This window comes from Kitasatospora sp. NPDC057940 (assembly GCF_042887425.1).
Lineage (GTDB): Bacteria > Actinomycetota > Actinomycetes > Streptomycetales > Streptomycetaceae > Kitasatospora.
On the sequence record NZ_JBHVPH010000002.1, the window covers coordinates 317652 to 374016 of the forward strand.

The following is a 56365-nucleotide window of genomic DNA, read 5'->3' on the forward strand; positions in this document are numbered from 1 at the left end:
CTGTCATGACTTCGACCTCTCCTCGGAGAGCGCGACCGGACCTCAGGGGGTGGGAACCGCCCTCAGCCCTCCAGTTCGGCGAGCCAGCGCAGGGCCCGCAGACCCGGCAGGAAGCAGTACTCGCCGCCGCGGGTGACCACGAAGCTGGGCAGGTTCCTCAGGCGACGCCGGACCGGCTTCTCCGGGATGGTGATGCTGCCGGTTCCGCCGTGGTGCCCGGCCACCGGGTCCTTCTCGCCGGGGTAGCCGATGAAGTTGCCGTCGTTGACCCACTCGGCCTTGATGAACTCGAACTGCCGCTCCAGATGGGCCCCCATGAACACCCCGACCAGGCCGCGCTCGGCGCCGTCGTCCTCCAGCACGCCCTCGGGCAGCGGCGGGCCGTAGGTGGTGCCGCGACGGATGAGCCGGTGCATCCGTGCGTCGCCGATGATGGTGGAATCGCGGGGGTTGGTGCGCCGGATGTGCGCACCGGCCGGGCACCGGAAGCCGCGATCGTCGTTCTCCCGGTACAGGAAGTCGTTGACGCGGCGCGGATCGGCCGCCAGCTCCGGATCGTCGTGCTCCGGCGCCAGCGTCAGCGGCGCCCCGCTCGGCCAGCGCCCGACCATCTTCGCCGCCAGCAGCGCCTCCTCCTCTGCGCTGGAGCTGTTCGCCCGCAGGTACCGGCGCCAGGCCGCCACGTTGGTGTGGATCTTGCGAACGGCCACGTAGGTCCCGTTGCGCCCCAGGACGTCGGGGCTTGGCACGGGCGGCAGGCCGCCGGTCTCGTCGGGGTAGCCGAGGATGAACTCGCCGGCCTTGATCGGGGCTTCCTGCGGGTTGGAGCCGGGCAGCCCGACGCCCTCGATGTTCGGATGGCTGATGCCGTCACGGAAGCCGAAGGTGGTGCGCCCGGTCGGGAGCTGGTGGACCTCCTGCTGCCAGATCACCTGGACACCGGGCGTGTCCTCGTAGGCGACACGGGCCCGACCCAGCTCCCTCTCCAACTGCGCGGGGTCGGAGGAGAGGGCGCTCAACGCGATGTGGACCTCACCGGTGCCGAACGGGCCTCCCAGTGGGCCGGTGCACTCTCGCCCACGTCGCCGATCAGCCCGGCCCGAGCGGCCATGCCCTCACGGAACGCCCGCGGAAAGCTGTCCAGCGACTCCCGGGGCACCCCCAGGGCCCTCAGCCCCTGGTGGGTGAACGCCACGGTCACCCAGGCGTCCCGGCCCGGGTCCACGCCGGGCAGACCGCCCGAGGTCACCGGGAGCAGTCGGCGCAGCAGGGCGCGCCCGGCGTGGCGGTCGTCCACGCGCAGGAAGACGAACCTGCCCTCGTAGGGCACGGGCCGTGGCCGCAGGGCCCCGCTCTGGACGTCGTCGATCTCGACGCGCACGCCCGCCGCGCTGCCGCTGTCCGCTGTGTTCATGGTTGCTTGTGCCCTCTCCACATCTGTCTCTTGTCCCTGCATCCGTCTTCGCCCGGACAGCCCGGCGACGGCCGGTTCGCACCGGCCGCGTCGGTCCGCCGGTGCTGGGCGGGCTCCGGCGGTTGGCCGTGTCCGGGTGCTAGGCCGAGGCTTCCTCCAGCAGCTTCTGGAAGGCCGGCGTGGCCACCAGCTCGGCGTTGGCCGGGTTGTCCAGCGCGGCCCGGAACTGGGGGGTGTCCAGCACCTCCTGGAACGCGTCGTCCACGCGGTGGTCCTTGTAGATCTGCTGGACGGTGAGGTCGGGGTAGGCGCTGACGAAGACCCTCGCGGGCTCCTGGTGGGCGACGAACCAGTCCTTCACCCCTGGATCGGCGACGCCGGGAAACCCTTCGCTGTGCGAGAAGATCTTGTCGAAGCGGGACCCGACCACCGTCTGGGCGAAGTCGTCGATGTAGGTGTCCCAGGAGCCGTCGAAAACGCTGGCGAACATGAACCGGGTGTCGTCGTCGAAGATCACGTGCCGTGCGTCGTGCAGGGTGCCGATCTGGCGCACCGCCGCATGGGCGCTCTCGTCGTGCGCCGCGTCGGCGAGCGTCGCGAGGTCCCTGCGCAGCGCATCCGCATGGCCCGGCTTGATCCTGGTGAAGACGGTGAACTCGCTGCAGACCCCATCCGACCTGCCCGGGCGCTCGGGGTGGGCCGACTGGGTCGCGCCTGTCGTGGCGGTCATCGTGACGTCCTCCTGCCGTGGTCGGTGCGAGGGACGCCAACCGCCCGAACATGGGGCGCCATCGCCCTCACCTCTTCATCCTGACCCGAGCGAGGTGGGGGCACCACCGGGCAGGGCCGGAGTTCCGAGAGCCTCATGAGGACAGCTCCGTCAGAGCGGAGGATCGTGGAACACGGGCCTGCCGGGTTCGTCGTCACGCGCTCCGACTCCCGTCTGGAGGCAACCATGGGCAAAGTTCTCGGTGACGTCCTGGGCCTCGCCGCCGGCGTCGCGATCAGCCCGCTCCCGATCATCGCGATCATCCTCATCCTCGCCACGCCTCGGGGACGCCTCAACGGAGTCCTCTTCACCGTCGGCTGGATCCTGGGACTCTCGGCGCTGGGCGCGGTGATGCTGGCGATCGCTTCCCCCGCAGGCGCCTCTGCCCACCATCACCCGGCCACCTGGGTGGGAGTCCTCAAGCTCGTCCTGGGCCTGCTCCTCGTCCTGTTCGGCGCCCGGCAGTGGCACCGGCGCCCGAAGGATCCGTCGCAGGCCCAGCTGCCGAAGTGGATGAGCGCGATCGACCGCCTCACGCCGGTCAAGGTCCTCGCACTCGGACTGGCCCTGTCCGCGCTCAACGCCAAGAACGCCCCGCTGACCCTCGCCGCGGGCGCCGCGATCGGCTCGGCCGGACTGCCGGCAGGGCAGCAGATCGCCTCATTGGCGGTCTTCGTCGTGATCGCCACCCTCGGCCTGTTGGCCCCGCTGGGGGTCTTCGTGCTCGGGGGAGCGCGAGCCCAGACCACGCTCGGCAACTGGAAGGACTGGGCGGCTCAGCACAACGTCGCCGTGATGGCGGTCCTGTTCTTCGTCCTCGGGCTGAAACTGTTCGGCGACGGGATCTCCGTCCTCACCTCCTGACAGGGCCGCTCGGTGAATCCCTTTCCTGGCGCGGAAGTTCGTGACCATGGAGGCGTCAGGCGGCGCCGACCGGCAGGGCGCGGCACTGCCTAGTCTTCGTGCCGGGCCTCACGCCGGGTCTCGCGCTGGAGATCGGCCACGTGGTGGAGGGCGGTCTTGAAGGCGGCGTACTCCCGCGCGCCCAGCGCCTTCGCGTGGCGCTCCTCGATCGAGCGCATGATGGCGGCGGCGGCCTCCATCTGGAGCAGGCCGCGTTCGGTGGGGTGGATCAGCTTGGCGCGGCGGTCCGCGGGGTCGGGTCGGCGTTCGACGTAGCCCAGGCGTTCGAGGTCGTCGACGACGGTCCCGATGACCTGCTTGTGCTGTCCGGAGGCGCGGGCGAGTTCGCTGGCGCGGATGCCGTCGGTGCGCAGGTAGGCGAGCACGGCGCCGGCGCGGGGCTGGATGTCGTCGAAGCCCTGCTCGGCGAGCACGGTGAACAGCTCGCGCTGGACGGAGAAGAGCACCCGGGCGGCGAGCACGCCGAGGTCCGGTTCCGCCGCCTGGTGTCCGCTCAACGCCTCTCCCGCTTCCGCCGTCTCCGGGCCCGTCTGCCGCTCTGCCCTGTGACCAGCAACTTTAGTCGCCCGCCCGGTGGGCTCGGGCGGCACCCCAGGAGGTTCCGGCGCCTCGCCCTGACCAGTGCTTGCGCCCCGGGGGGCAGGGGTATAGCGTCGAAGTAGTCACTAATCTTGACTATCAAGATTAGTGACTACTAGCCGCCAACGGAGCCGTGGTCCAACCCGAAGGAGCGCACGATGAGCGAGCACAGCAAGTTCCTGGAGCCGATCACCCGGGAGAACGCCGCCGTGGTCCTGGTCGACCACCAGGTCGGCCTGCTGTCCGGAGTCCGGGACATCCCGCTCGGCGAGCTGAAGCACAACGTGGTCGCGCTGGCGCGCGCGGCGACCGTGCTCGGCATCCCCCTGGTCGTCACCACCACCGCGGCCGACAGCATGTGGGGGCCCACCACCCCGGAACTGGTCCAGGCCCTGCCGGCCGGACAGCGGATCATCGACCGCAGCACGGTCAACGCCTGGCACGACGGCCCGGTCCGCGAGGCCATCGAGGCCACCGGACGGCAGAAGCTGATCTTCGCCGGAGTGTCCCTGGAGGTGTGCGCGGCGCTGCCCGCGATCGCCGCGACGGCCGCCGGACACCACGCGTACGTCGCCGTGGACGCCTCCGGCACCTTCAGCCAGGCCAAGCGCGAGGCGGGACTGCTGCGCATGCAGCAGGCGGGCGTCACCGTCTCCGACTACGCCACCCTCATGGTCGAAGCCCTGGCCGACAACGCCGCCCCCGAGGCCGGCGACCTCTACGCCGCCCTCGACATGCCCTTCGCCGTCCTGGTCGGCCAGATCTCGGCGGCCGCCCGCCCCGCGTGACGGCCGGCGCACTCACCCGACCCGGCCGTCACCGACCCGCGCCACCGGGGGGGGGGATGCGCCTCGCCCCGTCGCCTGTCAGTGCCGGCTGGCATGCTGCCGGGCAGAAGAGGACGGCAACAAGTGGCAAGGGCTGTGTGCGATGGGTCTTGAAGGCGGGGTCTGGCGTCTGGTGCGCCGGGAAGAGCTGGTGGGCGAGATCGTGGTCGAGGAGGCGGACTTCCCGTGGCTCCACGGGCGCTTCGTGCCGGGAACGGCGTTCCCCGCCGTCCAGCCGCTCTTCGCCCGTTCGCTCGCGCTGTCCGAGGCGGAGGACTGGGAGGCCTTCGACGACGCGTACGAGGAGATCACGAGCACCGTGTCGATGCTCTCGCCCTCGGGCCCGGTCGCCGAGTTCCTGCTGCACATCCAGGACGACAGGGCCTGGTTCCGGTGGAGTGACGAGCCGTTCGAGGACGCGGACGGGCAGGGCGGAGGCGAGGCGGGCAGCGCCGGACCGTCCGCGGGAAGCGACGTCGACGTCGACCCCGGCCTCGGCCTCGACCTGCCGGTGATGACGTGGGAGCGGTTCTGGCAGTTGATCGAGATCGTCGGGGGTGGGGCCGGTATCGAGACGTGCGCGCAGCTCGAAACCGGCTGCGCCCGCCTGACCGAAGTTCTCGCCTGCGAACCGCTGGGCCAGATCATCGGCTTCGGCGAGCGTCTCGCCGAGGCGCTGCACCGCCTGGACCAGGAGCAGTTCGGGACGCTGCCGATCACCGGCGCGGTGCTGCCCGACGGCTCGCCGTTCCCTCAGTCGAGCGACCACTTCCTGTACACGCGAGCTGCGGTCGTGGCTGCGGGCCGCGACGTGTACGAGAGCATGTTCCACGATCCCGACCGGTTCGCTCCGTTCACCGCGCGGCAGTGCGAACCGCTGCTCTACGTGCACGAGGAGGCGTTCGAGCTCGTGACCGGGACGGAGTGGGACCGCCTCACCCGCTACGACTACGAGTCCTGCTCGAACGCGGACGGCTGGCCCGAGCTCCGCGGCTGAGCACCGACCGTCGCAGAGCACCGTTGACGGCAGAGCCGGCCCCGCTCGGCGGGCGACGAGCGGGGCCGGTCCCCTGGCGGCCGCCGGTCCGTCCGGCAGGCAGGCAGGCAGCTCAGGCTTCGATGTTCTCCAGGTCCGCGAGCAGGCCCGGGTGCGCCGGCTTCCAGCCGAGGGCAGTGCGGGTGTGAGCGCTGGAGGCAGGCTGGTCGGCCGCGAAGATCGGGCCGAGGGGACCGAAACTCTCCTGCGGCACCGGCCCGACCGGAAGGCCGAGCCGCCGTCCGATGACCGCGGCGATGTCGCGTACCGCGTCGCCTTCGTCGTCGACGGCGTGCCACGCGGATCCGGCCGGGGCCTTCTCCAGGGCGAGCCGGAACAGGACGGCGGCGTCGAGCGCGTGGACGGCGGGCCAGCGCTGCGCGCCGTCTCCGGGGTAGCCGGAGACGCCGGTGCCGCGGGCGATGTTGGTCAGCAGCCCGGCGAACCCGCCCTGGCCCCGGTTGTGGACCGTGCGCGGCAGCCGTACCGCCGAGCTGCGCACGCCTTGTGAGGCGAGTGCGAGTGTGCGGTTCACCGACAGGCTGCGTCCGCTGACGGGTCCGTCCAGCGGCAGCGGGTCCTCCTCGGTCGAGGCGCGTCCCACCACGAGGGGCGTGCCGGACGCGGTGACGAGCGGCCTGTTCGTGCCGACGAGGGTGTCGCCGAGGGCCGCGAGTGCGGCGCTCTCCTCGGCGATGCCCCGCGCGAGTGCGTCGGGCGAGCTGAAGTCGTTGCTGAAGGCGAGGTGGATGACGCCGTCCGCCTGTTCCGCGCCGGTCCGCAGCACGTCGAGGTCGGCGAGCCCGCCGCGGAGCACGTCGGCGCCGGCGGCTTTCGCGGTGGCTGCGGAGGCGTCGGATCGGGAGAGGGCGGTGACCAGGTGGCCTGTGGTGAGCAGTTCGGCGACGACGGCAGAGCCGATCAGGCCGGTGCCGCCGGTGATGAAGACGCGCATGGTGAGCTCCGAGGAGTGATGCGACTGTTGTCCCATCACTGTACGACGCGATGCGACACTTGTCCCGTCATCTAGACTGGCAATATGCCGCGATGGAAACCCGATGCCCGACAACGCCTGGTCGTGGCTGCGCTGAGCCTGTTCGCCGAGCAGGGCTACGACGAGACGACCGTCGCTCAGATCACCGAGCGGGCCGGGCTCACGCGAAGCACCTTCTTCCGCCACTTCACCGACAAGCGCGAGATCCTCACCATGGGGCAGTCGGTGCTCAGCCGCCTGCTGGCCGAGGGCATCGACGGCGCCCCTGCGGACGCGACGCCGATGACGGCCGTCGCGGCCGGACTCGAACGCGCATCGGGCGAGATGACGTCGTTCAACCGCGAGCTCAGCCCGCTGCTGCACGCGGCGATCGAGGCGAACGCGGAGTTGCAGGCGCGCAACGTGCTGAAGTGCATCGGCATGGCCACGGCGATGGCCGACGCGCTGAAGCGGCGGAACGTCGCAGAGCCCACGGCGCAGGTGGCCGCCGAACTCGGCGTCCTCGCGTTCAGGCTCGGCTACGCCCGGTGGACCGATCCCAGCCAGGACGAGGACCCCGGCGGGCTGGCGCCCCACACGCGAGCCGCGTTCGACGAACTCCGCGCGGCGGCCGCCGATCTCCGCTGAGCTCCGTATCAGCCGCTACGAGGAGTCCTGCCGCCGGTCGTTGCCGCGTAGAGTGGACACAGAGAGTGCTGGATCACGGCTTCCCTCTTCGGAGGGTTATCGGTGAGACGCACGGATGCCTCCGGTGAGGCGGTGCCGGTCCGGCCGTTCCTGGACTTGGTCGACGGCGGCGCGAGTCGCGCCCGGCCGATCTGATCTGTGCGTCGACGCCTCGTCTCGGGAGAGGCGATCCCGCTCGCGGCGGTGACGGCGCGCGGGAGGAGACCTTCGCCATGAAACCGACCGCCGAGCGGCTGCGGACCTCCGTCCGCAGTACCGCTCCGACCTCCACGCATCCGCCGCCGGTGTCCGCCGCCGACGTCGGCCTGCTGGTGCTCCGGCTGGCCGGCCTGCTGCTGGCCGGCCACGGTGCCCAGAAACTCTTCGGACTGTTCGGCGGCGCCGGGCTGAGTGCCACCGGCAAGGGCTTCGAGGCCCTGGGCTACCGGCCCGGCGTCCTCTTCGCCACGCTGGGAGGCGCCTCGGAGCTGGGCGGCGGCCTGGGCCTCGCCCTCGGGCTGTTCACCCCGCTGGCCGCCGCCGCCGTGATCGGGGTGATGATCAACGCGATGTCCGTCAGCTCGGGCAGCGGCCTGTGGGCCGACAACGGCGGCATGGAGTACCCGTTGTGCCTGGCGCTGATCGCGATCGCGGTCTCCGCCATCGGACCCGGACGCCTGGCGCTGGACCGTCCGTTCCGATGGGGCCAGGGCGGGTGGTGGAGCGCGGCCGTCGCCCTGGGGATGGGCGGCATCGGCGCGGGCATCGTGCTGTCCCTGCAAGGGGTGACCCTGTAGGTGTGTTCGGTGAGCGGTCGGGCCGCGGCCGTCCGTCGGCGTGGCGGTGATCGTGAGTACGCATCGCGGGAAAGTCCGGTGCGTCGATGAACTGTCAGCCCTAGCATGCGGGGGTGAACCTCTCGCATCTCGGTGTGCCGATCGGGCCGATGATCCGCGTCCACGGCGGGTTCGCCAACCGGATGTACCGGCTCGACACCGACCAAGGATCCTTTGCGGTCAAGGAGTTGAACCTCGTCGACCGCCGCTGGGCCTATCGCGCCGAGGACGTGTTCAGCTTCGAGCGGGCGGCCTTCGCCGCCGGCATCCCGATGCCGGAGCCGATCTCGGCCGACGACCACACACTCGTCCACCGATGGGTCGAGGGAGAGAAGGTGCCGGAAGCACCGGTGCCGACGGCGTACGCGTTCGAGATCGGGGAGATCCTCGCGCGCATCCACGCGCTCGACGTCGCGTGGACCCGCGCGCCGGCCGAGGAACCGATCTCGCGGGACTGGCCCGAGCTCGCCGCGCGGGCGGCGGCGACCGGACAGCCGTGGGCCGACGAACTCGCCGCTCACGTCGAGACGTTCCTCGCGATCGCCCACTTCGTCGACACCTGCGACCGGCCCGGCCCCGCCGTGCTGACCCACAGGGACGTCCAGCCGTGGAACCTGCTCGCCCGAGAGGGCCGACCGGTGGTGCTCGACTGGGAACTCTCGGGAATGCTCGACCTCTCCGGTGAGCTCGGCTCGACCGCGCTCAGCCTCGCGAAGGGGTCCGGCTTCGACGCCATCGAGCCCGCCGTCTTCCGCTCGGTCCTCGACGGCTACGTCGCGGGAGGCGGCAGGCTGCCGCCGTCAGGTCCGAGCTGGTTCGTGTTCATGATCGGCGGCTGGCTGGGGCACACGAGGTGGAACATCCTCCGCTGCCTCGCCGGCGTCGAGGCGAGCACCGGCCCCGACCTCGCGCTGTCCCACGAGTCCGCGCGCAACGGCGTGCGCGGCCTCCCCGACCTGTTCGGCCGGCTCCCTGAGCTGGAGACGCTGCTCGTGTGACAGCGGCCCGCGTCCGTGCTCGGTACGCGCGGGCGCGCTCATCCGGCGTGGTCGTAGTCCGGCAGGACCACGTCGTTGTGGGCGGCGCGTTTCCCCGTTACCGCCGGGTCGGCCGGGCCGGCGCGCAGGGCCGCGTTGCGGGCGTCGAGCAGGTCCTGGGTGCCGGGGATGAGGTCGGTGCCGCCGGAGGTGGCCAGTGCCTGGTTCCGCTCCACGAAGGGGCGCGCCCTGCGCTCGTAGGCCGCGAAGGCGGCCGCGTGGTCGGCGTGGGAGGCCAGTTCTCCGGCCAGGAGGTAGGCGCCGACCAGCGAGACGCTGGAGCCCTGGCCGGACAGGAACGAGGTCGCGTGGGCCGCGTCACCGGCGAGGGCGACGCGGCCGCGGGACCAGGTGGGCATGTGGATCTGGCTGACGACGTCGAAGAACAGGTCGTCGGCCTCGCGCATCGCGTCCACCAGGCGCGGGACGTGCCAGCTGCGCTCGGGGAACGCGGCGGCGACGAGTTCGCGCTGCGCCTGAGGGTCCCGGAAGGCGTCGAAGGGGATGTCCTCCCGCTTGAGGATGAGGAACCCGTGCACGCGGTCGGCGGGTTCGTGGGCGTAGAGGACGGCCGCCCGGCCGGGCGAGTTCCAGGTGACCGCTTCGTGGGCGAGGCCCAGGTCGTTCGCGAGGGTGAAACCGGCGAAGACGTGGCCGAGGTAGCGGTGGAACGCGTCCTCGGGGCCGAAGGCCAGCCCGCGGGTGTGGGAGTGCAGACCGTCGGTGCCGATCACCAGGTCGAAGGTGCGGTGGGCGCCGCTGTCGAAGGTGACGTCGACGTGGTCCGCGCGGTCGTCCAGGGTGGCGATGGAGTCGCCGAAGAGGAATTCGACCCGGTGGCGGAGCGGAGCGTAGAGGGCGCTCGCCAGGTCGCCGCGCCGTACTTCCAGGTCCAGGCCCGCGGCGCCGCCGGTGACGGATTCGGGGGCGACGGAGCAGATGGGCGCCCCGTCCGCGTCCACGAACGAGAGCCTGCGGGTGTCCACGTGGGCCTCGCGCAGTCGCGGGAGCAGCCCCATGCGGTCGACGACCTCGCGGGCGGCGCCGCGGATGTCGACGGCGTACCCGCCGCCCCGGAGGGCTGACGCCCGTTCGACGACGGTGACGTCGAAGCCGTAGCGGTCGAGCCAGTAGGCGAGGGCGGGGCCGGCGATGCTCGCGCCCGAGATGAGGACCTTGCGGTTCGCGGAGTGGTTGTTCACGGTGTGCGCTCCTCCCGGCGGCGCATCCCGGCGGTCGCCTCCTGGCGGTCACACCGAAGATGCGTACCTTAGGTATCTTTATGGACGGCACAGCGCACCCGCGGAGAGCGGGCGCAACCCAAGGATATAGATACCTAAGTTAGGTATTCAAGTGGAGGTGGTGATCCGATGACCGCGGACTCGCCGGACGACCCCGGCACGGACGAGCAGGCGGCAGCCGTCTGGGCGGCCCTGCCCCGGCTGGCCCAGCTGAGCAACGCCATGACCCGCGGCCGCCTGGCCGAACGGGCGGCCGAGGCGGCAGGGCTCGATCTGGACCGCCCCGCACTGAGCGCGCTCATGACCCTGCACAGGGCGGACCGGCCGCTGCGCATCGGGGAGATCGCCGAACGGATGCAGGTGGTCGGCCCGCACGTCACGCGACAGGTCCAGGCGCTGGAGCGGCGCGGCCTCGTCCAGCGCGTCGGCGACCCGCACGACCGGCGTGCCAGCCTCGTCGAGGCGACCGCTGAAGGGGCGAGGGCCGCGAACGCCTACACGGCGTCCATGATCGGCTGGTTCGCGGACGCCACAGCGCACTGGTCGGACCAGGACCGCGGAGACCTGGGCCGCCTGCTCGTGAAGCTGGCCGACGACGTCATCGCCCGCCTGGCCCTCCTCGACGACGACGGCGGCAGATGACGGCACCTGAACGGTCAGGGCGGCACCTCGAAAACCCGTCCCACCCCGCCTCGTTCGGGTGAAACCTCTGTGGCAGCCGGCATCGGAGGGCCCGGACGGCGACATCATGCCTCCATGATCACTTCACATCCCCGACCTGCCCGACGGGTGCGTGCGGGCGCCGCCGCCCTCGCCGCCCTCGGTGCGCTCGCCCTCACCGCCACGACTGCCGCCGCCGCTCCCGCCGCTCCCGCGCCACGCCAGGCCGCCCCGTCCACGCGTGCGGTCGCCGAGCCGCACTGCGGCGAATGGGTCGACTTCAACAGCAACGAGGACCGCCGGATGAAGAGCTGGCTCTGTCTCTACGACAGCGGGGACGGGGGGATCTACCCGACGCTGTGGACCGAATGCGGCTGGTGGAAGATCATCGGCTGGGCGGACCCGCCGAACGGCTGCCGCATCTGGGAGCCCAGCTCCTACGAGATCACCTTCCCGGACGGCACCAAGACCAAGGACGCGGTCTTCCCCGGCGCCTCCGGCAAGAACAGCGCCGCGAGCAACGGCAGCACCTACCCCTGTCAGAACGGCACCTGGAAGCTGTGGTCCTACTACGGCGTCCAGATGAAGGACATCCTCGGCAACTGGGGCAGCAGCGTGGCCGCCACCCACGAGGCCACCTTCAACGTCACCTGCCCCTGACCCGGAATCCGCCGAGGGTCCGGCCTGGTCCGGACCCTCGGCGCCGGGCGGTTCCCGATCGTGCCCCGAACCGGCCGCCGCAGCCGCACCGTTGAGTGTCGATCGCCGCCGGTCCCGTTCGGCCCTGTCCGCGGTGGCACGCCCCGCCGTTGCGTCGCCTCCTATCGGGCGGCGGCCTCGTGGTGAATCATGGAGGCGGCCGAACGGAGCGAGGGCCTCGGGGCGGATGACACAAGGTCGGCCGTCGGCGGTCCTCATCGAGTGGGATGGGAACAGCATGCCTCTTAGCGGCGAATACCAGCCGAGCCCGGAGCAGTGGGTCAGCGACCAGGTCGCGTTGTACGAGAGCTCCGGGGGCACCGAGGGCACGACGCTGCGGGGCGTGCCGGTGGTCGTCCTCACCAGCCTGGGGGCCAAGAGCGGCAAGATCCGCAAGAACCCGCTGATGCGGGTGGAGCACGAGGGGACGTACGCGCTGGTGGCCTCGCAGGGCGGCGCGCCCAAGAACCCCACCTGGTACCACAACCTGGTCGCCCACCCGCAGGTCGAGCTCCAGGACGGCGCCGTGCGCCAGGACATGACGGCGCGCGAGGTCGAGGGCGCGGAGCGGGAGCTGTGGTGGTCGCGCGCGGTCGAGGTCTGGCCGGACTACGCCGAGTACCAGACGAAGACGGACCGGGTGATCCCCGTCTTCGTGCTGGAACCGGAGACCGCCGGCCGTTGACCCCGAAGGGCTCGGGCGGGACCTCCGGGCCCCGCCCGAGCCCTTCGTCCTGCCACGCCGAACCGCCGGGCGGTCCCGGAAGAGCTGGGCGGTCAGCAGCTTGGCCACCGCCCGTTCCCCGGGCAGTTCCCCGTTCGGACGCCGTCCCGGCTATCGTGTCGGGCATGACGTACCGCGTGCAGTACACCGTCGAGGCGAGGACGACGATCGACGCCCTGCCCGCCGAACGTCGCGATCTGCTGGAGCGTGCACTGGGTGTTCTCGCCCGCGACCCGTACCACAAGACGGCGACGGCACCGATCGGCCCCGACGAGCACCTGCGCAAGGCTTACGCCGCGCCCGGTGTCGTGGTGGAGTTCATGGTCGCCGACCATGTCCTGGTCGTCGTCGTGCTCCAGATCTTCGACGAGCTCCAGTACCTGATCGACGAGACCGACGCCCGCTGAACGGTCCCGAAGCGTCGGCCCCCGGCCACGCTCGGGCCGACCTCGGTCAGTGCGGTCTTCGGCCCGACCGCGTTGCGTGACCTCCCGCTGCCGGCCCATGTCTGCATATCCCAGCCTTCGCCGCGCGGCCAAGGTGTCAACGCCTCGGCCGTGAGCATCTGCCGGGCACCCGAGCACTGATGAACAGTCAGATAGCTTGCTGATTCTGCCGATCGCACGTTCAGGGTCACAGTCCGAACCGTCACCGGCAGCATTCCGGAACATCGATCGCCCTGCAGCCGCATGCGTCGGCCCGTGGCGATGGGCGTCCGTATCCGACCGCGGTGGACGGCTTGGGCCAAGTCCGGTTCAGGCCAGCACGGACCCCTAGTTGGGGCACTGACCGACGGGCAGGATCGTACCCAACGGCAGCGACAAGCAGCCGATAGGGAACCGGGACAGCGTCACCGCGGGACGCACCGGCTCCGGACCACCCCCTGTTGTGCGTGTGTCCCGAAGGAGCCCTGCCATGATCCGCACCCGCATCGCGAAGGCCGCCGCGGTCGCCGCCCTCGTCTCCCCGCCCGTCTCCTCGCTCGTCACCGCCACCCCGCTTCAGACGCCGCCCCTGGTGAGCATCGACGCCATGTTCTGGCAGTAGCAGGCCACTTCGGGACCACCCGCACGTCACCGGCCCGGGCACGGCGCCCGTCGCCGTGACGGCTCCGCGCGGCCTGGGCGGTCGTCATACCTGGGCGTTCTCACTCTGCTCACACGTGTTGCCCGCCGGGCTTGTCCACACCCTGCCCGGTGCACGGTCGAAGGCGAATTCCCTCAGTGCCCTCGAGACCTGTCGTGGCCCAGACCTCTGGCGACGACACATCCGACCTGCGAACGAAGGAAACGTTTCAGCATGAAGAAGACTGTGCGCAGCGCCCTGCAACTTCTCGCGGTGAGTGGGGTCCTGGCCGGCGCGACGATGGTGGCGACGAGCCCCGCGCACGCAACGTTGCCCGACGTGTCCTGCGGCACCGTCACCTCCGCCGACACCACCGCCGCCGCCCAACTGAACCAACAGCTCACCGGCAGCCTGCGGAACGCGATGAACGCGTACCGGATGTCCTGCGCCCGGGCCATCGTCAACACCGTGCGGGCCAACGGACTGCCGCAGCAGGCCGAGGTCATCGCGATCACCACGGCGATCGTGGAATCCACCCTGCGGAACAACCCGAACATGGAGGACCACGACAGCGTCGGCCTGTTCCAGCAGCGGGCCTCGTGGGGCACCACCGCGCAGCGGCTCGACCCGGCGACGACGACCCGCAAGTTCATCAGCGCGATGCTCTCGACCTATCCGAACAACTCGTGGCAGGGCAAGCCGGTCGGCGAGGTCTGCCAAGGCGTCCAGCAGTCGGCCTATCCCGGCCTCTACCAGGGTCAGGTGGCCGACGCGCAGAAGATCGTCAACGCCATCGGCCAGAGCCCCGCTGTTCCGGTGGGGATGACGGGTTTTGCTTCGGCTGACTTCAACGGTGACGGGAAGACCGATCTGGCGGCGGTGGACGCGGCGACGGGGAAGATGTACCTGTACCCGGGCACTGGTGTCGGTACGTTCGGTGAGCGGAGTCTGATCGGTACCGGCTGGGACACGGTCAGCAATGTGACGCCGGGTGATTTCAACGGCGACGGGAAGATCGATCTCGCCGCGGTGAACACCGCCAACGGGAATCTGTACGTCTATCCGGGCAATGGCGCCGGTGCGTTCGGTACGCCGTGGTTGGCAGGCACCGGCTGGAACAACCTGGACCACCTCATGGCTGGCGACTTCAACGGTGACGGGAAGTCGGACATCGCCGCGGTCGGCGTCGCCGACGGGAACCTGTACGTCTATCCGGGGAACGGTGCTGGCTCCTTCGCAGCGCCGATCAATGCCGGTACCGGTTGGAACACCTTGGGCAAGTTCGCCAGTGGTGACTTCAATGCTGACGGGAAGTCGGACATCGCGGCGGTCGGTGTCGCTGACGGGAATCTGTACGTCTATCCGGGCAATGGTGCCGGTTCGTTCGCGGCGCCGGTCAATGCCGGTACCGGCTGGAACATCATGCGTGACCTCATCGGCGGCGACTTCAACGCCGACGGCAAGACCGACATCGCCGCCGTCCAGGCTCCGCAAGGCTCCACCGGTGACATGTACTTCTACCCCGGCACCGGCCAGAACACCTTCGGAAACCGCACCAGCATCGGCACCGGCTGGTAGCCGCCCCCCAACTCAGTAGTCGGCACACACCACTTACCAGATCGAGGTAGACAGCCATGCCCAAGAACAGCCGATTCCGCCGCGCGTCCGTTCTCGTCCCGTTAATCGCCGCCATGGCCGCCGTGGGCCTGACCGCGCCGCCCGCCCAGGCCGGCTCCTCCATCGGAGGCCCCGTCAACCGATCCGAGATCCTGCAGCGCGCCCAGTACTGGGACGACCAGAACGTCCAGTACAACCAGGGCGCGACGTACGGGGACGGCGACGGCCACACCTACCGCACCGACTGTTCAGGGTTCATCTCGATGGCCTGGCACCTGTCGTCCACCGGGCTCGGCTCGCCGACCACCAACAGCCTCGACAGCCGATCGCTGAGCACGCGCATCAGCAAGAGTGAACTCCGCCCCGGCGACGCGCTGGACAACATCAGCGACCACGTCGTGCTCTTCGTGAGGTGGAACAACCAGGCGACCGGGGACTTCACCTACATCCACCAGTCGAACCCGAGGACCGACGTGACCTACGGGAACGGGAACGTCTACAGCGGAAACATCTCGAGCTACCCGGCAAGCAGCTACGTGGCCCTCCGTCTCAACAAGGTCGTCGAGGACAACACCACGCCTCCGCCGGCGACTCCGGTGGGGATGACGGGTTTTGCGTCGGCTGACTTCAATGGTGACGGGAAGACCGATCTGGCGGCGGTGGACGCGGCGACGGGGAAGATGTACCTGTACCCGGGTACCGGTGTCGGTACGTTCGGTGAGCGGAGTCTGATCGGTACCGGTTGGAACACGGTGAGCAATGTGACGCCGGGCGACTTCAACGGCGATGGGAAGATGGACATCGCCGCGGTGAACACCGCCAACGGGAATCTGTACGTCTATCCGGGCAATGGCGCCGGTGCGTTCGGTACGCCGTGGTTGGCAGGCACCGGCTGGAACAACCTGGACCACCTCATGGCCGGTGATTTCAACGGTGACGGGAAGTCGGACATCGCGGCGGTCGGTGTCGCCGACGGGAATCTGTACGTCTATCCGGGGAACGGTGCCGGTTCGTTCGCGGCGCCGATCAATGCCGGTACCGGCTGGAACACCCTGGGCAAGTTCGCCAGTGGTGACTTCAACGGTGACGGGAAGTCGGACATCGCGGCGGTCGGTGTCGCCGATGGGAATCTGTACGTCTATCCGGGCAATGGCGCCGGTTCGTTCGCGGCGCCGATCAATGCCGGTACCGGCTGGAACATCATGCGTGACCTCATCGGTGGCGACTTCAACGCCGACGGCAAGACCGACATCGCCGCCGTCCAGGCTCCTCAAGGATCCACCGGCGACATGTACTTCTACCCCGGCACCGGCCAGAACACCTTCGGCAACCGCGCCAACATCGGCACCGACTGGTAGACCCCGGGTGACACACCCGCTCTGACGCGAGAACCCGCCCGGGGCCCGGGGCGGGTTCTCGCGTCAGAGGCGCACTGCTTCGACACGACCGTCGGCTGACTGGATGCCGCCGCAGTCACCGGCGGGGCGTGGCAGGACCGTTGGGACACCCTCCGGTTGTTCTCGGCCGACCCTTACCTGCTCTGAACTGCGCGTTCACCCCCGCCCGTAGGCACGGGTGAGAGGGCGCCGAGGCGCCCCGCGGTTTCGAGTTCCGGGGAGTTCCCGTTGGTCCAGCACATCGAAGATCCGGCCCGCCGCAGGGGCAGGTGGCGAAGGCCGCTCGTGGCCTTCGCCACCGCGACCGCCGTCGTGGGAGTGCTCGCGGCTCCCGGCATCGCGCCCGTGGCGAACTCCTTCGGGAGTCCTTCACCCTTCTTGTCCTGGCAGCAACTGATGGCCATTCAGGGCCAGATGAACGAGACGGCTTCGGCCGTGGAGCAGGTGTCGGGTCAGATCGGCGGCCAGGCCCTCGCCGGCGTGGTCGCCGCCCCCGAGACGAAGCACCTCACGGTCTACTGGCACGGCGAGTTGGCCCCCGAGGTCCGGGCGGTCGTCGGGCACAGCCCGGTGCGTGTCGACGTGAAGTCGGCGCCGCACAGTGCGCAGGACCTGAAGGACGCCTCGCGCGAGGTGACGCGCCTCGCCGGTTCCGCCGGAGTGCGGATCACCGACGTGGCGATGCCGCAGGACGGGAGCGGCCTCACCGCGACCGTGGTGGGCGGCGAGGACGAAGCGCAGCGGCTGCGGCGGGCGGTGGCGTCCGTGAGCGTTCCGGTGACGGTCGAATCGAACGGCACGGAGTCGATCAGCCTCGGCGAGCCCTCGCGCCGGAGCGATCCGGGTGCCGGCGGCGCGCAGATCATCGCACCGTTCTGCAGCACGGCGTTCGCGATCCAGTACCGCGGCGAGGACGCCATGCTCACCGCGGACCACTGCTTCATGCCGAACAACGAGACCAACGTCCGGTACGGCGTGGATGATTCGGGCCGACAGGGGCCGGCGATCGGCACCCGGATCTCGCCCCACATCGTCCGCCAGGACGAGAGCGGGCCCGTCTACCTCGACGCGGCCGTCATCAAGCCGTCTTCGAACATCACGATGGACCAGCAGATCTGGACGGGCGGCGCGGCCGACCAGTCCAGCACCTCGCAGACCAAGAAATGGGTGAGCGCCGCGCAGGTGGCCCACGAGGGGAACTGGATCTGCAACGAGGGCGCCCGATCGGGCGAGATCTGCAACATCCAGGTCACCACCAAGGTGACCGACTACTACGCCAAGGGCCCCGACAACCTGGGCGGCGACGTCGATCACCACTACATGTACGGCTGGAAGGCCCTCAAGCAGTTCACCGCCGCCGACAACTCGTCCATCGCGGCCCGCCGGGGTGACAGCGGAGGCCCCGTCGTCCTGGGCGGCGGCCCGGGCCTGCCGGGGTCGCCGCCCAACATCACGGCCCTGGGCATCGTCTCGGCCACCACGGGCGGAACGTGGGACTGCAAGACACCGGGGAAGACGATGGCGACCACCTGCGCGGGCGGCATCATGTTCGTCGGCCTGGAGGACGCCCTCCCCATGCTCGGCGCCAAGATCGGCGTTCGCGACTGGAGCACCGGGCACCTGAGCTGGGAGGACTTCGGCAGCGGCGGCGGGGGAGTGGTGATGGGCTCCGACCCCAAGCCGCACGAGCACGACGAACTGGTCGACGGCAACGGTACGGCGATGGCCTACGACCTGCCGAGCGGGCGGCTCGTCGGCACCCAGCCCGGTGACCCGCGGGCCGACTGGGAACTCCTCCAGACGACGGACGGCGGCTGGATGTTCCGGAACCTGGCCGCACCCAACGAGTACCTCGGCCAGTCCGCCGACGTCGGACTCCAGATGTCGGACTGGGAAGGCGGCCACTGGTACTTCCACCTCCAGATCAAGGGCGGGAACTGCCTCGCCCTGTGGCCCGGTGCGAGCGTGCCGAACAGCATCGCGACACCCGGCAACGCCCCGTGCGACCACAACGACGAGAACCAGCTCTTCAAACTGGTGCCGGTCGGCGACGAGGACGCGGACCTGCCGAGCACGCCCGGCTCCCCTCCCGCGGGCAGCCTGCACCTGCCGTCCCAGCAGCCGCCGGTGAAGCCCTCCGGTCCTTCCGTGGACGCGGCCTACTCCTTCCTCGCCCAGCGCCTCGACGCCCACGGCACCGGCAGCACGCTGCGCGTGCCCCGCAGCTACCAGGGCGGGCACTTCGAGGACCCGAAGCTGTTCGGCCCGGACGGCTTCCAGGCCTCCTTCACGTACGACAACGCGCTCGTCATCACCGCGTTCCTGCAACGCGGCGGAAGCGACGACGTCGCCCACGCCACGGCGCTCGGCGACAGCCTGCTGTACGCCCAGGCCCACGACGTCACCCCGGACGGCCGCATCCGCGCCTCCTACGAGCCGGACCCCTTCGTCAAGACCCCCTCCGGCGAGCCGTACGTCGGCGGGTTCTCCGTCTACACCGGGAACATGGCCTGGGCCGGCATGGCGCTCACCCGGCTCTACCGGGTGACCGGCCAACAGCGCTTCCTGGACGGGGCGTTGAAGGCCGCCAACTGGATCCAGAACAACACCGCGGACACCCGCGGCGCCGGCGGCTACACCGGCGGCCTGCGCAACGACGACGGCACCGGCCAGACGATGGTCCCGCTCACCTGGAAGGCCACGGAGCACAACATCGACACCGGCGCCTTCTTCGCCATGCTCGCCGGCGTCACCGGCGACGCGGGCTGGGCGCAGCGCTCCACCAACGCCTTCCGGTTCGTGAAGTCCATGCAGGCCGCCAACGGCCACCTGTGGACGGGCACCGGCCTGGACGGGGTGACCACCAACGACGACGTCGAGCCGGAGGACGTGCAGACCTGGAGCTACCTGGCCACCCTCGACCCGTCCTACGCGCCCGCCGTCGACTGGGCGGCCGGGCGGATGGCGGCCACCGACGGCCCGTACAGCGGGGTGGGCTTCAGCGGCAAGGACACCAGCGGCGTCTGGTTCGAGGGCACCGCCCACCTGCTGGCCGCCTACCAGGTCCGCCGCGCGGACGGCGACGCCGCAAAGGCGGCGGTCCTGATGGCGACCCTGCAGAAGGCCCAGAGCGGCGCGGCCAACACGGACGGCAAGGGCATCGTCGCCGCCTCGCACGACGGCCTGGACACCGGGGAGGGCGACTTCTACTACTCCTCCCTCCACACCGGGGCGACCGCCTGGTACGTGATCGCCGCGCGGGGCGGGAACCCCTTCCGTCTGTGACCGGCAGTCGCGGACGCCGCGCCGACGGCGGCCGCGACTGAATCGGCCTCGGTGCCGTTCCGTCGGCCCGCTTCCGCCGCTGTGGGGCGGTTGCCATACGAGTGGGGCTCCGGTCGGTGGCCGGAGCCCCACTCATATGTCCTCGGTGGCGTTCCTCCGGGCCGGGTCAGGAGGTGGGGTCAGGCCAGGGGATGTCGATGGCCACCGCAGCGGTGTAGTCGACGCCCGGCACGGAGAATCCGTACAGGCGTTGGACTTCGGCGCGGAACCAGTCGAGGTCGGCGAGGCTCGCGATGGTGTCGGTGGTGGCGGCCTCCCATCGTTCGGCGACGGCCGCCTGGACGTCGTCGGTGAGTTCCCAGGTGTCCAGGCGGATCCGGCCTTCGTCGTCCAGGGCGAGCGGGGCGGTACCGGTGAGCTGGTCCCACAGGGCGCCGAGCTGGCGGATCGGCGGGACCAGGTCTTCTCCGAGGACACCGCGCAACAGGCCCGTGTACAGGGCGATGCCCGGGATGGCGGTGGAGGACTGGGTGACGGCGGCGCCGTTGACGGAGGTCACGGCCCGCCCTCCCACCGTCTTGTCGAGCCGCTCGTTCAGGGTGCGGGCGGTGGCCTCCAGGTGCGCCTTGGCAGCGCCGATGGTGCCCTGCCGGTAGATCGCCGCTGTCAGCGGCGAGCCGATGTACGACAGCGCGGCGGTGGTGAAGCCGTCGGCCAGCAGGTCTCGGCCGGCGAGGTGGTCGATCCAGCGTTCCCAGTCGGCGCCGCCCATCACGGCCACGGTCTGCTCGACGTCGTCTCCTTCGGCCGGCCCGGTCTCGACTTCGTGGACCTCGGGAACGTCCTGGTCGTCGAAGCGGAGGGTCTTGGTGCGGTTCGCCTGGCCGATCGGCTTGAGGACGGAGGAGTAGGTGGTGCCGGTGTCGGGGTCAGTGCGGCGGGGCGCAGCCACCGAGTAGATCAGGTAGTCCAGCCTGCCGCCGAAACGCTGCTCGATGAGGTCGCCGACTTGGTTCTTCATCGTGTCGGAGAACGCGTCGCCGTTGAGGAAGACCATGTCCCGCCCGGCGGTGCGGGCGATGTCAGCGGTGGCGGCGGTGCGGTACCAGCCGGCCGTGGCGGTACGCCGTTCGGTGGGGGCCTTCTCGAAGGACACCGCGATCCCGCGAATGCCTGCGCGCTTGAGCCCGGCGAGGGTGGCCGCGAGGCCGTATCCGGCGGAGGAGCCGATGACCAGCGCCACCGGCCCGGCGCCCTCCGGCAGGCCGGCAGGGGCGGGGCAGGCCTGCCACATGTTGGCCACCAACTGCCGGCAGCCCACCGGATGAGAGTCGAGGAAGAGGAAGCCCCGGTTGCGGGGGGTGAGAACGCGCTCGTACACGATGGCAGTCCTTGGGTCGGCCGGGACAAGGATGCGGCGACCACCTGGGCCACCGCATCGGTGCAAGTCTGCGACAGCACGGACACACGCAGGGATCCCCGTCGAGGACAACGATCACAAGCCGATCTTGGAGTGTTGCCACACTGCCGGCCCAGCCGGCACGGGTGTGGGCGGCGATCACCACGCCGCCATGTCCGGCCGGCGAAGGCCGAGATCTCGGATGGCGTACCTGGCCGACCACTTCTTGAAGCCCGCGAACTATTCAGTATTTTACCAGAATGGTGATGGAAAGTCATATTCATTGTAGATGTGGAAAATTGGCAATTCGTTCGCTATGTTGGCGCCCATGACTGCTGGTGCTGAATTAATTGTCGAATCCGGTGAATTGCGCCTGTGGACCGAACGGGTCGGCAACCCGAACGACCCGGCGGTCCTGCTGGTGATGGGGACCGCCGCACCCGGCATCGGATGGCCGGACGAGCTGGTGGATGTGCTGGTCGCCGGCGGTCGCCAGGTCATCCGCTACGACCACCGGGACACCGGGCGCTCCACCTGCCTGGACTTCGCCACCCACCCCTACACGCTGGCGGACATGGCCGCCGATGCGACGGCCGTGCTCGACGGCCACGGAGTCGCCGCCGCGCACATCGTCGGGGCGTCCCTGGGCGGCGCGATCGGCCAGTGGCTGGCCGTGCACCGCCCTGAACGCGTACTGACTCTGACCGCGATGATGACCGGCCCGATGGGCCACAGCGCGGGCCCGGCCTGGGCGCGCGCCATGGCCGGCCAGGCACCCGACCCCGGCGACCTGCCGCCACCCACGGCACGCCTCCTGACGCACCTCGCACAACGGGCCGCTCTCCCGCAGGGGACTCGCGACGAGTACGTCACGGCGAACCTGGAGACGTGGCGAGTGCTCAACGGCGACGTCCTTCCCTTCGACGAGCCTGCCGCCCGCCGCTTCGTCGAAGCCTCCTTCGACCGGACCGGCAACCACGGCGCGGCCCTCAACCACGATCTGGCCGGACGTCACATGACCGAAGACCGCCTGGCTCCGCTGTCCTCGATCAAGGCCCCGACACTGGTCATGCACGGCACGGAAGATCCCCTGCGTCCGCTACCGCATGGCCCTGCCCTCGCCGACGAAATCCCTCACTCCCGATTCCAGCCGATTCCCGGAATGGGGCACACACTGTTCTCCCCCGGACTTCCCCGGCAGATCGGCGAGATCATTCGCGAGCACACCGCGTAGCGAGCGGAACGTCGGGCGGGCAGCCCTCGCGTGCGTGTGTCAGGCGAGGAACACGGGACGGCGGCGGTCAGTCGGCGACGGGTCGCCAGGCGGGGCCGTCACCGTCGAGGTGGACCCGGCCGAACACCACGTCCGCGAAGTGGACGCCGAAGCCGATCGTGCCCGGTCGGGCCAACTCGGCGACCAGGCGCCGGCGTTCCTGCGCGGCCCGGTCGGGGTCGAGGTCGGCGGCGGCCGACCATTCGGGGTGGTCCACCTGGACCGGTGAGTGCATGGCGTCGCCGAAGGCGATCAGCCGCTCGCCGCCCCCGGTGATGACGTAGGAGGCGTGCCCGGCGGTGTGGCCGGGGGTGAGCAGCACGTGCACGCCGGGGAAGATCTCGTCGCCGTCGAGGACGGTGCGCACCTGTGGTGCCATGGCCCGGAGGATGTCGTCGGTGATGCCGCGCGCCGCCAGGAGGTGGCGGTGGGCCCATTCGGGTGCGGCGACCAGGAGGTCGCGGCCGGCGAACGCGGGCAGGTCGCGGTCCGGGGCGGGGTCCGGGGCGGGGTGCCAGGCCCAGCCGATGTGGTCGAGGTGCAGGTGGGTGATGGCGACGGCCTCGATCGTGGCCGGCGGACGGCCCAGTGCGGCCAGGTTGTCGAGCAGCGCACCGCCGTGGATGGCCCCGCGCGGATTGCCCGGCTGGGCCGGGATCGACTGCGGGCCGAAGCCTGCGTCGATCAGCAGTGCACGGTCGCCGTGCTCCACCAGCAGCGGGCCGATGCCCGCCGCCAGGTTGCCGGAGTCGTCGAGGTACTCGGGGTGGGCGGCCCAGTCCTCGTCCGTGCTGCGGGGGAACCAGCCGCGCGCGCTGAGTTCGACCGCCCCGTCCGGCACGTAGGTCACTTTCGTGTCGCCGAGTCGCAGTGATCGTGTCACCGCCGGGCGCCGCAGCCGCTCGGCCGACGGCATCCGGTCCCTGGCCTGTTCCGTCGTGGTGTTCGTCATGGTCGCTCTCCTGGTGCGTGGAGGTGAAGGCGCGCTCGGTCGGTGTCGGTCCGACGTGGCGCCGGCCCGGTGGCGGGTGTGCCGGGCAGGCCACGGCCCGCGGATCGAGCGGGGAACCGTGGTCGGCGGTACCGGCCGCATCGGCGGCGGTGACCGGCGGTGTCCAGTTCACTCCGGTGGGAGCTCGCGATCCAGCAGCACTTCGAGTGCGTGACGATCACGAATCGCGATCGTCGCGCGCCGCCTCCCGGCAGGCCTCCAGCAGCAGGCGCACGCGCTCGGGGGCGGTGGCGCCGTGCACCGCCAACACGGTGGGCAGGGAGAGCGCCGCCTCGGCGCTCCGCGCCCCGGCCGGGGCGCGCACCGGCAGGAACGCCACCTGACCGCCGCGCAGCTGCTGGGCGTGCGCCGCGTACACCACCGTCCAGCCGGCAACACCCGCGCCCAGTGCCGCAAGCGTGTCCTGGAGAGAGCTGTGCGGTGGTCCGGGCACGGGCTCGAACCCGGCGTCCCGGCAGGCAGCCGTGACCAGATCGACCAGCGGCGGGTTGCTCCGGCGTTCCGTCAGGTGAAGCGGTAGCGCCGAGAGCCGGGCGAGGTCGACCGCGTCCGCCCCGGCCAGCGGATGGCGGGCCGGCAGGGCGACCACGAGTTCCTCCTGCCACACCGGGATCAGCCGCACGCCTTGCGGCGCCGCCACCTCCCCGCGCACGAAGGCCGCGTCCCACTCCCGGTCGGCGACCCGCCGCAGGCGCTCCTCCGGCGCCGCCGACGCCAACTCCACCCGGGTGCCGGGCGCGTTTCGCTCCAGCGCCGCCAGCACCCGTTCCAACCGCACGCCCATGCCCCGGCTCGTGCCGATACGCAGCACGGCCTTCCGCTCGGCGACGAAGCCGCCGACCAGGCCCAGGGCCCGTTGTTCGGCCGCCAACACCTCACGGGCGCCGGGCAGGAACGCCGCCCCCGCGGCGGTCAGCCGCACGCGGCGCGCCGAGCGGTCGAACAGCTCGACGCCCAGCTCACGTTCCAGCCGGCCGATCTGCTGGCTGACGGCCGACTGCACGATCATCAACCGCTCGGCTGCGCGACCGAAGTGCAACTCCTCCGCCACCGCGACGAAGTACCGCAACTGACGAAATTCCATGACCTTGACCGGGTTGGGAGCAGGGCACCGCCAGGCTACGGCAAGCGCCGGCGCCCCGGTCCGGCCGCTCACCCCACCCGCTCTCGGGGGCCTACCCCTGGGCGGTGGGGCGAACGACGATGTCGCCGACGTCGACGCCGTCCGGCTGCTCGATGGCGAAGGCGATGGCGCGGGCGACCGCGTCCGGCGGGAGGGCGATCTCCATCAGTTTGTCGATCTGGGCCTTCGCGGCCGGGTCCATGTGCTCGGCGAAGTCGGTGCGGACGGCGCCGGGGGAGACGACGGTCACGCGCAGGTCGGCGCCGGCCTCCTGGCGCAGGCCCTCGGAGACGGTGCGCACGGCGTTCTTGGTGGCGGCGTACACGGACTGGAGCGGGACGATGCGCAGTCCGGCGGTGGACACGGTGTTGACGAAGTGCCCGAATCCCTGCTCCCGGAAGAGCGGGAGGGCCGCGGCGATTCCGTACAGGACACCTTTGAGGTTGACGTCGATCATCTGTTCCCAGTCGTCGACGCGCAGGTCGTCGAGGGGGGAGATCAGTCCGATCCCGGCGTTGCTGACGAGGACGTCGAGCTTGCCGTATCGCTCGCATGCCAGTTTGACGAGGCCGTGGAGGTCTTCGCGCCGCGTCACGTCCGTGCGGATCCAGGCGGCCTCGCCGCCGGCCTGTTCGATGCGGGCGGCCAGGGCAGCGAGACGCTCCGGGCGGCGTGCCCCGAGGACGACCTTCGCGCCGCGCTCGGCCAGCAGAAGCGCGGTCGCCTCGCCGATGCCGCTGCTGGCGCCTGTGATCGCCACGACCTTGCCTTCGATTCCTGGCATGCTCGCCTGTCCTTCCAGAGTGCGGATCGCGGAGTGCGGATCGCAGAGTGTGGATCGCGGGGTGCGGAGTGCGGAGCGGAGGGGGCGTCCGGGCAGGTCGGACCATGCCCTAGAGTGAAAGTGGAGGCTCCGCCACTTCGCCCAGACTAAGTGGCGGAGCCTCCACTTAGCAACGGAGAAGGGAACGAGTCGCCGATGACCCGAGAGGCAGGGCGCCCGCTGAGGGCCGACGCGCAGCGCAACCGGGACAAGATCCTGGCCACCGCGGTGCGCGTGTTCAGCGAGGAGGGGCTCGACGCCCACTTCGAGCGCATCGCCAGGGAAGCGGGCGTGGGAACGGGCACGCTCTACCGCAACTTTCCGACCCGCGAGGCACTGATCGAGGCGGCGTACCGCAACGAAGTGGCCCGGCTGTGTGAGGCGGCCTCCGGCCTCCTGGCGACGATGCCGCCCGCCGAGGCCCTGCGGGTGTGGACTCGCCGCTTCATCGACTACGCCACCGCCAAATACGGCATGGCCGACGCCCTGCGGGCCGTCGTCGCCTCGGGCAGCAACCCCTACGCCGACAGCCGCGAGATGATCCAGGGCGCCCTCGACTCCCTGATGGAGGCCGGTGTCGCCGCCGGAGTGATCCGCTCCGACATCCGTCCGACCGACATGTTCGCCGCCCTCGCCGGAATCGCCCTCACCTCGGCCAAGCCCGAGCAGCGCGAGCAGGCCGAACGCCTCCTCGACCTCACCCTGGACGGGCTGAAGTCCGCGCCGCCTCAGTTGCCCGGCAGCTGACGACAGAACCGACCCGGACAACGCCCCCCCGCTCGCCTTCAGCGGCGAGGCGCCCGAACGCCCGCAGGACTGCGTAGACAGCGCATCAACGAACCGTCGACCCCGGCGTCCGGGGCAGCGGAGGGCGTGTCCAGGACCGCGCCGACGCCACGGGCCCTCCGGGCTCGCACACGGCCTCCGGCGTCAACACAAGCGTTGATCAAATATCAATTCCTGCTTCGTAAAGTCTCGACTTCCCTGTGCCGTCAACGGAAGGAAAGACGTGGAGCACACGTCAATGCGTGGCAGTCACCCCCCGAGCGGGATTCCACGATGTCGACCGGCCATCTGGCGTCGAGTCGCCGCGGCACTCGTCCTCACCCTGACCGTGGGCCTGTTGCAGGCCCTGGCGGTCACGCAGGGGGCGCCCGCCGTCGCCGCCATGGCTTCCTATAAGGCGGCCACGTTCAACATGCAGAACCAGGACCGCTGGGACGGCCATTGGACGGGCGCCGGCGGAGATCTGGAGGCCAGCCTCCTGAACACCACTGACGCACCCCAGGTCATGGCGCTCCAGGAGTTGGGCAGCACTGTTCCCTGCAGCGCCAACCCCCAACAGCTCATCACCCTGGGCCGTAGCTTGCAGAGCGTCAAGACCGACATCAAGACGGAATGGACGGTGACCAAGTGCGAGCAGCCGTTCTCCAAGGCGACGAACTATGACCTGATCTTCCTCGCCACTCGGACCGGGAACGCCACCAGGAATCTCGGTTTCGTGGTCGACCGCAGCCTGGTGATCCCGTTCGACAACAACCACGTTCATGTCATCGGCGCGGCCCAGAACGACCAAAAAAAAGATGTCGCGGGTAATCCCAAGCCCATGCTCGGCATCAAGCTTCCCAACGGCACGTGGTTCTACAGCGTGCACGGCGCGAACAACTCCAACGACCTTGGCGACACCGCCAACCGCATCGACGCGGCCAGGGAGGACGCGGGCCCCAACGATTGGACCGTGCTCGGTGACTTCAACAGGACCGCGACGTCGTGGACGCCCGCCGACCTGGGCGGGGCACACGTCGTGGATTCCGACGCGGCTACGTTCAAGGCCCCGCGCCCTGAGCCCGATGACGGCAGCGGAAAGAACCTGGACTACGCGATCAGCAGCTCCAAGCCGGTGGGGTACCAGGCCTATCGCCTGGACAACCTCTACTCCGATCACCACGCGGTGTGGTTCGGTCCCGACTGCGACCCTGCGCAGCCTGTTGCCCGTTCCACCGCCGCACGCGGCAAGGCCTGTAGCAGGAAGCAACCGGCCATCGTGTCCATGGGGGACAGCTACATCTCCGGCGAGGGCGGCCGCTGGGCGGGCAACGCGCTCGCGAAGGAGGAGGGGGACGTCTGGGGAACGGACCGACGCGACCGCTGCCAGAGCAGGAAGGACGGAACGAAGGAGGACTGCGTCTACGACGCGACGTCCTACGCCAACGGCGGCAACAAGTGCGACCGCTCCGACGTGGCCCCCATCAAGGGGACGGAGTTCGAGGGCATTCCCGTAGAGCGGCGGTTCAACATCGCCTGCTCGGGCGCGAAGACGGAGGACATCCTCTCGGTGTCGCGCAACAACGAGAAGCCGCAGATCCAGCAGTTGGCCGACCTCGCCCGCACCTATGACGTCCGGATGGTCGTGGTGTCCATCGGCGGCAACGACCTGGACTTCAGCAAGATCATCTCGTCCTGCACTGCGGCCTACCTCGCCGGGCTCGGTCTGAGCCCCTGTTCCGAAGCGGACTCGGCCGTCGCAGCCAAGCTCGACAGCGTGCGCGCCGACGTGGTGAAGACGTTGGGCGCGATCCGGAGCACCATGTCCGCGGCAGGACGGTCCGGCTACCAACTGGTGGTCCAGTCCTATCCGAACCCGGTTCCCGCCACGGCGGACCTGCGGTACGAAGCGGGTGGCTACAGCCGCTTCAAGCAGGGAGGCTGTCCGTTCCTGGACGTCGACGCCGACTGGGCCCACAAGACGCTCGTGCCTCGGATCAGTGACATGCTGCGACAGGCCGCCGGGACCGTCGGTGCGAGGTTCCTGGACGTGCAGGACGCCTTCGCCGGCCACGAGTTGTGCGCGAAGTCCGCGGAGCAGGCGACATCGGCGAACAACAACGGGAGCCCGCTGCCGGCGGAGAAGGCCGAGTGGGTCCGGTGGATCCCGTACGTTCCCGGTTTCGGTTGGGCCACCCCCACTGCGCAGGGTGACCTCCAGGAGGCCATCCACCCCAACGCGTTCGGGCAGCAGGCCCTGTCTCGGTGCCTGACCGAGTTCGGCAAGGCGGCCGGGGCCGACAAGTACGCCTACGTCTGTACGGGTTCGGGCGGCGGGATGAAGGTCGAGCCCGACAGAACCCGTCCGCGCGACGGTGTCGTCCGGCTGCGCAACGCCCGCACGGGCGAGGTACTGGACGCCAACGGAACCGACAAGGACGACTACCTCGTCACCCGTCCCGACGACGGGCGCGCCAGTCAGCGGTGGCTGCTGCGCACCACGGGGTCGACGGTGTCGCTGCAGGCGCAGCACAACGGGCGCTACCTGGACATCTGGAACAACTGGACGTACCTGGGCGGCAGCGAACGCCGCTGGTACGTGACGCGGCTGGACGACGGCAGGGTCGCGCTGTCCATCGGCGAGAACAGCCGGTGTCTCACGCAGGACCCGGGGAAGCGGTCCGGGGGCACGAACTGGGTCGGTCACGACCCCTGCAACAAGGGCGTCCAGGAAACCCAGTTCTGGTACCTGGACTATCCGGGCGACGTGGTCATCACCCCCCGCGACCCGGCCTCCGGCACGGACCCGCGTGAGGGCCAGCAGGTGGAGCTGCGTTCGGCCACCGGCATGGCCGTGGACCTCAGCGGCAGCAGCACCGCCGCCGGCACGAGCGTCCAGGCGTACGAGCCCAACGGCAGCGGCGCCCAGCGCTGGGTGATGCGCTCGCTCGGCGGCGGGAACTGGCGCATCGCCGCGTCGGCGAAGCCAGACATGGTCGTCGACCACGATCCCGGGCCGCACACCACCCACCTCATCCAGGCCCAGGAGGGCAACGCCAACCAGGTGTGGCAGCCCAAGGGCACCGGCACCGGCTGGTACACCCTGGTCAGCGGTGCCGACGGCGGCTGTCTGACCGCCGGCGCCGGGGGCGTCGCGCTCGCGGTGACGGCCTGTGACGCGAACAACCAGGCCCAGCGGTGGAAGTTCCGGGAGAGCGGGACGGGCACGCAGGTGGGCACGATCCGCGGGTTGGGCGGCAAGTGCGTCGAGCCGCGCGGCGGCAGCCGGGACGACCGGACTCCGATCCGGCTCGCGGACTGCGCCGGCTCCGACGGCCAGGCGTGGACGGTCGCGGCCGACGGCACGCTGCAGTCCCTCGCCAAGTGCCTGGACGTCGACGCCGGGCGCGCCGACAACGGGACGGCCGTCCAGCTCTACACGTGCAACGGGTCCGCCGCCCAGAAGTGGATCTACTCGGCGCGCCAGGAGCTGCGGAACCCGAACTCGGGCAAGTGCCTGGACGTCCCCGGCTCGGACACCGGCCGGCCGCTGCAGACCTACGACTGCAACCGGTCCGACGCCCAGAAGTGGCAGCTGTCCGCCCGCCCGGTGGGCCAGCCCGACGGCGGTGACGCGGGCGACCCGTTCGACGCCTCCCAGGACGGGCGCGGCACCAAGCCGGCCGCCTCGGGGGACTGCCGCCCCGAGGGCATGACGCCCACCCAGGGCGTGGCGGCGCGGTACTGCGACGTGTACGACGGCGCGGGCCGCGAGTGGGTCGGCAACGACCGGACCCGGCGCGTGGTGGGCTACTTCACCGGGTGGCGCGCGGGTGTGAACGGCGACCCGAAGTACCTGGCGTCGAACATCCCCTGGTCGAAGGTGACGCACGTCAACTACGCGTTCGCCGACGTCAAGGACAACCGGATCAGCATCGGCGACCCGAACGACCCGGCCAACCCGGCGACCGGCCTGAGCTGGCCGGGCGAGAAGAACGCCATGGATCCGTCCCTCCCGTACAAGGGCCACTTCAACCTGCTGAACACGTACAAGAAGCAGCACCCGGCGGTGAAGACGCTGATCTCGGTCGGCGGCTGGGCGGGCACCCGGAACTTCTACGCGATGACCACCAACGCCGACGGCTCGGTGAACCAGCCGGGCATCGACGCGTTCGCCGACTCCGTCAGCGCCTTCCTGGACCAGTACGGGTTCAACGGCGTCGACATCGACTACGAGTACCCGACGGCGCTGCCCAACACCGGCAACCCGCTGGACTGGGACGTCTCCAACCCGCGCCGCAAGGGCCTCCAGCAGGGCTACAACGCGCTGATGAAGACGCTTCGGACCAAGCTGGACCGGTCGGGCGCGGACAAGGGCCGCTACTACCTGCTGACCTCGGCAGGCTCCTCCTCCGGCTACCTCGTGCGCGGGCTGGACGCTGGGCAGGCGCTGCAGTACCAGGACTACGTCAACGTCATGACCTACGACCTGCACGGCTCCTGGAACAAGTTCGTCGGCCCGCAGGCCCCGCTCTACGACGACGGGAAGGACAACGAACTGGCCGACGCCGGGATCTACAACGACCAGGCGCCCGACACGAAGGACTTCCAGAAGGAGGGCTACTTCAACACCGACTGGGCCTACCACTACTACCGCGGTGCCCTGCCGGCCGGCCGGATCAACCTCGGCATCCCGTACTACTCCCGCGGCTGGCGCGACGTCCAGGGCGGCACCGACGGGCTGTGGGGCACGGCCGCGATGGCGGACCAGGCGCAGTGCCCGCTGGGCACCGGCGGTCGCGGGCCCGCCAACGCGCAGTTCTGCGGGCGGGGCGCGGTCGGCATCGACAACCTCTGGCACGACCTGGAGAACGACCGGGAGGTCGGCGCCGGGTCGAACCCGCTGTGGCACACCAAGAACCTCCAGGACGGCCGCACCCCCGGCTACCTGAGGTCCTACGGCGTCGACACCGGCCTGCCGACCGGGCAGCTGACCGGGACCTACGCGCCGAAGTACTCGGACGCGCTCCAGTCGCCCTGGCTGTGGAACGACACCAAGAAGGTGTTCCTCTCCACCGAGAACGAGAAGTCGATCGACGCCAAGGCCCGCTACATCGTCGACAAGGGCATCGGCGGCGCGATGATCTGGGAGCTCGCCGGCGACTACGCCCAGCGCCCGGGCGGGGAATGGGGCATGGGCTACGACCTGACCACCCGCCTCGACAACGCCTTCAAGGGCGCCGGCGCCGCCGGCAGCACCAAGGCGGGCGGTCGGCCGCAGCCGGCCGAGGTGATCGACGTGAAGGCCGAACTGGTGGACTTCCCCACCGGGGAGAAGGACTTCTACCCCGTCCAGCCGAAGCTGCGGATCACCAACAACTCCGGCGTCACCCTCGCCCAGGGCACCGAGATCGCCCTCGACCTGCCCACGTCGATGCCGCCGATCGTCAAGGACAACGACTACAAGGAGATGAAGGGCCTCGCTCCCGGCCACACCGGCCCCAACACCGGCGGCCTGAAGGGGGACTTCCACCGGCTCACCCTCACCCTCGGCTACTGCGAGGACCTGGCGCCGGGCAAGTCCCGGGACATCGACCTGAAGTACTACCTTCCGGTCACCGGGCCGTCCAACGTGACGTTCAAGATCGGCGGACGGGAGTACGGCTCGACCGGGGACCAGCGCCGCGACGTCCGGACGGTGGCCCCGCCCGCCCCCGCGGCCGGCAGCTCCTGCCAGGCCCCGGACTGGAAGCAGGGCCAGGTCTACCGGCCCGACGGCGGCCGGCTGTGGCGGATGTACGACAAGGGCGACAAGGGCTGGATGTTCGAGTACGGCGACAGCCAGGCCGGGAAGCCCATGATGATCGACAACAACCCCGACCAGTCCCGCGCGCACCTCGTGGAGCTGAACGACCAGAACCCCAACCAGTACTGGCGGATCCAGGACGCGGGCGGCGGCCTGTACACCGTCTCCGGCGGCGGCAGGTGCCTGACCGCCACCGCCTCCCGGCAGGACATCGCCTCGCTCGCGTGCAACGGACGCGGCGAGCAGAAGTGGCGGCTCGTCCCGATCGCCGACAACGGCGGTGAGGGGGCGCCCGGCGGGCCGAAGCACAACGGCCTGTTCAAGCTCCGCTCCGCGAACGGCGGCGACATCGAGGTCGCGGGTGGAGCCACCGTCCGGGAGACCCACCTCCTCACCGGCGACCCGGCCGCCTCGACGGCCGCGTTCGTGAAGTACCAGGGCTACTACTGGTACGCCCAGTGGTACACCACCGTCGCCCCCGGCACGGCGGAGGCCAACGGCGGCCGACCGTGGAAGAAGCTGAGCCCGGCGCCGTAGCCCCGGGACACAGCCGGCCGGGAGCCGGCCGGGCATGTGTGGTGGCGGAACGGGACCGCCCGGTCGCCGTCTCGGGTGAGGCGGCGACCGGGCGGTCGGGGTGTGTCGAGGTGTGTCGGGGTGGGCGGTGGGCCGTGCCTCGGGGTCAGGCGGTGGCCGGTTCGGGCTGCTCCGCCTGGCGGTCGGCGGGCTGTCCGGTGGTGGCGGGGGTGTTCTCCCGGGGGGCGGGGAGTACGGCCATGATCGCGGCGGAGATCACGATGGTCGCCGCCCAGGCGAGCCCGTACCTGCCGACGGGGGTGTCGGAGAGCGGGCCGGCGAACCAGTCGCACTTGGTGAAGGCGAGCCCCAGCAGCAGGGCGAGCACCCAGGACACCATGGCCTGCCAGCAGAAGCCGCCGGTGTACCAGTAGCGGCTGTTCCTGCTGGTGTCCATGAGCCCGGCGGCGTCGTAGCGCACCGCGCGTGAGCGGCGCCGGAACATGTCCACCGCGTAGACACCGATCCAGGCCGAGAAGGAGACGGCGAGCAGGATGAGGAAGGTGATGAAGGAGCCCAGGAAGCTCTTGGCGACCAGCATCAGCAGCAGGCCGCCGACCAGCGAGATCACGGCGTTGATGCTGACGGCCATGGCGCGCGGCAGCTTGACGCCCATGGTCTGTGCGGTGAAGCCGGCCGAGTACATGGAGAGGCTGTTGATCAGCAGCATGCCCACGATCGCGGTCAGCAGGTAGGGCACGGCCAGCCAGGTCGGCAGCAGGTCGCCGAGGAAGGAGACCGGGTCGGCGGCCTGGGCCAGGCCGGGGGAGGCCACCGCCATCACGGCGCCCATGAGCACCATGGGCACCATCACCAGGCCGGCGCCGGAGACCGTCACGCCGACGATCTTCCTGCCGGAGGCGGCGTGCGGGAGGTAGCGGGCGAAGTCCGGGCCGGTGGGGACCCAGCTGATGCCGCCGGCGGCGATCGTCCCGATGCCGGCGATCATCATCGCGGTGGTGCCCGCGGGCTTGGCGAAGACCTCGCTCCAGTGCATGGTGGCGACCAGGTAGCCCAGTACCAGCACGCTGAAGATGCCGAAGAGGTACGTCGACCAGGTGTTGCAGACGTTCAGCGCCTTACGTCCCATGCCGGAGACCAGGAAGGTGCAGGCGACGAAGGCGAAGAGCGTGATGACGATCAGCGCGGTGTTGGTCTTGACCCCGAAGAGCAGGTCGAGGACCGTCAGCACGGCGTAGGCGCCGGTGACGGCGTTGATCGTCTCCCAGCCGAACCGGGCGATCCAGAGCACGGCACCGGGGAAGAGGTTGCCGCGCACCCCGAAGGTGGCCCGCGAGAGGGTGGCGCCCGGCGCCCCGCCCCACTTGCCGGAGACCGACAGCACGCCGACCAGGCCGAACGAGATGAGTGCGGCGCACGCCGCGACGATCAGGACCTGCCAGAAGTTCAACTGGTTGAACACCACCAGGGCGGCGCCCATGGTGAGCAGCAGAACACTGATGTTCGCGGCGACCCAGGTCGGGAAGAGCTCGCGGACTCTGCCCCCGCGCTCGTGGTCGGGGACGGGTTCGATGCCGCGGGTTTCTATCGCGCCGCCGGTCTCGGCGTTCGACGGGTTGTCCATGAGGGTGGCTCCGTGCGTGTGAAGCGGAGATAAATCGAACAAATGGGGCATTTATGGAACTCTTCGCGCGTAGCGCGGGAGTTGAGCCATCCTACTTTGTCCGCTTCGGTTCCAGGTCGGCCCGGTATCGGAGGGGAGGGTGCCGCCACCGCCCGCGCCCCCTCCGTAAACGCCGAAAATGCCGCAAATGCCGCGAGCGCGTCGGACCTGGCCGTGGGCCGGGTCCGACGCGCTCGCGGCGCCGCCGAGGAGGAGATCAGGGCCGGGGCGAGCCGTCGGCCCGGGAGCGCGCAGGCCCGACCGGGCGCCGCCTGATCCAGGTGCTCAGCGCGCACCCGGGGGTCTCACCTGGTGAACAGCGAGTTGCCGCTGACGACGCGGGTGGTGCCGTCGGCGAGGGTGGCGGTGACCGTGTCGGGGACGGCGCGGTGTGACATGGTCCCGGGCCACCAGGCGGTCCAGCGGCCGTCCGCCACGGTGACCTGGAAGGTGTGTCCGGCGACCTGCATGGTGATCGCCTTCACACCGGCCCCCACGGAGCCCTGCGCGTAGTTGAACATGGCGTCCCCGTCACCGTGGGAGCCGCCCGTGTCGTACGTGACCCCATCGGCCGCCACGTTCTTCACCGGGTCGATCGCCTCCCACAGGCCGCTGGTCTCCGAGGCGACGTAGCAGAGCATGGCCTTGCCGCCGCGGTTGACGATCATGGAGGCGACCTTGCCCCGCAGGTCCGCGTTGGTGATCTTGGCGGGTGCCCCGGCGCCCGGGCCGTCGGCCATCCGGTCCAGGCACCACTTCTCGGCGGTGGCGCCCGGGCCGGTCTCAGCGGCCAGCGGTGTCGGGACGCCGGTCCAGCTGGCCAGTTCCGCAGAGCTCAGCGGCCCGCTGACGCCGCCCGGCGAGGACTGCGTCACCGCCACGGCCACGGCCACGGCCGTACCCACGACGAGCGCACCGGCGAGGGTGACGGCCAGCCGCCGCCGAAAGCGCGGCCTGGCGGGGGCCGGGGCCGTGGTGGGGGTGGAGGTGTCGAGGTCGATCTGGCGCATCAGGCGCTCCCGGTGTAGGGCGTGGCGTCCTGCGGGGAGGTCGCGCTCGGCCGGCACGGGCACCTGCCCGAGCAGTTCCGCGCGCTCGACCGGCTCCGGCCGCTGTCCGGCGTTCACTGGTGTGCCTCCTTCGGGGACGGGGCCGCACTCGCGGACCCACCCTGGATCTGGTTCCGGCCACGACCGGGTTCCACTTTTTCCCGCTGCGCCCGGCGCTGGGCCGTCCCGGCGAGACGGTGCAGCCGGGTCCGGGCCCGGGACAGGCGTGAGCGTACGGTGCCCACCGGTACGCCCAGGGCCTCGGCGGCCTCCTGGTAGTCCAGGCCCGCCCACACGCACAGGGCCAGCACCTCGCGGTCCGGGCGGCGCAACCGCGCCAGCGACTGCTGCAGGACCGCGATCCGCGCCGCGTCGTCGATCCGCCCGGCCACCTCCTGCGCGAAGTCGGGAACGTCCTCGCGGGCCGGCGGGAGCTGTGCCAGTACCTGCCAGTGCCGCCGGGCGGCCCGGCGCTGGTTGCTGACCAGCTTCGTGGCGATGCCCAGCAGCCAGGGCCGCAGCGACCCGCCCTCCGCCTCGACCCGGTCGTGCCGGCGCCAGGCCTCCAGGAACGTCAACGACATCACGTCCTCCGCCGTCGACCAGTCCCCGGTGAGCCGGAACACGTGGTTGTACACCGCGCGCGCATACGTGTCGAAGAGCCGGCCGAACGCGTCCCGGTCACCGGCCCGCACCCTCGCGCGCACATCTCGATCTGAAGAGTCCACGCCCCCTATCTGGTGCCCCGCCCGCCCGGGTTCCTATGACCTGCGTCACCCGCGAAACGTGTCTGGCGGCTCCACCGGCCAGGAGCCGGGCTGCGCCGGCGGCGCGAGCGCCGCCGGCGTCACGGCGTCAGGACATCAGGGCTTTCGTGGGAGCGAGGCGAGGATGGCGTCGAGGCCGAACTCGAAGACGTCCCGCTGGGTGAAGGCCGGGAAGTCGACGGTGGTGGCGTGCACCGCCGGGTACACCTCGGCCGGGAGGCGGGCCAACTGCTGGCGGACCCGTTCCCAGTGCTGCGGGTCCTCGTCCCAGGCCCGGCGGACGGGGTAGAGCGTGGCGCAGCCGAGGACGAAGCGGATCAGCGTGGCCAGCAGGCCGACCGCCGTGCGGTGGTCGACCCCCAGCCGCGCCAGGCGCGCGTAGATCTGCTCGGACATGCGGGCCTCGACCTCGCCGACCCGGTCGGAGGGGGCGTTGATCTGCAGGAGGGCGGGGTGCGTGATGAACAGCTCGAAGTAGGCGTGCATCACCTGCCGGAGCCATTCGACGTCGTCGAGGCCGGGGTCGGGCCACTGGAATCGGCTCAGCAGCTCCGAGGTGACGGCGAGGAGGATCGCGTCCTTGTCGCGGAAGTGCGTGTAGAGCGACATCGGGCGGACGCCCAGGTGGTCGGCGAGCTGTCGGATGGTCACCGCGTCCAGTCCGTCGCGGTCGATCAGTTCGATCGCCGCGTGGACGATCGCCTCGGGGCTGAGGGTGCCGCGGGGTGCGCGAGCGGGCGTTGTCTTGCGCCTGGGCGATGGCATCGGGGTTCCTGATTCGTTCGGGACCGCAGTTCCATCAGCGTACCGTACGCTGTACTGTTCCTGGACCGAGACCGATTCCAGGAGGTCGGATGTCCACAGATGCACTCCCCGCCATCGCCTATGACCGAGCTGAGCGGATGCTGCTGCACAACCGCTCCCGGCTCGCCTTGCGGGCCAAGGCGAAGCCCGTCTGGATCGGCGGCGGCGAGAGGTTCTGGTACCGGGTCGAGACCGAGCGGGGCGGCGAGTTCGTGCTGGTCGACCCCGCAGCCGGGACCCGGGAGCCGGCGTTCGACCCCGAACGGCTCGCCGCCGCGCTGGCGTCCGCCGCCGGCCGGCCGGTCCAGCCGTACGCGCTGCCGTTCCGCGCGGTCGAGTTAGCGGACGGGACGGTCGCGTTCGACGCGTTCGACACGCGCTGGACCTGCCGCCTGGACGACTACCGGTGCGCGCGGGACGAGAAGCACGTCAAACCCTCACCGCTGGAAGTCGTCTCGCCGGACAGGAAGTGGGCGGCGTTCCGCCGCGACCACGACCTGTGGGTGCGTTCGACCGAGACGGGCGAGGAGTTCGCGCTCACCGCCGACGGCACCGCGGATCGCAGCTACGCGGCCCACCCCGACGCGGCGGCCCCCACGCACCTGCTCGGCAAGCTCGGTCTTGCGGAGATGCCGCCGGCGCTGCTGTGGTCGCCGGACTCGGCGCGCGTCCTCACCCACCGCACCGACCAGAGCGGTGTCGCCCTGATGCACTTGGTCGAAGCCGTCCCCCCGGACGGCGGCCGGCCGCGCCTGCGCAGCTACCACTACCCGGTCCCCGGCGAGCCGATGGCCCGCGGCGAGTGGATCGTCCTCGACGTCGCGTCCCGGACCGCGACACCCGCCAAGGCCGCCCCGTTCCTGCTGCCCTACCTGTCACCCGTCACGCTGAAGAAGGCGTGGTGGGCCGAGGACAGCACGGCCGTCTACTACCTGGATCAGCCCCGCGACCTCCGGACGCTGCGGCTGCACGTACTCGACCCGGCGACCGGCGAGGTGCGCACCCTGGTAGAGGAGCACGGCGACACGCGGGTGGAGGCCGCGCAGGAGGTCGCCCAGAAGCCGATCGTGCACGTGCTCGCCGGCGGCCGCGAGACGCTGTGGTACTCCCAGTGCGACGGCTGGGGGCACCTGTACCGCTACGAGGACGGGGCGCTGGTCGAACAGCTCACCCGAGGACCGTTCGCGGTGCAGGAGATCGTGCACGTCGACGAGGCGGAACGGGTCGCGTACGCCGTCGTCTCAGGACTGGTCCAGGCCGACCCGTACCGACGGTCGCTGGTCCGGGTCGACCTGGACGGCGGCGGGACCACCAAGCTCACCGACGACGACCTGGACCACGTGATCACCGCGCCGGAACACGGCCGCTGGTTCGTCGACTCCGCGTCGACCGTCGACACCCCGCCGAGGATCACCGTGCGCGACCGGGGCGGAGCCGTGCTGGTCGAGCTGGAACAGGCCGACATCACACCGCTGCTGGCCGCCGGCTGGACGCCGCCGGAGCGGGTCAGGACCCTGGCCGCCGACGGCGTCACCGAGATCTACGGCGTCCTCTACAAGCCCCACGGCTTCGACGCCGCGCAGCGCTACCCGGTGATCGACCACCCCTACCCGGGCCCGCAGACCCGCCGGGTGGCGGCCTCCTTCGACCCGGGCGCCTACGGCTACGACGCCGAGGCGGTGGCGGCGCTGGGCTTCGCGGTCCTGGCCGTCGACGGCCGCGGAACGCCCGGCCGGGACAAGGCCTTCCACGACCACGCCCACCGCAACATGGGCAGCGCGGGCGCACTCGAAGACCACGTCGCGGCGCTGCGCCAACTCGCGCAGGCGCGTCCGTGGCTGGACCTGGACCGGGTCGGCATCTTCGGCGTCTCCGGCGGGGGGTTCACCACCGCCCGCGCCCTCCTGGCGTTCCCCGACTTCTACAAGGTCGGCGTGGCCGAGGCCGGCAACCACGACAACCGCCACTACCACGCGCTGTGGGCCGAGTCCTACGACGGACCGTTCGACCCGGACGCCGGGGCCCGGCTGTCCAACACCGAGCTGGCCGGGAACCTGGTCGGCAAACTCCTGCTCGTCCACGGCGACATGGACGACAACGTGACACCGCATCTGACCATGCGGCTGGTCGACGCGCTGATCGACGCGAACAAGGACTTCGACCTGCTGATAGTCCCCGGCGTCGAGCACAGCTTCCTCGGCCGCAACGGCTACGTCGCCCGCCGCCGCTGGGACTACCTGGTGCGCCACCTCATGCACCGCGAGCCGCCGGTCGGCTACCGGCTGGCGGACGTCCCGCTCTCCTTGGAGTTGCTCGAAGCTCTCTTCGGCTGAGGTGGCACGGACCTTCCCCGTTCGGACCCGCACTGCTGCGACGACCCGCCGCCCGTCCACCGGCACGTCCGCGACCACCCGCCCGTGGAAGGCGTGCACCTGCCCCGTCGGCCGTCCGCACATCGGGCACCCCCGGTGCGGACGGCCCGTCCCGGGCAGTGGGGGGAGGTCCGTGCTCAGGCGGTTGCGTCGAGGGCCGGGGGCTGCCAGTTGTACGTCCGGGCGGAGCGGTTGAGCAGGGTGCGGGCCGGGAGGAGGCCGGCGAAGGTGAGGGCGGCATCGCGCAGGCGGGTGGCGGCGGGGGTGCGGAGGGCGACGAGGTCGCCGATGCGGCGGGAGCCGGTGACGATGGCGGTGGTGCGCGGGAGGCGTGCGGCGGTGTAGGCGGGGAGGGTGGTGGCCGGGTCCGCGGCGGGGGTCAGGGCGGAGGCGAGGACGACGGCGTCCTCGATGGCCTGGCAGGCGCCCTGGCCCTGGAAGGGGCACATGGCGTGGGCGGCGTCGCCGAGGAGGGCGACCCGGCCGTGGTGGTAGGCGGGCAGGGGGTCGGCGAGGTCCCAGACGTCGTGGCGCAGGACGCGCCCGGGTTCCGCGAGCGCGAGGAGCTGGGGCACGGGCGCGCACCAGGTGCCGAACCGGCGCAGGAGTTCTGCCTTCTCGTCGCCGTCGGCGGCGCGGGCGCCGGCCGGGGCGAGGGCGGCGCCGTACACGTAGACCCGGTCGTCGGCGAGCGGGACGACGCCGGCGAGCTCTCCGCGTCCCCAGACCTCGCCCACGGCATCCGGCCGGCGGGTGGGGGACACGATGGTGCGCCAGGTGGTGAAGCCGCTGTAGCGGGGGCCGGGGTGCTGCGGGAAGAGCTGCGCGCGGGTGGCGGAGCGCAGGCCGTCGGCGGCGACCACCAGGGTGGCGGGCCGGTCCCCGTCGGGGGTCCAGACGACGGCTGGCTCGGTGGCGCTTCCGGGGGTGACGAGGGCGGCGGGCGAGTCGGTGCGGACGGTGCCGTCCGGAAGCGCGTCGACCAGGGCGGCGATGACGTCGGCGCGGGCCACGGCGGTGATCGTCTCGCCGAAGCAGGCTTCGAAGGTGGCGGTGTCGGTGCGGGCGAGCCAGCGTCCGGAGGGGTGGCGCACGCCGATGGCGGGATGCGGGACGGCGAGGGCGCGCAGGCGTTCGCCGATGCCGAGCCGGTCGAGGGCGCGCAGGGCGTTGGGGGCGAGGGCGAGCCCGGCCCCGACGGGTTCGAGCGAGGCGGCGCGCTCGTGGACGGTCACGAGGATGCCCCGGCGGTGGAGGGCGAGGGCGGCGGAGAGTCCGCCGATGCCGCCGCCGATGACGATCGCCTGATACGCGTCCATGAGTGAACCCCTCTTCCGACACTACGGCTGTAGTGACCACTTCCGGCACCGTACTACATCTGTAGTTGGAGTGGGCTAGTGTTGGCGTGAAAGGGGTTCGGGCCCGCCCCGGGTCGAGACGCCCTGAGGAGAGAGGCCATGATCGGACCCATGACACCGCCGCGCCTGACGCTGATCGCCGACGCCGCCATCGCCCTGATCGCCGAGCGCGGCCTGCGCGGGCTGACCCACCGCGCCGTGGACGAGGAGGCCGGACTGCCCGCCGGCTCGACCTCGAACCTCGCCCGGACCAGGGCCGCCCTGCTCGACCTCGCCCTCAACCGCATCGTCGAACGCGGGACCGGAAGCCACCCGCTCATGGCCGGCGGGCCCGTGCCGGACGTCTGCCCGCGCAACCTGCTCGCCCAAGGTGTCGCCGAACTTCTGTACGGGGCGCTCACCACCGGGCGCAGCCTCACCCTGGCCCGCCTCGAACTCGCGCTGGAAGCCACCCGCCGGCCCGAACTGCGCGCCGGCTACGACCGGCTGGGCGCGCGCTTCATCGACACCGCTGCCGCCCTGCTGGCGCAGAGCGGCTCGGCCGACCCCGTGGCCGACGCCCGACGGCTGATCCGCTGGTGCGACGGGCTGCTGTTCAACGGCGCCGCGGGAAGCGGGCACTGGCACGTGCCGACACCGGAGGAGCTGCGCGCCGAGGTGGCAAGCTACCTCGCCGCACTGCTCGACCGGGCCTGACCGGCCGGGGACTGCTCGACCGGGGACTGACCGACCGGGACCGGCCGGCCGTCGCGGGCGCAAGCCCTCGGCCGGCCTCGCCGTCCGGTCCGGAGTCCGGTTCGGCGCTCGCGCGGGGCCGGCAGGCGCAGCACACTGAACACGTGTCAGCGGTGGCGGAAGGGCTCGCGGATCCCGACGGAGCGCCGGAGACGCGGCGCTGCCGAGCGCGTCACCCGCAGACCTCCTCGGGTGTCAGATGACTGATGCGGGGATCCGCTGCCGGGCGAACGATGGGAACCACAGGCATCCACGTCGGCCGGGAACCGGAGCAGTCGGGCCCGGCGCGGCGCGGTCACAGCCGACCTCCCCTCCCGGACAGGAGCCGCCCCCATGGACCCGCACGACCAACCCGCCGACCAGCCAACCGATCAACCCACCGATAGATCCGCCAGGGTGGTCATCGACGCCGCCTTCAAGGCGGACGCCCCCGCCCGGTACGCCCGGCTAAGGGAACTCGGCCCGATCCACCAGGCCGAGTTCCAACCCGGCCTGGAGGGCTGGGTGGTGGTCGGCCACGACCTGGCCAGGGAGGCGCTGACCCACCCCGCCCTGCTCAAGGACGCCACGCCCGCCGCCGGCGTCCTCGACGCCGCCGGCTTCGTCCTCCACCGGCCCTCCGTCGGCCTCGGCGCCCAGATGCTGGAGGCCGACCCGCCCGAGCACACCCGGCTGCGCCGGCTCGCCACGGCCGCGTTCACCCCGCGCCGTACGGCGGAACTGGCGCCCCGGGTCGAGCAGATCGCCCACGGCCTGATCGACGCGGTGCCGCCCTCGGGCGTGCTCGACCTCGTCGAGGCCTTCAACGCCCCGCTGCCCGCCACGGTCATCGCCGAACTCCTCGGCGTCCCGGCGGAACACCACCTGGACTTCCGTCTCTGGTCGGCGCAGGCACTGCGGCCCGCCTCGCCCGGTCACCGCACGGCGCTGGCCGCCCTGCACGGCCTGCTCGCCGATCTGGTCGCGGCCAAGCGCCGCCGCCCCCAGGACGACCTGCTGTCCGCACTGGTCTCCGTACGCGACCAGGAGGCGGGCCGGCTCACCGAGGAGGAACTGGTCGGCACCGCGCTGATGCTGGTCGTCGCGGGCCACGAGAGCACCGTCAACCTGCTCGGCAACGCCGAACTGGCCCTGCTGCAACACCCCGACCAGTTGCGGCTGTTGCGCGAACGGCCGGAGCTGCTGCCCGCCGCGGTGGAGGAGTTCCTGCGTCACGACACCCCCGTGGAACGCTCCACCAACCGCTACGCCGCGGAGGACCTGGAGCTGGGCGGAGTGGCGATCCCCCGGGGCAGTGTGCTCGCCGTCGCCCTCGGCTCGGCCGGCCACGACGCCCCGCAGACGGGCTCCAGCGACCCGGCCGCACTCGACGTGGGCCGGCCGGATGCCCGCCACCTCGCCTTCGGCCACGGCATCCACTACTGCCTGGGCGCCCCGCTCGCCCGGCTGGAGGCCGCCGTCGCCCTGCGCGTCCTGCTGTCCCGCGTCCCGGAGCTGGAGCTCGCCGTCCCGGTGGACTCGCTCGACTGGATCGACTCCGGGATCATCCGCGGCGTGCTGTCCCTCCCGGTCCGCTACCGGCTCGGCTGACGGCTCGGCTGACGGGGAGGGCCCGCCCGCACGGTCAGGGGCCTGGACCCTTCGCCCCCAGCACCCAGCACCTGCCCGACCGGCCACGAGAGCAGTGTTCCACCGCTGCTACAGTCCCCGTGACGTGGAGTCACACGACCGAGGAGCGGCAGACGTGGCGGGTGACGACGACATCTCCGGGTGAGACCCGGAGCTGACGGCCACCGGCGGGTGCTCAGGAGCACCCGCCGAAGTGGTCCGTCTCGTCGTACCCCCCTTTCCCCGCGTCTGCCCACGGGCAGAGGTCCGCCTCCGTGGACCGCCGGGCCCCGACACCGTCCCCTCGGAAGGATCCCCCGTGCTCCAGCACGCCCTGCTCGCCCATGACCTCGTCCGCGACCTCGGTGGCCGGCGCGTCCTCGACGGCCTCAGCCTGACCGCCTCCCCCGGCCGACGGATCGGCCTGATCGGGGAGAACGGCGCCGGCAAGTCCACCCTGCTGCGGGTGCTCGCCGGCCTGGACGAACCCGACGCCGGAAGCGTCTCGCGCCCCGAGGACCTCGGCTACCTGCACCAGGAGCTGCCGTTCCGGGCCTCCTCGACCGTCGCCTCCGTCCTGGACGACGCGCTGCGCGAGGCCCGCGCGGACCTCGCCGAACTCGACCGGCTCGGCGCCGAGATCGCCCGCGTCCCGGACACCGACCCCGGCCACGCGGACCTCCTGGACGCCTACGGCAGGCGGCTCGAACAGGCCCAGTACCGCGAGTCCTGGGACGCCGACCGCCGCGCCGCCCTGGTCCTCGACGGGCTGGGCCTCGGCGCGCTCGGGCGCGGCGCACCGGGGCACGACCGCACGCTCGGCTCGCTGTCCGGCGGGCAGCGCGGCCGGCTCGCCCTGGCCGCGCTGCTCGTCCGAAGGCCGTCCGCACTGCTGCTGGACGAGCCCACCAACCACCTCGACGACGGCGCCGCCGCCTTCCTGGAGGAGCAACTGCGCGACCACCCCGGCGCCGTGGTCGTCGCCACCCACGACCGGGCGTTCCTCGACGCCGTCTGCACCCACCTGATCGACCTCGACCCGGCGGTGGACGGACCGGTCCGCCACGGCGGCAACTACAGCGCCTACCTGGGCGAACAGCGCGCCGAGCGGGAACGCTGGGAGCGCCGGTACGCCGAGGAGCAACAGGAACTGGCGCACCTCCGGCACTCGGCCGGCGTGACCGCGCACCTCGTCGCCCCCGACCGGGGGCCGCGCGACAACGAGAAGATGGGCTACGGGCACCGCGCCGGCCGGGTGCAGAACCAGGTCGCCCGCCGGGTGCGCAACGCCGCCCGGCGGCTGGCGGAGCTGGAGTGCACCCAGGTGCCCGAGCCGCCGCGCCCGCTGCGGTTCACGCCCGCCGCCCTGGCCGCGGCCGCCGCCGAAGAGGAGGCCCCGCAGCCCCTGGTGTCGCTCCGCGACGCGCGGGTGCCCGGCCGGCTCGCGCTGGAGGCACTCGACGTGACGGCGGACGACCGGCTGCTCGTCACGGGCGGCAACGGGACGGGCAAGTCGACCCTGCTCGCGGTGCTCGCCGGACACCTCGCAGCCGAGGGCACGGTGCGCCGCCACCCCCGGCTGACGGTGGGACTGCTCACCCAGGACACCGAGTTCGCCCGCGCCGACCGAACCGTCCACGACACCTACCGGCTCGCCCTCGGCCCGGCCCGCGCAGAGCAAATACCGCTGGAATCCCTCGGCCTGCTGCGCGCGGCGGACCTCGACAAGCCCGTCGGCCGCCTCTCCGTCGGACAGCGCCGACGGCTCGCCCTCGCCCTCCTCGTCGCCGACCCGCCCCGGCTGCTGCTGCTCGACGAACCCACCAACCACCTCTCCCCGCGACTGTGCGACGAACTGGAGGAGGCCCTGGGCACCGGCCCCGGCGCGATCGTCCTCGCGAGCCACGACCGCTGGCTGCGCCGCCGCTGGCAGGGCCGTGAACTGCGGCTGGAACCGGACCGGAGCGCACACCCGGCACCGGTACGGGTATGCGACACCGTTACCGGAACCTGACGGTACCGATGGAAGAGCGAGACACGCTCCAGACCAGTACCTGACGTTCTGTTCCTACAGTGCCGGATATCCGCGACGCGCGGGGCGGACCGCGGCCGCCCCGCCCGCGTGCGGACCACACCGGCGTACGCACCGCACCCGCGTACGGACCGCACCCGACACGAACCGCACCCGACCGAGATGGGCAACGATGTCAGCCACACGCCGAGCACACCCCCGCGGCCTCTCCGCCGCGGGCGCCCTCCTGCTGAGCGCGACCACGGCAGCGGCGGTGCTGCTGCCCACCGCGGCCGTCGCCGCGGAACCGGACTCCGTCACCTCGCACGCCGGCGCCACGACCGCCCAGGAGCGCGGCCGGATCGACGCCTACTGGACCGCCGAGCGGATGAAGCTGGCGGGCGCCCTGGTCCCCGAGATCACGCCCGTGCCCGAGGACGACACCACGCCCGACGATCCGCGTCCGCTCCCGCCGAACACGCCGGACCCCGGCGCCGTCTGGACCCACGGCGGTGCGGTGGACCGGAGTGTCGGCCGGCTCTTCTTCACCTTCTCCGACGGCTACGACGGCAGTTGCACCGCGACCGTCGTCAACAGCGCGAACCGCAGCACCGTCGTCACCGCCGCTCACTGCCTGCGGGGTGTCGGAGCTCCCGCCGCCGACGACACCTGGCGGCACAACCTCTACTTCGTGCCCGGCTACCGCAACGGGACGAAGCCGCTCGGCGGATTCAGCATCAACTCCATGGCCACGTCGTCCCGTTGGGACGCCGATCCGGCCGGCACGACCTCGAACGACGTCGCCCTCGCCGGCTACGACTCCGCGGTCCTCGTGGCGAACCCGTCAGCCGCGGGGCGCCGGCTCGCGGACGTCACCGGAAGCCAGCGGATCGCGTTCACCGAGCCCGCGGCGGGCGAGTTCATCCACACCTTCGGCTACCCGAAGGACCGGCTCAACGACCCCAGCGCCAAGTACGCCGGTTCACGCATGATCCACTGCGCCGGACCGGACCGGCCCGCCCCCAAGGCGCCCCCGCTGTGGGGCGAGTCCTGCGACATGTCCCACGGGGCCAGTGGCGGACCGCACTTCGCCCGCTTCGACACCCGGACCGGCGCCGGCACCGTCGTCGGCGTCACCACCACCACGGAGGACCTCGCGGGCGGGCAGCCCGGCACGCTGTACGCCACCCGCTTCGGTGACAGTGCCCACCGCCTCTACAACTGGGCCCAGGCGCGCTCGGCCTGACCGGCCCGGATTCCGGCGGGGACCAGCGGGTCCCACCGGAAACGCCGGTACCGGGGGCGCGAGCCGACTGGCTCCCACACCCCCGGTACCGGCGTCCGAGGCCTCCGCCCGGGGAGGCCGTCCGAGGCCGCTGCGGCCTCCGTCAGGCCGGGACCACCCGGTAACTCTGCATAGCCCACGGCAGGTTGGACTGGGCCAGCGAGCCGGTGGCCCACGGGTGCGCACCGGCACAGTCCGCGCCCGAGTACAGCACCACGGACGCGGAGCCGGAGGCGACCTGGACGGAGCTGGCGGGGGCCGACAGGGTGTGGCAGGTGCCGAAGTCGCCCAGGTCGACCGTGGTCACCGCCCCGCTCCCGCCGGTGCCCGTGTACAGGTGGGCGCCCGGCTGAAGCGGCGGCCAGCCGGCGGCGTGCGCCGATCCGGCGCCGACGCCGATCAGGGCCGTGACCACGGTCGCCGCGGCGGCCGAGCCGCGGAGCATCGCCTTCGAGGTGAACATGTGTGAACCACCTTTCCGTAGGTGTGCTGGTGGTGCCGGCACGGCGGGCGGCGACGGAGCAACCGATAGGCTCACCGCCCTTGCCGCGTCGGCGGGTTGGGCTGCCGGGCCGAACGGCCCGGACCGCAGGGTCCTGCTCAGTAGACGTTGATCTCGTTGGTGCAGTAGGTCCAGTACGGGCGGGGCGGGGCCCAGCCGAGGTACTTGGTGCCGCAGATCTTGATGCTCTTGATCTTCGCCCAGTACTTCGTCGCGACGTCCTTGCCCTGGTCCACCGCCAGCTCCGTCTTCTCGTGGTTGAAGTCGTCCGTGGCGCGGACGGAGCCCTTGAAGTAGGTGCCGTCACCGACCTTGATCCACACCCAGCCGTCCGAGCAGTTGTCCACCTCGACCTGGACGTTGTCGAACTTGAAGTACTTCGTGCAGCCGGCCGTGGCAGCGGTGCCCGCCGCCGCGGGGGAGACCGAAACGGTGGTCAGCGCGGCCACGGCGAGGCCCAGGGCGCCGGCCGTCTTCGCCAGCTTGCCGGACAGGTTGTTCACGGTGATGACTCCCATGGTGTGGTGACGAGGTGTCTGCTCGTGGAGCGTCTCCACTGTGCCGCGGCAGTCGCCGGCACGGCATCGGTCATCTGACTGCGATCGCCGGTACCGGGACGGGCGCGGGATCAGTCAGATGACTGCACCTCTCCTCACCTCACAGTCCAACGCCCACCCGGTGACCGCCGTCGTCGGGAGCGACGGAAGCAGCAACTCCCCTAGGAGGGAGCATGGTTGCGTCACGGCCACCGACTGTCGGGTCCGGCCAGACACCGCCGGCCACTTTCAGATGGTCTCGAGCCACTGATGCGGACCGAGATCAGTCACGGCGTCCTGGGCGCCGTTCCCGGCCGAGATGACGGGCAGCACGCCCCGGTCGGCCACCGTGTTCACGGCCGCGTCGAGCGCCTCGGAGGCGGGCCCGCCGAGAGAGGCGTTCAGCACCGCCGGCTGTTGGGCGTGGGCGGCGACCCAGTCCAGTCCTGCGAGGGAGGCCGCGGTGGAGCCCTCTCCCTGGCAGTCGAGCACCCGGATTCGGCGCTTCGAGGTGACGGACTCGGCAGACCGGGCGAGCATCCGGCCGCTGTGACGGCCGGTTGGTACGGCGGCGAACCTCACGTCCGTCGCGACGGGCTCCTGGGCCCGGGAGCGGGCCCAGGAGCGGAGGTCCACCGCTATGCGGCGGGATACGCGGCGGTCGCGCGGATCTCGACGAGGAGTCCCGGGCTGGCGAGGCCGCTGACCCCGATGATCGTCCAGGTCGGGTAGGGCGCCTTGACGAGGCGCTGTTTGGCCTCGATGAAGCCGGGCAGGTGCTGGCGGATGTCGACGTGGTAGCTGGTGACGTCGACGAGGGCGGACGGGGCGAGGTTCTCCAGCCGAAGGATCTCTTCGATCTTCCGGATGGCGATCTCGGTCTGCTCTTCGATGGTGTCCGGGATGGTTCCGTCGGCGCGGCGACCGATCGTTCCGGCGATGAACAGGAGGCCGTGCGCGCGGACCGCGGCGGAATAGCCGAAGCTTTCGAAGGCGCTGGTGGTCTGCCCGAAGACTGCGTTGTCCTCGGGGACCGAGACGGTGTGGACGGTCATTGCGGTGCTTCCTTTTCTTTGGTGGTGCGGTCGTGGAGTCGGTGGGGTCAGTTGCCCCAGCGGGACGAACGGCAGGCGTGCTCCAGCCGGGTCCGGCCGAAGGTCTCGCGTTCACGGAGGAATTCGCCGGGGATCGAGTACCGGGGTGCGTTCTTCGGGTCTTTCGCGGCCTGCGCGACGATCGCGTCGGTGAGTGAGCGGATCATGTCCAGCCGTGGATAGGCGGTGTGCACGGCGTCGGCCTGCTCGTCGGTGACGGCGTCGACGTGGCCGGCGCCCAGTGGGCCACCGAAGTCGAGTGCGACGCCTTCGCGGACGAGCACGCAGAGCGTGCCACGGCGTTCCGCGATACCCGGGGAGGTGTGGAGGGCGATGGCCTGCCAGACCTGGTCGGCATCGGTTGCGGGTACTCCGCGGTCGATGAGGAACGAGGCGGCCCGGTCGGCGCCTTCGACCTCGAACCGTTGGGTGTGCGGGCCGTCCGATGCCACGCCGAGGTCGTGCATCGCGCACGCGGCGAACAACAGGTCGTCCTGGTAGTCGTGGCCGACGGCCAGGCCGAGGCGGTCGGCAACCAGCCGGGCGAACAGGTAGCTGCGGATGCTGTGGTTGAAGACGGACGGCGTCTCCACCGGTCGGATGAGGTCCATGACGGCGTCGGCAAGCGGTGTGCCGGGCAGCGTGATCAGGTCGGCGGTCGCCTCGTGGGTAGGTCCGGTCATGTCTTCAGCTTGGCCGTGACCGCCCTGACCTGGTGAGAGGCAAAATTTCCTTACTTCGCTAGAATCTTGCCATGGCAGTGCATCGAGTCGCGGTCCTGGCGCTGGACGGGGTCACCCCACTGGACCTGGCGATCCCGACACAGATCTTCACCACCCGGCCGGAAACCCCCTACGAGATGACCCTGTGCGCGCTGCAGCCGAAGGTGGCCACCAGCGCGGGTTTCGCCCTGCTCGCCGACGAGGGCCTGGAGCAGATCAGCAGCGCCGACACCGTGATCGTGCCGGGATTCGAACCGATCCTCCCGTTGCCGGACGCCGTGCTCGAGACACTGGCCGGAGCCCGCGACCGAGGCAAGCGTGTCGTGTCGATCTGCACGGGTGCCTTCGCGCTGGCCGCGGCGGGCGTCCTGGACGGGCTGCACGCCACGACCCACTGGAAGCACATCGACGAGTTCGAGCGGAGCTTCCCGGCCGTCTCGGTCGACCGCGATGTGCTCTACGTCGACGAGGGCGACGTGCTCACCTCGGCCGGGGTGTGCTGCGGCATCGACCTGTGCCTGCACATCGTGCGCCGCGACCTGGGCGCGGAGGTGGCCAACCAGATCGCCCGCGGTCTGGTCGCCGCCCCGCACCGAGACGGTGGGCAGGCCCAGTACGTGCCGGCTCCCGTCGCGGTGGCCGGCGAGGCGTCGCTGTCCGGTACCCGTGGATGGGCCCTGCAGCGGCTCGGCGAGCCGCTCACCCTGCGCGTGCTCGCCCGGCACGCGGGCCTCTCGCAGCGCACCTTCATGCGCCGGTTCACCGAGGAGACGGGCACGACCCCGTTGCAGTGGATGCTCAACGCCCGGCTCGGCAGGGCGCGGGAACTGCTGGAAACCACGGACCGCTCGGTCGAGCAGGTGGCGCGGGACTGCGGGCTGGGCACGGCGGCCAACCTGCGGCTGCACTTCCGGCGCGTACTGGACACCACCCCCACCGCCTACCGCCGCACCTTCACACGCTCGACGTCGCGCAGTCCGGCCTGTTCACCAGCGGCCCCGTCCGAAGAGCACATCGTGGTACCCGGTGCGAACGGGCGCCGTTCGCGCAGTGTCAGCCGGGGAGGCGGATGAGCCCGATCTCGCGGACGCCGGGCTCGGCCGTGTGCAGGGTCGAGGCCTCGAAAAGGGCTCCGGACCTGATGCCGGGCACGGTTCTGAGGTGACGCCAGCTGTGGCTGCGGTAGTACGCGTGCAGGCGGGTGTTGGTGCTCCAGGCGCTCAGCCGTATCACCCCCACGCCCGCCTCGGCTGCTTTCGAGCGGGCCCACAGGGCCATGCGGGCGCCGATGGCCTGGCCGGCGAACCGCCGGTCGACGTTCAGCTTGCAGAGGTAGCGCGCGGGAACGGCGAGTTCCCGCGCGGTCCCCGTCCCGTCTCTAGCCCCGCGGTTCCGGAAAGCACCGCCCGCCACGACAATGCGGACAGCAGCCCAGACCCCGTTCGAGACACCGTTCGAGGCCAGAAGACAAAGAACAGGCTTAGTGCCTCTTCATAAGCCCGAGAACGCGGGAGTACAGGAGAGTAGGGGCGTCGATTCCGTAGAGGTAGTCGACGTGGTTGAACTTGGCGTCTGCGGTCGGGACCGGCTTGGGGCCACTACCGATACCGTTCCGGCTCATGTCAGTGGCGTGTGCGGTACCGGTCGTGGTGAGTGCCGCCCCAGCAAGCATGAGGGTTGCGACTGCGCGCTTCGTGCTGTTCACGGCCTGCTGAACGATCACTGATCGCAAGGGTCACGCGAAGTGGGGTGCCCGCACCGCGCAAGTCCCGCCCCATGCCCGGTGCCGGCGGTGGCGGGAGATCGCCCGACGGGGCGATGCCGCTGCCGACCTCCGCCGCACCGTGAACGCCAACGACGGTGGCGTGTGCGCCCGTTGCGGGACATCACGCGCCACCGCCCTCCATGCGGTTGTTGCGTTGGGCGGTCGGCGGCACGTGGCAGTGGATCCTCGCTGCTGTCCTGGCCGCGCGGACGCCAACGACGACATCGGCTGGACCGGTCTCGGTGGACTCCACCGTGTGCCGGGCCCACCTGCACGCCGCCGGCGCCCGCAAAGGGTGATCACGTCCGGGGCCAAGCCCCCCGCGCGGTGACACCGCCTACATCCTGAGCGCAGCGTACGTCGTGGCGAAGGACCTCAACCTCCTCCTCAGTCACCTGAACAGCCGGAGCCCGACGCGCACTTGGAGGTGGACCAACCGCGTCGGGTGTCCGGGCAACACAGCAGAGGAATACGGCAGCAGTGGAATTACTGCTCTCCGCCGGTATGTTCGGTCGAATTGCACTCGCAGCAGCGTTGCTTCGCTGCTCCCCGGACGACAACTGACACCTTCGCAACTGTGTCGGTCTTCGAACAACCCCTGGCATGTTCGCTCGTCACGCCAGGGAAGCCCCGAGATCCCCGGCAGAGTCGGGGTCAGGGGCTGTAGGTGAACGGCACCGGTGAGCTGGTCCCGCCGGCGGTGGTGACGGTGACGTCGACCGGGCCGGGTCGGGACGAGGCCGGGGCGGTGGCGGTGCAGAGCTGGGGGCCGCAGGAGAAGTGGGGGGCCGGGTCGCCGTCGATGGCGACGGTGCCGCCGGCCAGGTCGCGGCCGAGGACGATGAGCTGCTCCCCGTCCGCCACCTTGCCGTTGGGGGTCAGACTGATGCCCGAGGGCACGGGCGGGAGCGGCGGTGCGTCGCCGGTGTAGGTGAAGTCGGCCGGGGCCGAGGTGGTTCCGCTGGGCCCGGCCACGGTGATGTCGGCGGAGCCCGAGCCGCCGGGGGTGGTGACCGTGCAGGCCGTGTCGGTGCAGCTGCCGGGGGCGGGTTGGCCGCCGATCAGGACCATGGCGCCGGTCAGTCCGGTCCCGGTGAGGGTGACGGGCGTGCCGCCCACGCCCGGGCCCGCGGTGGTGCTGACGGTGTCGACTCGGGGCTCCGCGGGGAGCGCTGGGGCCGGTTGGTCGCCGCCGAACACGTGGGTGGAGAGGTGGCCGGTCGGGTCCTGGTCGTCCGCGTTGGCCACCAGGGCGGTGATCGCGCCGGTGATGGGCCCGGTCCCCGCCGCGATGAGGGTGATCTTCATGAAGTCGGACCGGCCGGGGGCACGGTTGCCGAGGAGGACGGCCTCCAGGTGGCGGCCGTCGGGGGAGACGCTCTCGGTGAAGGTGTAGTCCGGCGGCATGGAGTAGAACATCGCGCCGTTGGTGGTCACCCCTGGTGGCAGGTCGACGGTGAAGTGGGTGGGACCGATGAGGTCCTCTGTTCCGACCGAGGTCCAGGACAGCGAGAAGACCCCGACCCGCTGTTGCTCGGAGGGGTAGTTCCCGGCCTGGCCCAGGACCACGTGCGGGCCGGTGGCGGGCGGGTTGTCGGTGGGCGCTGCCGGGGAGGCGGTGGCGCCGGCGACGACGGTGGTCGCAGTCAGGGCTGCGGCGAGGCCGGCCCTGACGAGATTGGTGAGCGTGGACATGCAAGGAATCCTCGCGGGCTGTCAGCCTGGTTGCGGCCCTTTCCGGGGGCCCGTTCGAGAATGGCGGAAAACCCGTGGTGTCACGGGCCGTCAGTCCTTCCGGCCTCACGACCCGGCGGTGCTCGTCCTGGTGGAGCAGCGCCGAAGGGTGTGGCGCGAAGGCGTCGAGTGGCTGCGGGTGACTGAGGCGTCCGATTCGACCGAAACTCCAAGCACAGCATCATGGTTACAAGATCCGAGGGTCCGCTCGATCACGTCCCGCTCCGGTCTGCCGGGGCCTTTCGCGTGCCATGGCGGATCCACTCCCAGCTGACGGTGCATGCCACGAACGGACCGACGAGCATGGCTAGCATCCACAGCCCCATGCTGGCCGGTGAGTAGATGTAGTACCACCACCGGTGGGGCAGCAGCAGCGGTGCGAAGAAGAGGGCGACCAGGGCCGTCCAGGTCGCGATCCATGTCGTCACCATGCGCGCGGCGATGTCCACGCGTTCCCCCGGCTTCATGCTTCTCCCTGGATCCTGAGTCCGCCACGTCTGGAGGCAGTCGCCCCCGGCGCCAAATTTGAACGTGTTCAATATAGTCGTTCTCGTGGCGCCATACCGCGAAAGCCCGCCCAAACCGGCTGCGTACGGCTCGTCTTGCAGTAGCCGCTCGCCGTGATGCAGCAGGTCGAACCCGATGAATTGGGTGGGCGCGGAAACGTCGCTTGCCTTCCCTCGGGCCGGCGCGACGCGATCTCGCTGGGGGCCTTCCCGGGTCAGCCGAGTCGGGCGATGATGGCGCGTCAGACGTCCTGCAGTTCCTCGTTCTCCTCGACGTCCCGGAACCGGCCGCCTCGCCGAGGCCGTTCCAACTGCGCGCGCGACAGTGGGACGGCCGCGCCGGCGGCGCGGACCGTGCGCTCCAGGCAGGGCGTGACGTGGTTGCCGGTCGCAGGATTCTTCTCCCAGGCCGGAAGCAGGGCTCCGAGGACCGCCGGTGTCTCGGGCGCGCCGCCGATCTCCCAGAGCGCGGTCGCGCAGTGCACGCGGACCAAGTCGTAGCCGTCGTCCAACAGTTCCCGCAGATGTGGCAACGCGGCCGCTGCCCGCGGGCCCTATCGAGCCGAGGACGTCCGCAGCTCCTGGACCGCACCGCTGGACACGCAGCGTCTCGCGTCGGGCGACGACGTTGCCCAGGTCACCGCACGGCAGCTGCGAGACCTGGTTCAACGCCTCATTGACGCCGGGCAGTGGCAGGCGGGTGACCCGGGCCTGCTCATCCTCGCGGACGCTGGCTGCGGTGGGCCCCGCTTGGCCTTCCTGCTCAAGGACCTTTCCGTGCAGACCCCGACCCGGATGCGCTCGGACCGCGTCCTGCGCGGGGCCTGCCCGCCACGACCGCCCGCCACCATGGGTCGCCCGCCGCGACACGGCGGTGAGTTCGTCCTCGGTCAGCCCGACATCTCAGGATCAAGCCAGGCAGCGGTAGGCCGTCTCAGCAGATTCTTGATCACAGATCGTCGATCCTGCGGGTGCTCGGCGAGCCACCGATCGAGCAGGTGCCCTGCCCCGTCCAGTACTTGGATGGCGGAACGGGGGTTCGTGCGCACGGTCCGCTCGATGAGGTCGGCCATTCCCGGTGGAACTTGTTCCTCGTGCTCGGGGAGTACGAGGAGGGTGCGTCCGGGGAATGCCGCGAGGACGTCGAGGGCTGGGCTGCCGGGCCAGAGCTCCGGCTTGGTGAAGGCCAGGTTGATGAACGTGTCGTCTCCGAACGGGGTTTCCCGCAGTGTTCGCGAGTACACGCCTGGAGCGCAGAGGGCGAGGTGGCTCACGCGTTCCCCGTAATGTTCGACCAGGTCTGCGGCAGTCTGACCGCTCATGCTGAAGCCGACGAGTATCAAGGGGCACTGCGCGGGGACGCGATCGTCAACGAGGGAAACGGCTTGGTCCCGCCGGCGGTCGAGGGTCAGCTCGGGCCACGCGCCTGAACTGTCGCCGCTCCCCGTGAAGTCGAATCCCAGTACGTGATATCCGAGCGCGGCGAGGTCCTGGGCCAGAGGAAGGCTCGGCTCCTTGCTGTCGCGAGGGCCTCCGCCGTGCATGACGATCACCCGCGCCTGCTGGGTGATGCCCCTTTCCGGTGCCACCTCGTAGTAGCTGAGCCTCTCTGCGGTCCATTCGTGAACCGACCTGATGACCTCAGCCACTGCTCTCCTCTTGATCGGAAATTGCGGTAGTTCTCGCCAGAAGCCCGGCGGGGCAGGCACCGAACAGCCGGACCCACTGTTCGTCCGTCAGGCCCCCGCGTCCCGTGCCGAGATCATCGCAGACCCTGATCAGGAGTCTCCTCCGCCGGAAACACCGGGTTCCCGTCCTCACCCGTGAACGGCGGGTGGGACGGCAGGCGTCCCAGCGCTTGCCAGACGGCGTGGGCGGCAGCGAACTTCACGTCGCCCGGACCGGTATCAGCAGGAGCGATGACAATCCCGGTGATCTCCACCTGCCAGCCGCGAATGCCGACGGGCAGTTCCCTCAGCGCGTACCGGACGCCTTCTCGTGCTTCCGCCTCGGCGCCCGGGTCCCTCGTGTCATCGACGACTGCCGAGCCATTTCGGCCGAACACCGCCGTACGGACCGCAATGCCGGCACTCGCCACCGGGACCAAGCGCACGCTGACCTCGGCGAAACGCGCCCAGCGGTTCGTCTGGCGCCGCAGTGTGTAGGTCCCATCCATGGCATGAGTGTCCCGCACTACCAAGGCACCGACCGCCACTTCCGACAACACACACCTAACCCAGCTGGCGGCCTGGCGTGGCGGATCGCAGTTGCGGATGGGCGGGTCCAGTGGGGCCACAGGCACCCGCGGCGCCGGGGTGAGCCGTCGGGCGACACGGCGGCGAGGCGGCTACCGCGCCGCCTCCGGCGTCATCGCCCGTCCCCGGCGCGTAGCTCGGTGGCGATCTGGCGCCGGCCGGCGACCAGCGCCTCCAGCACCACCGCGACGCAGGCCACCAGCGCCAGGCCCACCGTGGGCAGTAGCACCGGCACCACCGTGAGCGACAGGGCGTTGCCGACCTCGGCGCCGACCAGCGTGGAGATGTCGAAGGCCGAGCCGAGCAGCGCGACCGCCACCGCGGCGACCAGCCCGCCACCGACGGCCGCCGCGAGGACCTGTGGCAGTGCCTCGGCGACGATCAGCGCCAGCCCCTGCCGGGGCCGCAGGCCCATGGTGCGCAGCCGGGCGAGCACCGTCGCGCGGTCGGGTGCGGCTTGGAACAGCGTCAGCAGGACGGCGAGCAGGGCGAACCCCGCGCCGGCGACCGCCGCGTACCGGAACAGCCGCCCGGCGGCCTGCTGCAACGGGTCCTCGGCGAGCTGCCCGGCGTACTCGCGGCTGCTGCCCACCGTGTACCCGGGAGGCAGCCCGTGGGTGCCCCGGCCCGCGGCCGCGGCGTCCTGCGCGATCAGCTTCGTGATGCCCGTCGGCTGGGTCAGGCCCTGCTCCAGGAGTGTCGCCCTGACCTGGTCGGGGTCGAAGTCGCCGATGCCGAGCCACTTGTTCATCCGGCCGAGTTCGGGCACGCGCTGCGCGGCGGGACCGGCGGGCACCACGACGAACGGCAGACCCGGGTCCGGCAGGGCCGGGGTGGCGGTGACGACTCCTGCGACGGTGGTGAGCAGATCGTTCCCGGAGAGCAGGTGCACCTTGGGCGCGCCGGCGGCCAGCCGCCCGGCCAGGTCGCGGCTGAACAGTGCGGGCACCGGAGTGTCGGCGCCGCCGGGGGCGCCGGCGAGCTGCGCCGCGTCGAACTCGCCGACCCCGGTGCTCCGGGCGATCTCCGCGTACGCCCGCGGCTCCGCGACCACCAGAACGGCCTTCGTGTACCCCTGGTCGGCGCCGATG

The 56365-nt window shown here is 71.1% G+C and carries 52 protein-coding genes and 3 pseudogenes (2 of these 55 only partly in view); 26 read left to right on the plus strand and 29 right to left on the minus strand.

What is annotated here, in order from left to right:
* From ACFVTF_RS04930 to ACFVTF_RS04945, 4 genes are all read right to left on the minus strand, one after another.
* A protein-coding gene (locus tag ACFVTF_RS04930) for a catalase family protein (protein WP_387809072.1) crosses the window boundary here: on the minus strand, positions 1-7 show its 5' portion. 1118 nt of this gene lie to the left of the window's left edge; only the first 7 of its 1125 coding nucleotides appear in the window; it begins with the start codon at positions 5-7; its stop codon lies off the left edge, out of view.
* Positions 8-62: 55 nt separating this feature from the next.
* Positions 63-1019, minus strand: a complete 957-nt coding sequence (locus tag ACFVTF_RS04935) for a Dyp-type peroxidase (RefSeq protein ID WP_387809073.1) — start codon at positions 1017-1019, stop codon at positions 63-65.
* Positions 1016-1414 (minus strand): hypothetical protein, encoded by a 399-nt coding sequence (locus ACFVTF_RS04940; protein WP_387809075.1) that lies wholly within the window; start codon positions 1412-1414, stop codon positions 1016-1018. The genes ACFVTF_RS04935 and ACFVTF_RS04940 overlap by 4 nt, the downstream gene beginning before the upstream one ends.
* Before the next feature lie 139 nt (positions 1415-1553).
* Positions 1554-2144, minus strand: a complete 591-nt coding sequence (locus ACFVTF_RS04945) for a hypothetical protein (protein WP_331743277.1) — start codon at positions 2142-2144, stop codon at positions 1554-1556.
* 225 nt (positions 2145-2369) lie between these two features.
* Here ACFVTF_RS04945 and ACFVTF_RS04950 point away from each other — a divergent pair, with 225 nt between their 5' ends.
* The gene (locus tag ACFVTF_RS04950; RefSeq protein ID WP_387809077.1) at positions 2370-3047 is read left to right on the plus strand and encodes a GAP family protein; all 678 of its coding nucleotides are present in this window, start codon (positions 2370-2372) and stop codon (positions 3045-3047) included.
* A gap of 89 nt (positions 3048-3136) precedes the next feature.
* Here ACFVTF_RS04950 and ACFVTF_RS04955 read toward each other — a convergent pair whose 3' ends face one another.
* On the minus strand, positions 3137-3604 hold the full coding sequence (locus tag ACFVTF_RS04955) for a MarR family winged helix-turn-helix transcriptional regulator (RefSeq protein WP_387809079.1): 468 nt from the start codon (positions 3602-3604) through the stop codon (positions 3137-3139).
* A gap of 240 nt (positions 3605-3844) precedes the next feature.
* Here ACFVTF_RS04955 and ACFVTF_RS04960 point away from each other — a divergent pair, with 240 nt between their 5' ends.
* From ACFVTF_RS04960 to ACFVTF_RS04970, 3 genes and pseudogenes are all read left to right on the plus strand, one after another.
* Positions 3845-4474 carry an isochorismatase family protein gene (locus tag ACFVTF_RS04960; RefSeq protein ID WP_387809080.1) on the plus strand — a complete coding sequence of 210 codons (630 nt, stop codon included), beginning with the start codon at positions 3845-3847 and terminating at the stop codon, positions 4472-4474.
* A gap of 142 nt (positions 4475-4616) precedes the next feature.
* Positions 4617-4931 (plus strand): annotated as a pseudogene (locus ACFVTF_RS04965) (hypothetical protein); the annotation flags it as partial.
* A gap of 96 nt (positions 4932-5027) precedes the next feature.
* Positions 5028-5510: a DUF4240 domain-containing protein gene (locus ACFVTF_RS04970; RefSeq protein ID WP_387809589.1), complete on the plus strand. Its 483-nt coding sequence runs from the start codon at positions 5028-5030 to the stop codon at positions 5508-5510.
* Between the two features lie 112 nt (positions 5511-5622).
* Here the strand turns inward: ACFVTF_RS04970 and ACFVTF_RS04975 are convergent, their stop codons facing one another.
* The gene (locus ACFVTF_RS04975; protein ID WP_387809082.1) at positions 5623-6504 is read right to left on the minus strand and encodes an SDR family oxidoreductase; all 882 of its coding nucleotides are present in this window, start codon (positions 6502-6504) and stop codon (positions 5623-5625) included.
* Between the two features lie 84 nt (positions 6505-6588).
* Here ACFVTF_RS04975 and ACFVTF_RS04980 point away from each other — a divergent pair, with 84 nt between their 5' ends.
* From ACFVTF_RS04980 to ACFVTF_RS04990, 3 genes are all read left to right on the plus strand, one after another.
* A complete protein-coding gene (locus ACFVTF_RS04980) occupies positions 6589-7170 on the plus strand; it encodes a TetR/AcrR family transcriptional regulator (RefSeq protein WP_387809084.1) in 582 nt (193 codons plus the stop codon).
* A gap of 272 nt (positions 7171-7442) precedes the next feature.
* Positions 7443-8006 carry a DoxX family protein gene (locus ACFVTF_RS04985; RefSeq protein ID WP_387809087.1) on the plus strand — a complete coding sequence of 188 codons (564 nt, stop codon included), beginning with the start codon at positions 7443-7445 and terminating at the stop codon, positions 8004-8006.
* 113 nt (positions 8007-8119) lie between these two features.
* Positions 8120-9043 (plus strand): phosphotransferase family protein, encoded by a 924-nt coding sequence (locus ACFVTF_RS04990; RefSeq protein ID WP_387809090.1) that lies wholly within the window; start codon positions 8120-8122, stop codon positions 9041-9043.
* A gap of 38 nt (positions 9044-9081) precedes the next feature.
* On the opposite strand, the gene ACFVTF_RS04995 is transcribed toward ACFVTF_RS04990, so the two are convergent.
* The gene (locus ACFVTF_RS04995) at positions 9082-10284 is read right to left on the minus strand and encodes an FAD-dependent monooxygenase (protein WP_387809092.1); all 1203 of its coding nucleotides are present in this window, start codon (positions 10282-10284) and stop codon (positions 9082-9084) included.
* Positions 10285-10452: 168 nt separating this feature from the next.
* On the opposite strand from ACFVTF_RS04995, the gene ACFVTF_RS05000 reads away from it, so the two are divergent.
* The 8 genes from ACFVTF_RS05000 (at position 10453) to ACFVTF_RS05035 (ending at position 19770) form a co-directional block, all read left to right on the plus strand.
* Positions 10453-10965, plus strand: a complete 513-nt coding sequence (locus tag ACFVTF_RS05000; RefSeq protein ID WP_387809094.1) for a MarR family winged helix-turn-helix transcriptional regulator — start codon at positions 10453-10455, stop codon at positions 10963-10965.
* A 114-nt stretch (positions 10966-11079) separates the two neighbouring features.
* Entirely contained in the window at positions 11080-11643 is a 564-nt protein-coding gene (locus ACFVTF_RS05005; protein WP_387809097.1) for a hypothetical protein, read from the plus strand.
* A 277-nt stretch (positions 11644-11920) separates the two neighbouring features.
* Entirely contained in the window at positions 11921-12367 is a 447-nt protein-coding gene (locus ACFVTF_RS05010) for a nitroreductase family deazaflavin-dependent oxidoreductase (RefSeq protein ID WP_331743243.1), read from the plus strand.
* 164 nt (positions 12368-12531) lie between these two features.
* Positions 12532-12813 carry a hypothetical protein gene (locus ACFVTF_RS05015; protein WP_331743240.1) on the plus strand — a complete coding sequence of 94 codons (282 nt, stop codon included), beginning with the start codon at positions 12532-12534 and terminating at the stop codon, positions 12811-12813.
* 508 nt (positions 12814-13321) lie between these two features.
* Positions 13322-13453, plus strand: a complete 132-nt coding sequence (locus ACFVTF_RS05020) for a hypothetical protein (protein WP_387809101.1) — start codon at positions 13322-13324, stop codon at positions 13451-13453.
* A gap of 252 nt (positions 13454-13705) precedes the next feature.
* Positions 13706-15049, plus strand: coding sequence for an FG-GAP repeat domain-containing protein (locus tag ACFVTF_RS05025; protein ID WP_387809104.1), 1344 nt, complete (start codon positions 13706-13708; stop codon positions 15047-15049).
* 56 nt (positions 15050-15105) lie between these two features.
* Positions 15106-16446, plus strand: a complete 1341-nt coding sequence (locus ACFVTF_RS05030; protein WP_387809106.1) for an FG-GAP-like repeat-containing protein — start codon at positions 15106-15108, stop codon at positions 16444-16446.
* Positions 16447-16899: 453 nt separating this feature from the next.
* Entirely contained in the window at positions 16900-19770 is a 2871-nt protein-coding gene (locus tag ACFVTF_RS05035) for a trypsin-like serine protease (RefSeq protein ID WP_387809109.1), read from the plus strand.
* A 166-nt stretch (positions 19771-19936) separates the two neighbouring features.
* Here ACFVTF_RS05035 and fabV read toward each other — a convergent pair whose 3' ends face one another.
* Entirely contained in the window at positions 19937-21151 is a 1215-nt protein-coding gene (gene fabV, locus ACFVTF_RS05040) for an enoyl-[acyl-carrier-protein] reductase FabV (protein WP_387809111.1), read from the minus strand.
* A gap of 307 nt (positions 21152-21458) precedes the next feature.
* On the opposite strand from fabV, the gene ACFVTF_RS05045 reads away from it, so the two are divergent.
* A complete protein-coding gene (locus ACFVTF_RS05045) occupies positions 21459-22403 on the plus strand; it encodes an alpha/beta fold hydrolase (RefSeq protein ID WP_387809114.1) in 945 nt (314 codons plus the stop codon).
* 67 nt (positions 22404-22470) lie between these two features.
* On the opposite strand, the gene ACFVTF_RS05050 is transcribed toward ACFVTF_RS05045, so the two are convergent.
* From ACFVTF_RS05050 to ACFVTF_RS05060, 3 genes are all read right to left on the minus strand, one after another.
* On the minus strand, positions 22471-23394 hold the full coding sequence (locus ACFVTF_RS05050) for an MBL fold metallo-hydrolase (protein WP_387809117.1): 924 nt from the start codon (positions 23392-23394) through the stop codon (positions 22471-22473).
* Positions 23395-23611: 217 nt separating this feature from the next.
* Positions 23612-24538 (minus strand): LysR substrate-binding domain-containing protein, encoded by a 927-nt coding sequence (locus ACFVTF_RS05055; protein WP_387809592.1) that lies wholly within the window; start codon positions 24536-24538, stop codon positions 23612-23614.
* A 91-nt stretch (positions 24539-24629) separates the two neighbouring features.
* Entirely contained in the window at positions 24630-25361 is a 732-nt protein-coding gene (locus ACFVTF_RS05060) for an SDR family oxidoreductase (protein ID WP_387809119.1), read from the minus strand.
* A 195-nt stretch (positions 25362-25556) separates the two neighbouring features.
* On the opposite strand from ACFVTF_RS05060, the gene ACFVTF_RS05065 reads away from it, so the two are divergent.
* Together ACFVTF_RS05065 and ACFVTF_RS05070 are read left to right on the plus strand one after the other, a co-directional pair.
* Positions 25557-26147, plus strand: coding sequence for a TetR/AcrR family transcriptional regulator (locus ACFVTF_RS05065; RefSeq protein ID WP_387809122.1), 591 nt, complete (start codon positions 25557-25559; stop codon positions 26145-26147).
* A gap of 421 nt (positions 26148-26568) precedes the next feature.
* Positions 26569-32508 (plus strand): glycosyl hydrolase family 18 protein, encoded by a 5940-nt coding sequence (locus ACFVTF_RS05070; protein WP_387809125.1) that lies wholly within the window; start codon positions 26569-26571, stop codon positions 32506-32508.
* A 145-nt stretch (positions 32509-32653) separates the two neighbouring features.
* Here ACFVTF_RS05070 and ACFVTF_RS05075 read toward each other — a convergent pair whose 3' ends face one another.
* From ACFVTF_RS05075 to ACFVTF_RS05090, 4 genes are all read right to left on the minus strand, one after another.
* The gene (locus ACFVTF_RS05075; RefSeq protein ID WP_387809128.1) at positions 32654-34132 is read right to left on the minus strand and encodes a purine-cytosine permease family protein; all 1479 of its coding nucleotides are present in this window, start codon (positions 34130-34132) and stop codon (positions 32654-32656) included.
* 344 nt (positions 34133-34476) lie between these two features.
* On the minus strand, positions 34477-35298 hold the full coding sequence (locus ACFVTF_RS05080) for a hypothetical protein (protein WP_387809131.1): 822 nt from the start codon (positions 35296-35298) through the stop codon (positions 34477-34479).
* Entirely contained in the window at positions 35295-35927 is a 633-nt protein-coding gene (locus ACFVTF_RS05085; protein WP_387809134.1) for an RNA polymerase sigma factor, read from the minus strand. The genes ACFVTF_RS05080 and ACFVTF_RS05085 overlap by 4 nt, the downstream gene beginning before the upstream one ends.
* A 156-nt stretch (positions 35928-36083) precedes the next feature.
* Positions 36084-36752, minus strand: coding sequence for a TetR/AcrR family transcriptional regulator (locus ACFVTF_RS05090; RefSeq protein ID WP_387809136.1), 669 nt, complete (start codon positions 36750-36752; stop codon positions 36084-36086).
* Positions 36753-36841: 89 nt separating this feature from the next.
* Here ACFVTF_RS05090 and ACFVTF_RS05095 point away from each other — a divergent pair, with 89 nt between their 5' ends.
* Positions 36842-39124: a DPP IV N-terminal domain-containing protein gene (locus tag ACFVTF_RS05095; protein WP_387809139.1), complete on the plus strand. Its 2283-nt coding sequence runs from the start codon at positions 36842-36844 to the stop codon at positions 39122-39124.
* Between the two features lie 176 nt (positions 39125-39300).
* On the opposite strand, the gene ACFVTF_RS05100 is transcribed toward ACFVTF_RS05095, so the two are convergent.
* Positions 39301-40482 carry an FAD-dependent monooxygenase gene (locus ACFVTF_RS05100; protein WP_387809142.1) on the minus strand — a complete coding sequence of 394 codons (1182 nt, stop codon included), beginning with the start codon at positions 40480-40482 and terminating at the stop codon, positions 39301-39303.
* 138 nt (positions 40483-40620) lie between these two features.
* On the opposite strand from ACFVTF_RS05100, the gene ACFVTF_RS05105 reads away from it, so the two are divergent.
* From ACFVTF_RS05105 to ACFVTF_RS05120, 4 genes are all read left to right on the plus strand, one after another.
* The gene (locus ACFVTF_RS05105; protein WP_387809145.1) at positions 40621-41217 is read left to right on the plus strand and encodes a TetR/AcrR family transcriptional regulator; all 597 of its coding nucleotides are present in this window, start codon (positions 40621-40623) and stop codon (positions 41215-41217) included.
* Positions 41218-41589: 372 nt separating this feature from the next.
* Positions 41590-42846, plus strand: coding sequence for a cytochrome P450 (locus ACFVTF_RS05110; RefSeq protein WP_387809147.1), 1257 nt, complete (start codon positions 41590-41592; stop codon positions 42844-42846).
* 337 nt (positions 42847-43183) lie between these two features.
* Complete coding sequence (locus ACFVTF_RS05115; RefSeq protein WP_387809150.1) at positions 43184-44878, plus strand: ABC-F family ATP-binding cassette domain-containing protein; 1695 nt, start codon at positions 43184-43186, stop codon at positions 44876-44878.
* A 190-nt stretch (positions 44879-45068) separates the two neighbouring features.
* Positions 45069-46121 carry a trypsin-like serine peptidase gene (locus ACFVTF_RS05120; RefSeq protein WP_387809153.1) on the plus strand — a complete coding sequence of 351 codons (1053 nt, stop codon included), beginning with the start codon at positions 45069-45071 and terminating at the stop codon, positions 46119-46121.
* Between the two features lie 142 nt (positions 46122-46263).
* Here the strand turns inward: ACFVTF_RS05120 and ACFVTF_RS05125 are convergent, their stop codons facing one another.
* The 5 genes from ACFVTF_RS05125 to ACFVTF_RS05145 form a co-directional block, all read right to left on the minus strand.
* Positions 46264-46623, minus strand: coding sequence for a hypothetical protein (locus ACFVTF_RS05125; protein ID WP_387809155.1), 360 nt, complete (start codon positions 46621-46623; stop codon positions 46264-46266).
* A gap of 137 nt (positions 46624-46760) precedes the next feature.
* Positions 46761-47165 (minus strand): hypothetical protein, encoded by a 405-nt coding sequence (locus ACFVTF_RS05130; RefSeq protein WP_387809158.1) that lies wholly within the window; start codon positions 47163-47165, stop codon positions 46761-46763.
* Between the two features lie 282 nt (positions 47166-47447).
* Complete coding sequence (locus tag ACFVTF_RS05135; protein WP_387809161.1) at positions 47448-47738, minus strand: S8 family serine peptidase; 291 nt, start codon at positions 47736-47738, stop codon at positions 47448-47450.
* Positions 47739-47836: 98 nt separating this feature from the next.
* Positions 47837-48253: a Rid family hydrolase gene (locus ACFVTF_RS05140; RefSeq protein ID WP_387809164.1), complete on the minus strand. Its 417-nt coding sequence runs from the start codon at positions 48251-48253 to the stop codon at positions 47837-47839.
* 47 nt (positions 48254-48300) lie between these two features.
* Positions 48301-48975: an HD domain-containing protein gene (locus ACFVTF_RS05145; RefSeq protein ID WP_387809166.1), complete on the minus strand. Its 675-nt coding sequence runs from the start codon at positions 48973-48975 to the stop codon at positions 48301-48303.
* Positions 48976-49046: 71 nt separating this feature from the next.
* Here ACFVTF_RS05145 and ACFVTF_RS05150 point away from each other — a divergent pair, with 71 nt between their 5' ends.
* Complete coding sequence (locus ACFVTF_RS05150) at positions 49047-50087, plus strand: GlxA family transcriptional regulator (RefSeq protein ID WP_387809169.1); 1041 nt, start codon at positions 49047-49049, stop codon at positions 50085-50087.
* Here ACFVTF_RS05150 and ACFVTF_RS05155 read toward each other — a convergent pair.
* Positions 50068-50253: a hypothetical protein gene (locus ACFVTF_RS05155; protein ID WP_387809172.1), complete on the minus strand. Its 186-nt coding sequence runs from the start codon at positions 50251-50253 to the stop codon at positions 50068-50070. The two genes, ACFVTF_RS05150 and ACFVTF_RS05155, sit on opposite strands and share 20 nt — an antisense overlap.
* 241 nt (positions 50254-50494) lie before the next feature.
* Positions 50495-50719, minus strand: a complete 225-nt coding sequence (locus ACFVTF_RS05160; protein ID WP_387809175.1) for a hypothetical protein — start codon at positions 50717-50719, stop codon at positions 50495-50497.
* A 203-nt stretch (positions 50720-50922) separates the two neighbouring features.
* On the opposite strand from ACFVTF_RS05160, the pseudogene ACFVTF_RS05165 reads away from it, so the two are divergent.
* Positions 50923-51072: pseudogene (locus ACFVTF_RS05165) on the plus strand (IS5/IS1182 family transposase); the annotation flags it as partial.
* Between the two features lie 361 nt (positions 51073-51433).
* Here ACFVTF_RS05165 and ACFVTF_RS05170 read toward each other — a convergent pair.
* The 3 genes from ACFVTF_RS05170 to ACFVTF_RS05180 all read right to left on the minus strand — a co-directional run bounded on the left by ACFVTF_RS05170 (position 51434) and on the right by ACFVTF_RS05180 (position 53552).
* A complete protein-coding gene (locus ACFVTF_RS05170; RefSeq protein WP_387809178.1) occupies positions 51434-52474 on the minus strand; it encodes an IPT/TIG domain-containing protein in 1041 nt (346 codons plus the stop codon).
* A 251-nt stretch (positions 52475-52725) separates the two neighbouring features.
* Positions 52726-52980, minus strand: a complete 255-nt coding sequence (locus ACFVTF_RS05175) for a hypothetical protein (RefSeq protein ID WP_387809181.1) — start codon at positions 52978-52980, stop codon at positions 52726-52728.
* Positions 52981-53261: 281 nt separating this feature from the next.
* On the minus strand, positions 53262-53552 hold the full coding sequence (locus ACFVTF_RS05180) for a hypothetical protein (protein WP_387809184.1): 291 nt from the start codon (positions 53550-53552) through the stop codon (positions 53262-53264).
* A gap of 31 nt (positions 53553-53583) precedes the next feature.
* Here ACFVTF_RS05180 and ACFVTF_RS05185 point away from each other — a divergent pair.
* Positions 53584-53929, plus strand: a pseudogene (locus ACFVTF_RS05185) (transposase); the annotation flags it as partial.
* On the opposite strand, the gene ACFVTF_RS05190 reads toward ACFVTF_RS05185, so the two are convergent.
* The 3 genes from ACFVTF_RS05190 to ACFVTF_RS05200 all read right to left on the minus strand — a co-directional run.
* Positions 53910-54728: an alpha/beta fold hydrolase gene (locus tag ACFVTF_RS05190; RefSeq protein WP_387809187.1), complete on the minus strand. Its 819-nt coding sequence runs from the start codon at positions 54726-54728 to the stop codon at positions 53910-53912. The pseudogene ACFVTF_RS05185 and the gene ACFVTF_RS05190 sit on opposite strands and share 20 nt — an antisense overlap.
* A 53-nt stretch (positions 54729-54781) precedes the next feature.
* Complete coding sequence (locus tag ACFVTF_RS05195; RefSeq protein WP_387809190.1) at positions 54782-55195, minus strand: hypothetical protein; 414 nt, start codon at positions 55193-55195, stop codon at positions 54782-54784.
* A 191-nt stretch (positions 55196-55386) separates the two neighbouring features.
* Positions 55387-56365, minus strand: partial view of a hypothetical protein gene (locus ACFVTF_RS05200; RefSeq protein WP_387809192.1) — the final stretch only. 1838 nt of this gene lie beyond the right edge of the window; 979 of the gene's 2817 nt are visible here — the last part of the coding sequence; its start codon lies beyond the right edge, outside the window; its stop codon occupies positions 55387-55389.

What these genes read in the sequence shown, in the direction of transcription:
- ACFVTF_RS04950 (WP_387809077.1), top strand. Translation starts at nt 2,370, where the DNA reads ATGGGCAAAGTTCTCGGTGACGTCCTGGGCCTCGCCGCCGGCGTCGCG.
- ACFVTF_RS05005 (WP_387809097.1), top strand. Translation starts at nt 11,080, where the DNA reads ATGATCACTTCACATCCCCGACCTGCCCGACGGGTGCGTGCGGGCGCC.
- ACFVTF_RS05125 (WP_387809155.1), bottom strand. Translation starts at nt 46,623, where the DNA reads ATGTTCACCTCGAAGGCGATGCTCCGCGGCTCGGCCGCCGCGGCGACC.
- ACFVTF_RS04940 (WP_387809075.1), bottom strand. Translation starts at nt 1,414, where the DNA reads ATGAACACAGCGGACAGCGGCAGCGCGGCGGGCGTGCGCGTCGAGATC.
- ACFVTF_RS05000 (WP_387809094.1), top strand. Translation starts at nt 10,453, where the DNA reads ATGACCGCGGACTCGCCGGACGACCCCGGCACGGACGAGCAGGCGGCA.
- ACFVTF_RS05095 (WP_387809139.1), top strand. Translation starts at nt 36,842, where the DNA reads ATGTCCACAGATGCACTCCCCGCCATCGCCTATGACCGAGCTGAGCGG.
- ACFVTF_RS05065 (WP_387809122.1), top strand. Translation starts at nt 25,557, where the DNA reads ATGACCCGAGAGGCAGGGCGCCCGCTGAGGGCCGACGCGCAGCGCAAC.
- ACFVTF_RS05150 (WP_387809169.1), top strand. Translation starts at nt 49,047, where the DNA reads ATGGCAGTGCATCGAGTCGCGGTCCTGGCGCTGGACGGGGTCACCCCA.
- ACFVTF_RS04945 (WP_331743277.1), bottom strand. Translation starts at nt 2,144, where the DNA reads ATGACCGCCACGACAGGCGCGACCCAGTCGGCCCACCCCGAGCGCCCG.
- ACFVTF_RS05135 (WP_387809161.1), bottom strand. Translation starts at nt 47,738, where the DNA reads ATGCTCGCCCGGTCTGCCGAGTCCGTCACCTCGAAGCGCCGAATCCGG.
- ACFVTF_RS05195 (WP_387809190.1), bottom strand. Translation starts at nt 55,195, where the DNA reads ATGGATGGGACCTACACACTGCGGCGCCAGACGAACCGCTGGGCGCGT.
- ACFVTF_RS04975 (WP_387809082.1), bottom strand. Translation starts at nt 6,504, where the DNA reads ATGCGCGTCTTCATCACCGGCGGCACCGGCCTGATCGGCTCTGCCGTC.
- ACFVTF_RS05105 (WP_387809145.1), top strand. Translation starts at nt 40,621, where the DNA reads ATGATCGGACCCATGACACCGCCGCGCCTGACGCTGATCGCCGACGCC.
- ACFVTF_RS05140 (WP_387809164.1), bottom strand. Translation starts at nt 48,253, where the DNA reads ATGACCGTCCACACCGTCTCGGTCCCCGAGGACAACGCAGTCTTCGGG.
- ACFVTF_RS05015 (WP_331743240.1), top strand. Translation starts at nt 12,532, where the DNA reads ATGACGTACCGCGTGCAGTACACCGTCGAGGCGAGGACGACGATCGAC.
- ACFVTF_RS05145 (WP_387809166.1), bottom strand. Translation starts at nt 48,975, where the DNA reads ATGACCGGACCTACCCACGAGGCGACCGCCGACCTGATCACGCTGCCC.
- ACFVTF_RS05020 (WP_387809101.1), top strand. Translation starts at nt 13,322, where the DNA reads ATGATCCGCACCCGCATCGCGAAGGCCGCCGCGGTCGCCGCCCTCGTC.
- ACFVTF_RS05050 (WP_387809117.1), bottom strand. Translation starts at nt 23,394, where the DNA reads ATGACGAACACCACGACGGAACAGGCCAGGGACCGGATGCCGTCGGCC.
- ACFVTF_RS05120 (WP_387809153.1), top strand. Translation starts at nt 45,069, where the DNA reads ATGTCAGCCACACGCCGAGCACACCCCCGCGGCCTCTCCGCCGCGGGC.
- ACFVTF_RS05070 (WP_387809125.1), top strand. Translation starts at nt 26,569, where the DNA reads ATGGCTTCCTATAAGGCGGCCACGTTCAACATGCAGAACCAGGACCGC.
- ACFVTF_RS04970 (WP_387809589.1), top strand. Translation starts at nt 5,028, where the DNA reads ATGACGTGGGAGCGGTTCTGGCAGTTGATCGAGATCGTCGGGGGTGGG.
- ACFVTF_RS05060 (WP_387809119.1), bottom strand. Translation starts at nt 25,361, where the DNA reads ATGCCAGGAATCGAAGGCAAGGTCGTGGCGATCACAGGCGCCAGCAGC.
- ACFVTF_RS05075 (WP_387809128.1), bottom strand. Translation starts at nt 34,132, where the DNA reads ATGGACAACCCGTCGAACGCCGAGACCGGCGGCGCGATAGAAACCCGC.
- ACFVTF_RS05175 (WP_387809181.1), bottom strand. Translation starts at nt 52,980, where the DNA reads ATGAAGCCGGGGGAACGCGTGGACATCGCCGCGCGCATGGTGACGACA.
- ACFVTF_RS05170 (WP_387809178.1), bottom strand. Translation starts at nt 52,474, where the DNA reads ATGTCCACGCTCACCAATCTCGTCAGGGCCGGCCTCGCCGCAGCCCTG.
- ACFVTF_RS05010 (WP_331743243.1), top strand. Translation starts at nt 11,921, where the DNA reads ATGCCTCTTAGCGGCGAATACCAGCCGAGCCCGGAGCAGTGGGTCAGC.
- ACFVTF_RS05045 (WP_387809114.1), top strand. Translation starts at nt 21,459, where the DNA reads ATGTGGAAAATTGGCAATTCGTTCGCTATGTTGGCGCCCATGACTGCT.
- ACFVTF_RS05025 (WP_387809104.1), top strand. Translation starts at nt 13,706, where the DNA reads ATGAAGAAGACTGTGCGCAGCGCCCTGCAACTTCTCGCGGTGAGTGGG.
- ACFVTF_RS04960 (WP_387809080.1), top strand. Translation starts at nt 3,845, where the DNA reads ATGAGCGAGCACAGCAAGTTCCTGGAGCCGATCACCCGGGAGAACGCC.
- ACFVTF_RS05030 (WP_387809106.1), top strand. Translation starts at nt 15,106, where the DNA reads ATGCCCAAGAACAGCCGATTCCGCCGCGCGTCCGTTCTCGTCCCGTTA.
- ACFVTF_RS05035 (WP_387809109.1), top strand. Translation starts at nt 16,900, where the DNA reads ATGAACGAGACGGCTTCGGCCGTGGAGCAGGTGTCGGGTCAGATCGGC.
- ACFVTF_RS05090 (WP_387809136.1), bottom strand. Translation starts at nt 36,752, where the DNA reads ATGCCATCGCCCAGGCGCAAGACAACGCCCGCTCGCGCACCCCGCGGC.
- ACFVTF_RS05110 (WP_387809147.1), top strand. Translation starts at nt 41,590, where the DNA reads ATGGACCCGCACGACCAACCCGCCGACCAGCCAACCGATCAACCCACC.
- ACFVTF_RS04985 (WP_387809087.1), top strand. Translation starts at nt 7,443, where the DNA reads ATGAAACCGACCGCCGAGCGGCTGCGGACCTCCGTCCGCAGTACCGCT.
- ACFVTF_RS05100 (WP_387809142.1), bottom strand. Translation starts at nt 40,482, where the DNA reads ATGGACGCGTATCAGGCGATCGTCATCGGCGGCGGCATCGGCGGACTC.
- ACFVTF_RS04980 (WP_387809084.1), top strand. Translation starts at nt 6,589, where the DNA reads ATGCCGCGATGGAAACCCGATGCCCGACAACGCCTGGTCGTGGCTGCG.
- ACFVTF_RS05055 (WP_387809592.1), bottom strand. Translation starts at nt 24,538, where the DNA reads ATGGAATTTCGTCAGTTGCGGTACTTCGTCGCGGTGGCGGAGGAGTTG.